Source organism: Pseudomonas sp. ACN8 (genome assembly GCF_002303925.1).
GTDB lineage: Bacteria > Pseudomonadota > Gammaproteobacteria > Pseudomonadales > Pseudomonadaceae > Aquipseudomonas.
The window spans coordinates 1-57,671 of the sequence record NZ_MRCS01000016.1; the positions used below are offsets into that span (position 1 = coordinate 1).

The window sequence follows — 57,671 nt, forward strand, 5'->3', positions numbered from 1 at the left end:
ACGGGCCAGTTGGAAGGCATCAACAATCGAATAAAGGTCATCAAGCGGATGGCGTACGGTTACCGGGACAGCGAATTCTTTTTCATGAAGATCAAGAGCGTCTTTCCCGGTAATCCGTGAAGAACCAAAAAAAAGCCCCGAGCCCTTCATGAAAGGACTCGGGGCAAAGCCGTAGAACGAGAGGTGAGGATCGTTTACGCCGCGACAAACAAACCATCGACGCGATGTGCGTCAACGCTCCTCGAGATCCATTTAAATCGGTAACGCCCCTGCTTCAAAGCTAATAAGAATCAAAAATAATCTTTAGCAAGCCAGGTGCACAAAAATACAATCATTGATTTGTATCCTGATAGTTCAGACTGAAATTGAAGCCTGTCGGAACAACGAGGTTAGTTGATTCAGGCGTGGCTGCGCACAAACCCACCTGCCCCGACTTGCAGTTTTCGGATAGCGCAGCTAATCCATTCCAAGCATTATTCATGGTGTCAAAATCGAAAACCATGGGTCATCCGGTAATGCTTTTTCTTTGTTTGATTGAACTGATACCTCTGACAGGCCGGGCTGTTTGCCGAACCGCACGCTTCTGAAACGAGCCCGTCCGGCTTTGTAAATGCAACACACCGTGCACCCTCCGCCTGGCCCTCATCTTCGTTCACTTCCCAGACCAGAATGTACCGAGCCAAATCCGGCCCCTATACTCAGGCCAGCACCGCCTGAACGGAAGATTTCTATGAGCTACACCTTCAAGTTGAAAAATGGCGCCATGGCGGTATTCGACCCCGACAACGCCATGCTTTCCATTACAACACCCCATGGAGATGTACAGAATTCCACGCTAGGTAGAGCTGAGTCGCGTCTGTTGGACCTGCTGCTCATGGAGCCAGGTGTCACTAAAAGCCGCGATGAAATCATCGACTACACCTGGAATGACCGCGTGGTTGCCTCCGGCAGTTTGAATCAAACGGTTTTCTCACTACGCAATATTCTCAATGACAGTCGGGATCACGAGATATTGATGACTGTTCCTCGACGAGGATATTGCTTCAACCGGCAATGCGTAGTCGATGCCGAGGCAGACGTACCGGCACCCCGAGAGGAAACAGCGCAGCCACCCGCGCCCATCACTGAGCAACTACCGCCACCGGGTGGCGGTGAACGACTGGTACCTTCAGGTAAAACCAGTAGATCCACCCGCATTACAAAAGCCCAGCTGATCGCTTATGTCGTTACGCTGGCAGTCGTTGCCTTTACTATTTTTCAATTCGACTTCGACGCGCCAAAAATTGAAATTTCCAGTATCGACAAGAATGGACTGGTCATACACGCCGTGGGCAGCGATCTTGCCGAGGCCCAAGCGCTGATGGATCTTTCGGTCAAACAAACTGAACAGCTACCGCCAAACCTGAAGGGCCAGGTCTGGATCAACCTCTATAAAGCCAATTATTCCGTTTCGTGTATCCGCCAGGATCAAAGCACTGCAAATCTGCAATTGAACAGCAGCGAAAGAGACCTCGCCTTGATGATTCGTCAATGTCTGGAAGTCACCTTATGAAGTTCGGAATTCCACAAGCCCTTCACTGGCCTCTTATAGTCTTGATCAATGCACTGTGCGTTTTTTCTTTTGTCTATTCACCTTCGCACTACATGGAAAATACCAGTTACCAGACGAAATCCCGACAATGGCTGGAGGATCTCAACCAACTCAACACGGAAGAGTACCTCACTATCGGGCATGGTCGACTCACGGGGACCACACTGGAAAGCCTGAATGGAAAAATCCGCAACGCGACCATCTCGGCAAATATAATCGGAGAAAACAATACACACGTCGAGATCAAGGTCAGCAATATCAAACTCAGCCAGGACAATGAACTTTTTGCCATTGAAAAGACCCCTGACCTGTTCTTCAGGCGTCAATATGTCTTGCAAGAAGGCGCCATTCTAAACTATGAGTTGATTCCGACCCAGGATAAAAACGCCGTGTGTTTTTACATCCATGAACTTGGCCGCCTGCGCTGCATGAACCATTGATCGGTCTCCCGCAGCGACTCGACACCCGCCTGGCACAGATTCAAATCAAATAATTCTCAAACAAAAATAACACTTATTGATTTGAATCAAATGTCTCTCCTGTCAAAAATCCCTCGCCGATCATCCTTGGAATCGAGCCAGCTTGATTCTCGCCCGGGACAATGCCCTATACAGGAGAATCAAGTGAAAACCATGCATTTCCTGCGAACCCGCAAATCGACGACTTTCGGATTCATGGCGGTCTTTTTTTTGTCTGCCATGCCACTCTACTCGTTGGCGCACGACGAGCGTTCCGTCGAAAGCACGACCATTGAATATTATGAAATTGAAACAAGCCCGGATGACAGCCAGAAACTGTCGCACCTGAAGATTCAAAGTGAGAATGAGTATCATACGGACGAGCAGAACAATGATTCTGCTCTCCCTGCCCCACCACAAAGTGATGCCGGCATGAGCTACGCCAACTGGCTCATACTACTTTGAGGCGCGTTGGATTCGCAGGGGCAAGCGCTGACTGGCCACTTCCGGCGACCTGAAAAATATGAGTTATTGACTTTGGCAGGTGCCATCGAAGTGAGATTATTTGCAGCCCAAGTCGTGGCAGAGATGCAGCTGACATTCTGCACTGCCTGAATAAACTGTTAATAAGGAATCGCCTCGATGCTACTGAAAAACTTCGTCACCGTGTCGTTTGGTTTATTGCTTTCCCTCAAGGCCATGGCCGACGACAAGGGCGTCTACAGTGCCAAATTGACGAGTATCGAAACCAACAAGAAGGCCCCAAGTACCGTGAAAACTGGCTATCAGGTAAAAACCGGTTATCGTATTGACGACTTTTACTCCTTTACAGCAGCAGCCATTGACCCGATGAAACCCCAATCGCAGATTTTCAGTTCGAAAATCGATCCGCGCAACGTTCAACACATGGACGACTCACCGTTGAACAGCAAGTACGCATTTTCGGCAGAGCTGGAACTGATCCGGGGACTCTGACTCCCGTTCGAAGTGGGTCGATCTCACCGACAGCAAGGACGCCCAATCGCGTATCTACTCCATGTCTGCCTGTCAGGCTTGACCCTAATCATTTAACAGATGAGCCTTCAATTTCATGAGTATCGCACCGCCCGACGAGATCTTTCATTTGTCTTCTGCCTTGCCGAGCCAACTGAATAGAACAATAGGCAAATGGGAAATGAGCCTTATTCCGACCGAGCATGAAGCGCGCATTCGGCAACACAAACTCTTTCACAGTCCGCAACTGCAGTGCAGTCGCCTTGAGTTCGACTCTTCCGTGACGCTGGTCAGTTCTGTCCCTGCCGGATGCGTGACATTCGCCATCTCCCAGGCCCCGATTGGGCGCCCCGTCGTAAATAATCACAAACTACGGCCTGACGAAGTCATCGTACTGCACAGCGATGAATCGGTGCATTACACTTGCGAACCGAATGAAACACTGTTCACCATCACCACGACACTGGAAAACTATAACCGGTGCCGCCAACACCACCCTGTCATGGATATTCTTGCAAACCGGACACAACACAGCTTCCAGGCTGAAAACTTTCAATTCATACAATCGGCCATTCAAGCCATCAGCGCTTGCTGTGACGACATCAATGACGCGGCTTCAGCACAACGCAGCGAAGCAGAGGGTTCGGCGATTGAAAGTGCAGTACTCGCTTCTCTGTTGCAGTCGTTGACGCCCGCAGGCGGTGTCAGCCGCAAAGTCCCGACAAGAAGAAAAGTGGCGATAGAAGCCATACAGTACATCCATGAAAACACAAAAAAAACCCTCACTATAAAGTCGCTCGTAAGGCAGCTTGAAACCACCACTCGCACCCTGCACTTTGGCTTTATTGAAACCTTCGGGATATCGCCAATCGCTTATATCAGAAACTTGAGGCTCGCCAGTGCCCGTCGCGACCTGATCAATAAAACGTGGCCCACCGTCACAGAAACCGCGATGTTCTGGAACTTTCACCATCTGGGCCGGTTTTCCAAGGCGTATCAGATCGCTTACGGAGAGACGCCGTCGGAAACGGCCAGGCGCAACTCAGCCAGGCCCAGGAACACACCCGTTTACAATCAGGCCGCCGGCGATAGAAATCATCGTTAACAGGTATTTATCAAAACCCTGTAAATGATGATTAATGATTTTCCTTGATTAACCACGGGTATCCAAAATTGCTTATTTGCCTACTCAAGGAGATAAGCATGCAACATCGAATAAACACGCTGCCACTCAAGCAGAAAATCGCACTGTGCATAGCCGTCTATGCAAGCGGCATCTTATTGGCCTGGGTAATTGACTGGTACTGAAGTCGTTTAATCCACGACGACAGGATGCACAGTGAAATAATGATAGCTCGGGGTTTGTCGATGGTTGCCGCATATAAAGCGTTACTTGGAAGGCACGCAGTCACTGTCTGTCTGATTGCTGCAGCGGGTTGGGCCGCTTGGCTCTGCGCTGGAGGATTGGCGGAGCCATTCATTGCACGGAAGTTGAATAACGTTTATGCCGATCTGCGTGCTGCTCAAGTGGAGCCCAATGCGCAGATCGACAAAGTACTGGAAGCCCTCGGCGATCTTGATCGCTCGGGTCAAGAGTGCTCCGCCGAGCAATACTCGCAACTGGCTAACCTGGTCAAGAACCTGCGATTCGTTGACCAAGCGGCAATTCAGTTGCCCAATGGCAAGATCTGCTCCTCCTACGGACAGGAACTCTCGTCGATACTACCCGGTAACGACAAACGCAAATTCTCCGTTGGCAAGCGAACCTACTGGGTCGATTCCGGCCATACGGTTTCTGCGGACACCGACTTTATCGTTGTGTCGGAACAGTCAACCTACGTCTGGGCAAACAAGAAGATCCTGCTCGACAACTTGAAGTTTCCCGAGGACCTGCAACTGGACCTCATCGGCCCCGGCGGCGCGGTACCCATTGCTTCCACGGGCCCCACGCCGCTGACGATGCGCAAGCCCTTCCACCTGGAGGAACTGGTTATCTCGGCAGACAAGGTCCTGATCGCCTTTGCAGGCAACCGAAATGAACTGATCTCTGTCGTTTCTCTTCCGTTGAGCTACCTGACAAGTCTCAAATTCAAATTATTCATTGGCCTTGCGTGCGTGTTCGCAGCGCTGCTCTTGCTCGCAAGGTGTATTCAACGACATTACACCTCTACCGCCGTACGGCTGCGCAATGCCCTTAAAGCCAACGCGCTGGGGGTTCACTATCAGCCTATCGTCAATTTGACGACGGGCTATCTGGTGGGCGCCGAATCACTTTCCCGATGGAACGACAACGGCACTCAAGTGCCTGCGGATGTTTTCATTGCGGTGGCCGAGAAGTCCGACTTGATCCGCAAACTGACGCGTTCGGTGATTCGGCAAGTGGCGGAGGATTACAGCACCTACCTATGGGCCTGCCAGGACTTCTACATTACGGTCAATCTTTGCGCCCAGGATATTCAGGACCCGAGCTTCCCGGACTATGTGGCCAGCGTGCTGGCAACCTACAACATGCCTGCGTCCGCCATGGCCTTTGAAATCACCGAAAGGACCCTGCTCGATCACAAGCCTGCCGCCCTGCAATTGCGACGGCTTCGTGCCTGCGGGCATCGCATTGCCGTGGACGATTTCGGCACCGGTTATTCCAACCTCTCGCTCCTCGATTCAGTGCCTTTCGACATTCTGAAAATAGATCGCTCGTTCATCGCAGACGACAAGATCGCAGCCAAGGACGCCTTGTGGCGCCACATTGCCCAGTTGGCCAGGTCGCTAAGGCTCAAGGTCGTGGCCGAAGGTGTGGAGAGTCAGGAACAACTGCCGCATCTGGTTTCGGAAGGGGTTCTACTGGCGCAAGGCTGGTTGTTCTCCAAAGCACTGCCAATCCAGGCGTTGGCCAGACGCTACTTTCAATGCCCGGAAAACGTGCCGCCCCACGACCCAAAAATATCAATCAATGATTTCTATTAACCCCTCATGGCCCCTCAAATGCTCGCCGAACCCTAACACCAGACAACCTTGTACAAGGACTCCACCACACATGCTACTTCGAAACCTTGGCTTCGCTTCACTGCTATCGCTGCTGTCTTTTCAGGCGCTCGCTGATGACAAAGGTTTATATCTTGGAGCTGGCGTAAGCAGCATACAGACCGACGAATCCAGACTCGACGACGACGACACCAGCTACAAGGTTTATGCCGGGTATCGCGTCAATAGCTACCTGGCCTTCGAGGGTGCCTACGTCGACCTGGGTCAATTCAAGGACAAGAATGTCGATTTCGAAGGCAAGTCGGCCCAGGCTGCCGCCCATGTGGGCTTTCCACTGGGCGATCGGATGCGGGTGTTCGGCAGTGTCGGTGCTCACGCCTGGGACGCCGACGGCAATGCCACCGACGATGATACCGGGGTTGATCTGACCTACGGTGTCGGCCTGGAGGTCGATGTCTTTCGCAACATCGGCCTGCGCGCCGAATACGAAGTGCTGGAGGTCGGAGAGATCGACCTGAATCAGACGACTGCATCCGCCTATATGCTTTTCTGACAACGCTACAACTGAGCGACCTTGCCGGTCGCTCAACGCCCCTTGGTCAATATCCCCCGCCTCTCCTCCCGCAGCACGTCCCCACTCTCCCATAGTGCCAAAAAGCCACTTACCTCAAACTCCCGGAGCCCTTCCCGTAATGCTGTTCAGATAAGGAAATTGTAGGAGCGAGCTTGCTCCGGGCGGCGTTCCGACGATGGACTCAAGAACGCCGCGTTTAGCCAGTAAATACGCATTTTCGTTAACGACCATCGCGAGCAAGCTCGCTCCTACAGAGGACCACATTCGCTTAAGTGAACAGCATTACGGAGCCCTTCCCGAGACTTTTGAAAAGTTCGCCAATACTCTGGAAAAGCTACAGAAACGTCCTACGCTCCATGAGTCCAGTAGTGGGCTTGGTATCAATGGAATGTTAACCGCGTAGGCAGAGGGCCTCACTATGCAAGGGTCAGGGCATCCACGTTTCGGCTCCCATTTGCGTCCGCAACGCCAGGCGCTTGCGCTGGAACCAAGGATTCTTTTCGATGGTGCGGCCGCTTCGGCGGCAGCCGATCAGCAGCATACGGACCCGACCGCCACGCCTGCGGCGGGTGACGCCCCTGTCCCTCATGCGACCCCGACCGAAGGCCCTGCCGCCACCGAGCAGGCGCCATCGGCAGCGCGCAGCCTGCTGGTGCTCGACAGCCGTATCGAAAACCGCGATCAACTGCTGGCCCAATTGCCGGGCAACGTCACCGCCATAGTGGTCAACGCCGGTGAGGATGGCCTCGCGGCGATCTCCGCGGCGCTGGCGCAACTGGGCAAAGTCGATTCGATCCAGGTCATGTCCCACGGCGGCGCCGGGCAATTCACCCTGGGCAATCGCACTATCACCTCCGACAACGTCGACCAACTCAGCCAGACCCTCGGACAATGGCGCAACAACCTGACCCAGGGCGCGGATATCCAACTCTATGGTTGCGACATCGGCGCGGGCATGGCCGGCAAAAACCTGGTCACCGAACTGGCCCGCTGGACCGGCGCCGATGTGGCCGCCTCCAGCAATGACACCGGTAGCACCCGGGTCGGCGGTGACTGGACGCTGGAAACCAAAGTCGGCGACATCGACAAGAGCATTGCGATCAGCAGCGCCGCCATGGCCAGCTTCGACGGTTTGCTGGCCGATGCCGCACCGACCGCGAGCCTGCCCGTTGCCGGCAGCAATGTTTTGTTGGGTGATAACTTCTCGTTTACCGTGAACTTCAGCAATACCTCCACCCAGACCGGTTTTGCCCCCTTCATCAACCTGGCGCTACCCACCACCGGCCGGGACGGTAACGACGGTGTGAACTTCATTTCCGCCAGTTACCTGGGACAGAACCTGATCAGCCACCTGGTGACGTTCGATGCGTCGGGCAACGCCACCCACCCTTTGGCGAAAGACGCCAACGGCAATTTCCTTGTCATCAACGCGTCGACCTACGGCATGCGCGCTGGCGACACCCTGGTGGTCATTGAGCTGCCCTTTGCCAGCGTCACCAATGCGCAACCCGTCATCCCGGTACAGATCAACGCCAGCCTCAGCAACCTGGCCGATACCAGTTTTTCCAATGGCACCCCGGACCTGACCCTGCGCACCAGCGGCGGCTTTGAGTTCGGTAACGACGCCCTGGACAACCCGACCAACGATCCCAGCCTGATTCAGGCCGGTACCGCCGCGTTTGTGGTGCATCCAACGGTCATCACCTTCGATGAAACCCTGAGCACCCCGGAGGGTGAAACCGCGACCGGCCCGAACTATGGCCGTACCTTGACCCTATCCGTGACCCCGGCCCCGGGCCAGACACTGTCCAACGTCGTGGTGACCCAGCCGTTGCCGGACAATGTACAAGTCACCGCCATTACCCCCGGCCCCGGTGGCCGAGTGACCGCGATCACCCTGCACGATGGCACGGTGGTCACCAACGCGGCACAAATCGCCGTGCTGATCGCCGCCGATGAGGTGTATCTCAGCTCGTTTTCCGTGACCTATGCCAGCCTTGCGGGCAAGACCGATACCGTGGTCGCGTTCTACGTGCCGGAAGTCGATGCCAACGGCCTGCCGATCATCAACCCGGTCACCGGCGACGATGTGACCATCACCCTTGGCGCACCCAGTGCTTCCGGCCAATGGGTACCGCTTGACCCACGGGACGTCACCGCACCGAACACCACTATTGATTTCAGTGGCACCGGCGTCACCACGCAGTTCGTCGCCAAATCGATCACGCTGCTCAAGACCGTTACCGTGCAGAACGATATCGGCCACAGCGGCATCACCCCCGGCGACACCTTGCAGTACCACCTGAACCTGGCCATTTCCGACTACTTCGCCTTCGGCAAGGACGCCTTCAACGCAGGTCAGCTGATCATTCGCGACCAGCTCAGTGACGGCCAGACACTGACCGGCACCCCGGCCATGGCCGTCACCATCAATGGCGTCACGCAGACCATTACCCTGGTCACCACCGTCGTCAACAACGCCGACGGCAGCACATCGATGGCGTTCGACATTGCCCAGTCGTTGCGTAATTCGTTTGCCTTGCGTGGCTGGCTCAATGGCGACCTGGCGTTTGACCAGCAGCTTCAAGGCGCGATGTTGGCGGTGCTCAGCTATTCGGCCATCGTCGGCCAGACCTACAAACCGCCTTCCGGCAACCCACAACCGGAAATCAATGAAGGCGACGAACTGGGCAACAGTGCGGTGGTCGATGGCACCCTGTTGCAAGACCCTCTCAACCTCACCGGCCAGAGCGAAACCGATGGTTCGGCGACCACCAGCGTGATCCCTACCAGCGTCGTCGACATCAGCCTGGTCGAGGTCAATAACGGCACCCCGCCGGCCAGCGGCGAGCTGCGCCCGGGCGATGAAGTGACGTTCCAGCTCAGCTACGACCTGGTCACCGGTGATTACGAACAGTTCAAGCTCACGGCCTATCTGCCATTGCCATTGTTCAACGTGACCGGCGTAACCTGGGCCACGGGCAGCGATGTCGGCCAATGGCAAATCGGTCCCGGCAACACCAATGCCGGCGGCGTGGTCAGCGTCACCAGTGCCAACGGCAACTCGGTGGTCTTCGACTTCGGCAGCTTCACCACGGCCGACACCACCGGCAGTCGCATCGTCATCCGCTTTAGCGTGCGCGTGGGCGACCAGCCCTTTGCCGACCAGCGCTCGCTGGACGTACTGGCGCAATCGAGCCAGCAAACCACCCTCACCGACCGTACGCTGATTTCCTCCGACGTCGCGGTGATCGTGTCCGTGGCCGAGCCGGTACTGAATATCAAACACGGCGTGGTATCCGGCACCAACGGCACAGTCAGCAACACCACCGGCAGCTGGAACCCGCCGGGCAGCACCGGCGTGCCCTTCAATGGCAGCGTCACCAGCCTGGCGGCCGTAGACGGCAATATCGTCAATATCGACGGCGGCGATCGGCTGCGCCTGGTCACGGCTATCGAAAACAGCGGCGGTGGCGGCGCCTTCGATGTCAGCACCAACATCACCCTGCCGACCGGATTGAGCTTTGTCGGCGGCAGCCTGGCGGCAGCGAACCTGCAAATCTACCGGGGTAACGGCACCCTGCTGGTGCTGGGTACCGACTACAGCGTGAGCGGCAACCAGATCACCTTCCTCGACGCCGGCGGCCAGGCCACGCTCCTCGCCGGGCGCAGCGGCACCGCCGCCGACACCAGTGGCGCCAATCTGGTGGTGATCAGCTACGACGTGGCGGTCAGCAATACCATCGAGGCCAGTCGTACCCTGCAATCCACCGCGACCCTGAGCAATTACGCCAGCGTCAATGGCGGCACCGACTTCACCCCGACCAACCTCACCGACCTCGCCAGCCAGCAGGTCGCCGCGCCGGTCATTCGCAAAGGGTATGCCGATGGCACGCTGGACAATGGCGATTCCAGCGCCGGCCACACCACCGGCAGCGACCTGGTGATCGGCGAAAGCATGCGCTACGACATCGTGATCACCCTGCCCGAAGGCAGCACGCAAAACCTGCGCATCGACGACTTGATCCCGGCGGGCATGCGCCTGGATACCTCGTTCAACGGCGGCCTGGGTTACCAGATCATCACCACCCGCACCGGCAGTGGCGCCCTGGGCGCGGACTTCGCCGGCAGCGTGCTGGTCAGTGGTTTTGGTGGACTGGGCGGCACAGTGGGTAACGATGGTGTGGATGCGCGCTGGACCTTCAGCGTGTCGAGCGTGTCGGCCGACAACCAGACGGGCAACAACACCTTCGTGATACGCCTGCAACTGGTGGCCAACAACGTCATCGGCAATCAGGCCAATGTGTCCCGGCAAAACAACGCGCAATTGATCTACAGCGACCCGGACAGCAACACCGCCAACGGCAATGTGGCGGTGGATCGCACGGTCGCACTCACCGGCGGCCGGCCTACAGTGATCGTGCGTGAACCCACCCTGCAGATAAGCCAGGCACTGACGACAACCACCGGCAACGGCGGCTATGACCAGGGCGACACCGTCAGCTTCACGATCACCATCAGCAACGGTAACGCTGCCAGCGACTTCACAGCCTTCGACATCAGCTTGCTCGATAACCTGCCGACCCAGCTCAGCAACATCACGCTGGTGGGTGTGTTGTATCAGAACGGTGCCACCAACAACGGCGGCGTGGGTTTCGAGATCGTTGGCGGCCAGTTGCGCACCGCCAACGGCGCCAACATCGACATTGCCAAGGGGGGCAGCATCGTCTTGCAGGTGACCGGCGTGGTCAATGCCACGGCGGCGGCCACGTCCAACTTCGCCAACGTGGCGACCGTGCAATGGACCAGCCTGGATGGCACCCAGGGCGGCGAGCGCACCGGGGTCAATGGCTTGATCAACGGCGGCACGCTCAACGACTACCGCAATGCTTCGACCTTGCTGGTGCCCGTGGCGCAGTCCATTGAAATCTCCCGGGTCGGCGGTTTGCCCGACACAGCGGCACCCACCCCGACCACGACCGCTGTGGAACAGGTGACCATCGGCGAAGTGATTCGCTACCGGGTGGTGGTGCTGGTACCCGAGGGCAACAACCCCAATTATCAGATCCAGATCACCCTGGCCAACGGCCTGCAGTTCATTTCACCGGACGCCCTGGTGAATGCGTTGCGCATTGCCTTCATTTCCAACGGCGGACTGACCAGCGACGCCAACCTGATCGTCGGCGGCACGCTCAACGTCGACGGCAACGAGAACAGCCCTCAGGCCTTGCCGATCACTTCCGACCTGTCGGGACTGGCGCCCAACGGCGTGTTCGACCCGAGCCGGCTGACCGTCGTGACCAACCCCGATGGCAGCCAGGTCGTGACCTTCAACCTCGGCAACGTGGTCAACAGCGCCGACGACAACGATCTGGAAGGCATCGCGATCGAGTTCAACGTGCGGGTCAGCAACACCGTCAGTAACATCAGCGGCGCTCAACTGGCGGTCTCGGCCCACGAAATCGTCAACGGCGCGGGTCGTGCCAACAGCGACACGGTTTTCGAACGCATCGTCGAACCGAGCTTCAGTGGCCTGGACAAACAGATCGTCGCGTTCAACCCCAACCCGAGCGGCACCACCGGCAGCGCCACGGTGCAGCTGACTTTCACCCAGAACGGCGGCCTGCCGGCATTCGATGCGCGAGTCAGCGACAGTTTTGCCGGTGGCAGCAACTACACCCTGCTTGGCGTCAGCATCAACGGCACCACCTTCGGCCCCGGCAACCTGCCGGCTGGCGTGAGCTTCAGCACGACCGGCGGTTTGAGTGTCAACTTCGATCAACTGGACGTGGGCGCACAGATTCAAGTGCGCTATCAGGTCACCCTGCCCAATGCCTCGATCGTCGCCAGCAGCAACGCCACCCTGACCTGGAGCAGCCTGCCGGAAGACTTCACCAGTTGGGGCGGCAACTTTGTCGGCGTCGACGGCACGGCGAACGGTGAGCGCACAGGTAGTACCGTCGGCCCGAACCAGTACATCCTGCGCGACAATGCCGGGCTCGGCGTCATCACCGGCACCCTGTGGAACGACACCGCATCGCCGACCGCCAGCGCCACGCCCGACGGCGCAGGCCTGGCCGGGCAGACCGTCACCCTGACCTGGGCCGGCGCCGACGGTTTGCTCAACACCAGCGCCGACAACCTGACATTCTCCACTGTCACCGACGCCAACGGCCAGTACCACTTTGGCGTGCTGCCCCTGGGCGTGTTCCGCATTGATGTGCCGGCTGGGCTGATCAGCTATCCGCAGCCGCTGGGCGATTTACGTGTGCGGGTCGACACCGACGCCGGCACGCTCGGGCAGATCACCATTACGCTGGGCGATGCCGCCACACAAGCGGCCAATGCCGGTTACGTCGAACAGAACGACGCACCGGTCAACACCCTGCCCGGCACCCAGAACGGCCAGGAGGATGTACCGCTGAGCATCGGCGGTATCAGCGTCGCCGACTTCGACGCCAACCGCGACCCGAATGTTGCCAGCCGCAACCTGAGCGTGACCTTGAGTGTGCTCAATGGCACCTTGTTCCTCGGTGCAACCGTTCCCGGTGTGACGGTCACCGGGGCCAATAGCGCCACCCTGTCCCTGACCGGCACCCTTGCCAACCTCAACACGGCGCTGGCCAGCCTGCGCTATCTGGGCAACCTGAACTTCAACGGCACCGACACCCTGACCGTGGTCAGCAACGACCAGGGCAACTATGGTGATGCGAATGGCTCAGGCCTGCCCGGCACCACCGCCGATGCCTTGAGCGACACCGACACTCTGCAAATCATCCTCGCCCCGGTCAACGACCCACCGATTGCGGTCGATGACAGTGCCATCGCCGTTGAAGCGGGCGGCACCAATAACACGGTCATCGGGGTCGATCCACGGGGCAACCTGTTGGTCAACGATACCGATATCGATACCGCCACCAATGCCGACCGGTTGCACGTTTTGTCGATAGGCCCGGGGACTGGCATTCAGACACCGGTCGTCGGTGTGGTGGTGATCAACGGCCAGTTCGGACAGTTGCTGGTCGGCAGCAATGGCTCCTACGAATACATCGTCGATAACGACAATGCCGCCGTACAGGCCCTGCGCCTGTCGGGCCAGACGCTCACCGATCGCTTCGATTACGTTGCCAGCGACCTGGCCGGTGCCACCGCTACAGCCACCCTGACCGTGACCATCGAGGGGGCCAACGACACGCCGGTGGGCGTGAATGACAATGGCACTGCCGCCGAAGCCGGAGGCGTGTTCAACGGTACCCCGGGTAGCGATGCGGTCGGCAACGTGTTGACCAATGACATCGATGTGGACAGCACGGTCAATGGCGAAACAAGGACCGTGACGGGCATCCGTCCGGTCCCCGAGGTGATTGCAGCCAATTTCACGCCTGTTACCACCGCCACCAGCGTAGTCGGACTGTACGGGACCCTGACCATCAACCCCGACGGCACTTATCGCTACGTGGTCGATAACAACAACACCAGGGTTCAGCGCCTGAGCGCCGGTGAGCAACTGGTTGATTTCTTCAGCTACCGGGTCACCGATACCGTCGGACTCGACGACGTGGCGCAATTGCGCATCGTCGTGCAAGGCGCCAACGACAACCCGGTGGCCAGTGATGACCAGGCAGAGGCCCAAGCGGCGTCCTCCAATAACAATGCCAGCGAAAGCAACCCGAGCGGCAACGTCATCCAGTTCCCGAGCCGTCCCGGACTTGTCGATAACGGTATCGATAATGACGTCGACGCGGTGGACCAACCCAGCAGCCAGTTGCAGGTCAACGGGGTGATCAATAAAAACGAAGCGACTTACAACCCGGCGGTCGATGTCCTGAGTGGCGTCGCCACGGGCACTACCTCAGCCGACGGTACGGTGGTGACCGGCCTGTTCGGCACCTTGCGCATCGGCGCCGATGGCTCGTACTTCTACGATGTGGACAGTACCAATACCGCCGTCCAGGCGCTCGCAGCGGGACAGACCCTGACCGAGTTCTTCACCTACGGGATCACCGATACCAATGGGTTGACCGACACCGCACAACTGGTCATCACCGTGCACGGCGTCAACGACCCGCCTGTGTCGCAAAACGTGATTGCCATTGCCACTGAAAAAGGTGGCATCGCCAACGGCACCGCCGGCGGCGATCCGTCCGGCGACGCCACAGCCAATGACTTCGACCCTGACGGCGATCCGTTGACCGTGATATTGATCAAGCCCGGTGAAGAGGCTGGTACAGGCACGCCAATTGCCGTCAATGCCGGCGGCACGGTGATTATTGGCCAGTACGGAACGCTGACCATTTTTCCAAACGGCAGCTACAGCTATGCGCTCGACAATGACAATGCGGATGTCCAGGCCTTGCGCCGTGGCAGCGATCTGTTGCTCGAACGCTTCACCTACACCGTCAGCGACAACGCCAGCCCCACTCCGGAAACCGACTCGGCGGAAATCATCGTGCTGATCCGTGGCCAGAACGACAACCCGATCGCCAACGATGACACTTCCATCGCCATTGAATCCGGTGGCACCAATAACAATCAGCCCGGCCTGGACCCGATCGGCAATGTGCTGGACAACGACACCGACGTCGACGGTGGCGAGGTCCCCGTCGACCTGCCCGCCCACGACTATGGCGAGACCCGTGCCGTGTCCTCGGTGCGCACCGGCATCGAAACCGCCACCGGTACAGCCGGCACCCTGGGCAGCGAACTGCGCGGCACCTATGGCTGGCTGACCCTCAATGCCGACGGCAGCTACAGCTATCGGCTCGACAACGACATGGCCGAAGTCCAGGCGTTGCGGTTCGGCGAAAGGCTGGTGGATGCCTTCAGCTACACCGTTATCGATACCAGCGGCGCCGAAGATCGCGCGACCTTGAACATCGACATTCGCGGCCGTGATGACACGCCGGTTCCGCATAACGACATCAGCATCGCGTTCGAGGCCGGCGGGGTGAACAATGGCACCACGGGGACCAATCCTTTCGGCAACGTGCTGGTCAACGACACCGATGTAGACGGCAATGCCGAAGCCCTCAGCGTGACGGGATTCAACGAGGGGACATCCGTCGGCGTTCTCGGCACCGGCCTGATCGGTACCTTCGGCACCCTGACGTTGAACACCGACGGTTCTTTCAGTTACGTGGTCGACAACAACAACCTGCGGGTCCAGGCCCTGCGCACGCCTTTTGACGTGCTGACGGAAACCTTCACCTATCAGGTCCGCGATCTCTTTGGTGCCAGCAATACGTCCACGCTGACCATCATCATCCGCGGCGCCAACGACAACCCGCTGGCGGCGGACGACAACACAGTGGCCGTCGAGGCTGGCGGCACCGCCAACGGCACCCCGGGCCTGAACCCCACAGGCAATGTGCTGGCCAACGACCGTGATGTTGATGCCAACGACAGCAAGACCATCACCGATGTCCGGGGTGGCGACAAAACTGCCACAGGCACGTTCACCACAGTCGGCACCACGCAGACCCTCGACGGTCTCTATGGCACCCTGACCATCAACGCCGATGGCACCTACAGCTATGTGATCAACAACAACCTGGCCGCTGTCCAGTCACTGAAGGTCGGTGATTCGCTGGTGGAAACCTTCACCTACCGGATGCGCGACATCGCCGGCGCCACCGATGTCGCCCAACTGAACATTCGCATCGACGGCGCCTGGGATGCCCCCGTGGCGACCAACGACGTGGCCCTCGCCGTCGCCAATGACGGCAATGGCAATAGCGTCAGCCCGACCCGTAACGTGTTGCCCAATGACACCGATGTCGATCAGGGCGACAGCCTGCAGGTCAGCGGCATCCGCTTCGGCACTGAAGCGGCGGGCGGCACTCTGGACGCCGTCGATCCAGGCACCGACAACACCAACGGCACCTTGATCAACGGACTCTACGGACAACTGATCATCGGTGCCGACGGCAATTACACCTACATCGTCGATAACAGCAACCCCACGGTACTGGCGCTGGGACCGCTGCAAATTCTCGATGAGCACTTCACCTATCAGGTCACCGACCTTGGCGGGCAAAGCGATCTGGCGGAAATTCACATCATCATCCGCGGAATCAACTCGGCACCGGTGGCCAACGGCGATGCGGCGACGGCTGTCGAAGCCGGTGGTCTCGACAACAGCCAGAACGGCATCAACCCCACGGGCAATGTGCTCGGCAATGATACCGACCTGGAAAGCGACGCCCTCAACGTATCGGCGATCCGGACGGGCGAGCTTGCCGACACCGGCAGCGGCGGCACCGTAGGCACAGCGCTGCGCGGGCTTTATGGTGATCTGGTGATCAATGCCGACGGCAGCTACACCTACACCGTCGACAACAGCCTCGCGATAGTCCAGGCCCTGCGCCAAAGCGGCCAGACCGTGACGGACGTCTTCAGCTACACCCTGTCCGACGTCTTCGGCGCCAGCAGCCAGGCCGAATTGCGCATCACCGTCGATGGCCGCAATGACACCCCTATTGCCCGGGACGACAACTCTATCGCCGTCGAAGCGGGCGGCGTGGCCAATGGCACCCCGGGCAGCAACGCCACGGGCAACGTGCTGGCCAACGACAGCGATGTCGACGGCGTGGTCAACGGCGAAAGCAGACAGGTGCTGAGCCTCACCGGCGAAAACGGCCAGTCCGCCAGCGCAGGGCAAGTGCTGAGCGGACGCTACGGGCAAATGATCATCAACGCCGACGGCAGCTACACCTACCTGATCGACAACAACAACCCGCTGGTGCAAGCGCTGCGCACAGCGAGCGAAACCCTCAGCGAAACCTTCACCTACCGCATGACCGACACCGCCGGAGTCACCTCGGATGCACGCCTGACGGTGGTCATCCAGGGGGCCGACGACAACCCGGTGGCGCAAAACGACAGTGCTGTGGCCAGCGACGAAACACCGGCGCCGCAGGTAACGGGCAATGTACTGCCCAATGACAGCGACGTGGATGGCAACGATCACCTGCAAGTGGTGGCGATACGCACCGGTGCCGAAACAGGCACAGGCACGGCGGGCGTGATCGGTCAGCCGATCCTCGGCCTGTACGGCACCCTCGTGCTCAACGCCGATGGCAGCTACACCTACACCATCGACCAGAGCAATCCACAAGTGCTGGCAGCCGCCGGTCTTGGGCAGGTACTGCGCGATGTCTTTACCTACACCATCAATGATCTGAGCGGAGCCAGCGACCAGGCGGAACTGGTGATCATTCTGGACATTGCCACACCCTTCATCCCGGCACCGGAAGGCAATCGCTTCGATCATGACCTCGGTCGCCAGAGCAGCAGCCTGCTTATCCCCGATCCGGTGCCGGCGATCTTCGTGACACCGGTGGTCGAACGCAACGCCCGGTTGAATGAGCTCTCCAGCTGGAACGCCGATGGCAGCAACTTGCGCATCAGTTCCAGTGGCGAGTTCACCAGCGATTCGCTGGGCAATGGACTCGGGTTGGTGCCCGGCCAATTCGTCGCCGATGCTGTGCGCGACAGCCGGCTGGACAGTGAACTGGAAATGGCCTGGATTCTCGGACGACATGGCCGCGTCGGCCTGAGTGCCGATGGCCTGTTGAGCGACCCGTCGTTGTTCGCCATCGACCCCGCTGAATTAACCCGCGGACCGGCACAGGTGGAAAAACCGGAAAAAGCCCAGGAGCCACGCCCGGCCCGGGGGTTCAGTGCGCAAGTACGCAATGCCGCCCAGCGTCTGCATCCGACCCATCGGGGCCATTGAAGTGACCGAACAAAATAAATTCAAAGAGCACAAAGGATTGAACATGCCGAAACATGCGACGAGGTTTATCAGCTCCGCTCTCGCGTCCGCACTGCTGCTCAGTGCCTGTTCGTCACTGGACCCCAAGCCCGCCACCGACGAAGAGAACCGTCAACGCATTCTCGCCGATCAGGCGCGCATGTATTCCGGCCAGGAACCGGTCACCGCGCCCATCACCTTTTATGAAGCGGCCGCCCGGGCGTTGAAATACAACCTCGACTACCGCCTCAAGCTCATGGAAAGCGCCCTGGCGTCGGACCTGCGCGATGTTTCCAGCCATGAGATGTTACCCAAGCTGGTGGCCTCGGCCGGTTATGCCGGGCGAAACAACGATTCGGGCGGTACCTCCATCGGTATCGAAGACCGCCAGGTCAGCTTGCGTCCGTCGACCTCCGAGGAGCGCTATCGCGAACTCTATGGCCTGGGCCTGAGCTGGAGCCTGCTGGATTTCGGCGTGGCCTATTACCGCACCCAGCAGAAGTCCGATCAGATCCTCATGGCCGAGGAACGTCGGCGCAAAGTCGCGCAGAACGTCTTGCAGGACGTGCGCAACGCCTACTGGCGCGCCCTCGGCGCGCAACGGCTGATGCCCGAAGTAGACAAGCTGCTGATGCGCACCCACACCGCGCTGACCTCCGCCCGGGAAGCCGAAACACGTGGTCTGTTGCCACGCCAGGAGATCCTCGCCTACCAACGCGCCCTGCTCGACTCCATCTACCTGCTGACCGTGCGTCGCCAGGACCTGGAATTCGCCCAGGCCGAGCTCGCCGCGCTGATGTCATTGCCGCCGGGCTCGAAAATGATCCTGGCCGACATGCCGGATCCACCGCTGCCGCAAGTGCATCAGAGCATGGCGCAGCTGGAGCAGCTGTCTCTGGAGCACCGCCCTGAAATCATGGAAGAGTGGTATCGCAAGCGGGTCAACCAGAAAGACCTGGACATTGCCAAGGCGCAGTTGTGGCCGAACGTCACCGCGGATTTCGGCTACCGGTACGATACCAACAAGTACCTCTACAACAGCGACTGGAACGCCACCGGGCTGCAAGTCTCGATGAACCTGCTGCGCCTGCTGCAATTGCCGTCGCTCAATGCCGCGCAAAAGTCCCAGAGCGAAACCGACGACTCCCGCCGGGTGGCGCTGTCCATGGCGATCCTGACCCAGGTGCGGGTCGGCACCCTGCGCTATCAACTGGCGCGCCAGGAAGTGGAGTTCACCGAAGACAGCCTGCGGGTCGACCGCAGCTTGCTCGACTACGCCCAGGCGGCGAAAAACGGCGCGCTGGGTTCCGAGCTTGAGGTGATCCGCTCCGAAGGTCGCTACCTGCTGTCGCGCTACCAGCGTGAAGCCGCGTTCTCCAGTGCCCAGGCGGCGTGGGGTCGCTTGTACAACTCCGTGGGGCTGGACGTCCTGCCGGATGAAATCTCCAAGCACGACGTCAAGACTCTGGCCCGGGAAATCCAGCGCACCTTGAACGAACAGGAACAGCAACGTCTGCTCATCACCCAGCAAGGAACGCCGAATGTGCAAAACCGCCCTTGAGTCCCGTTTTGGGGCCCTGCTATTGGCCTGCCTGATCCTGCCCGTCACCGCCGATGACACACCGTCGGCCCCCACCCTCGATAGCGCCAGTGCCATTCGCGTGTTGCTGGCCGCTGAACTGGAAACCACCCTGTCGAGCCAGATGAGCGGCACCCTGGGCGAGATGAAAACCGGTTTCGGCGAGCATGTCGCCAAAGCCGAAGTGCTCGCCCGCTTCAACTGCAACGAAGCCGAGGCCCGCAGTAAAGTGGCGGCCGCCGAACTGGCCATGGCCAGGCAGAATCTGGAAGCGAAAAAACAACTGCGCCAACTCAATGCGGTGGGTGACATCGAAGTCTCCATGGCCAACACCGAGGTGCAAAAAGCCGACGGCGCGCGCGCCATGGGCGTGGCCCAGAGTGGCTACTGCCAGGTGCTGGCGCCGTTTTCCGGACGTATCGCCAAGGTCTATGTCAAACCGTTCCAGACCGTCACGGCCGGTACCCCCCTGTTCGATCTGGTCAGCGACGGCGCCTTGAAAGTCCGGCTCAACGTACCTTCCAACCTGCTCAAGACCCTCAAGCCCGGCCTCGCGCTGCAAGTGAGCATTCATGAAACCGGCAAGAACTACCCAGCCCATGTCAGCGCCATCAACTCGCGGGTCGATGCGGTGGCCCAGACGGTCGAGCTCGAAGCCCGGCTCGACCAGAAATACCCCGACCTGATGGCGGGCATGAGCGGCACGGCGCATTTCAATCAGGACACTGCGCTGCAAATCGATGCACAAAACAGTGCCCAGCCATGACCATGAACGAGCCGCTGCCCCACCCTCACCTGCTGCTGGAACTCGACGCCCTGCGGGACAAGGCAATCGCCGCCGACTCGCTGAACGCTTTGGCGTTCAGCATGGCCAACGATCTGTACCCGCTGCTGCCGTTTCATCAGGCGCTGGTCTTTGCCCAACGGGAATCGTCGCTGGAACTGCTGAACGTTTCTGGGCTGTCGCGCCCCAGCGAAGACTCGCCGTACCTGGTCTGGCTGCGTCGGGCCAGTCGCTGGATCGCCACTCAGGTGGCCGATGGCGAACCGGTGTGGCTGACACCGGACACCACCACCCCACCGCCGGACATCGTCGAAGGCTGGAGCGAGTGGTGGCCGTCGGGCCTCTGGTGCATTCCGGTCCAGGACCGTGAAGGGCAACGCCTGGGCCTGTTGGTGTTGCTGCTGGAGCAGAAGCCGCCGGCCGTGTTGTGGCAGCACCTCAAAGGCCTGGTCAACACCTGGGGCTACTGCTGGGCCGCGCTGACCCGGCATCGGCGCCTCGGCCGCTGGCGCCCCAACCGCAAGCAACTGCTATTGGGCCTGATCGTACTCGGGGCCTTGTTGCTGCTGCCGGTAAGGCAAACCGCACTGGCCCCGACGGAGATCGTATCGCGCCAGGCGCAAATCATCAGTTCCCCCATCGATGGCGTGATCGAGCAGATCCAGGTGCGCCCCAACCAACCGGTAGACACTGGTACGCCATTGTTCTCCCTGGACGAAACCACCTTGCGCAGCCGCGCCGAAGTGTTGGGCAAGGAAGTGGCGGTGGCCGATGCCGAGTTGCAGGCGGCCAGCCAACGGGCGTTCGATAACCCACAAAGCAAAAGCGAGCTGACCCTGCTTCAGGGCCGCGCCCAGCAACGCCGGGCCGAACTGGCGGCGGTGCAAGCCCAACTCAAACGCACCAAGGTCCTTTCACCCCGCGGTGGCGTGGCGGTGTTCAGCGACCCCAACGACTGGCTGGGCAAACCCGTGGTCACCGGCGAACGAATCATGCAAGTGGCCGACCCGAGCCAACCGGCCATGCTCATCCAGTTGGCGGTGGCCGATGCCATCGCCCTGGAACCCGGGGCTGAAGTCACGCTGTTTCTCACGGCGTACCCACTGACCCCGCTCAAGGGCCAGATCCTCGAAACCAGCTACCAGGCCCGCCCCAGCGATGAAGGCGTGGTCGCCTACCGTCTGCTGGCCAGCATCGAGGGCGCGCCGGAGCATGCACGCCTGGGCCTGCACGGCACCGCCAAACTGTACGGCGGCCGGGTGATGCTCGGTTACTACCTGCTGCGTCGGCCGCTGGCGACACTGCGGGCGTGGAGTGGCTGGTAATGCTTGATCCCGCTGACTTGCCCGTGCCGCCATTGCGCGAAGACCTGCGCCTGAGCGAAGCCGCCAACGGCAGCAACGGCGAACCGGCCTGGGTGATCCAGGACACGGTGATCAACCGCTTTTACCGCATCGGCTGGCTGGAGTTCGAATGCCTGCTGCGCTGGGGCCAGTCGCCCCGGCAGATCAGCGAGCAAATTGGCGAAGGCACGGCGCTCAAACCGGATGTCGAGCAAGTCCTCGAATTCCGCCAGTTCCTTGAACAGCACCAACTGTTGCGCGCAGGCCCGGCCGCGCTTGAACGGCTCAAGGCCAAGGACGAGGCCGGCAGCTGGCTGAGCTGGCGCTGGTGGTTGCACCACTACCTGTTCTTTCGCATCCCTTTGCTGCGTCCGCAACAGCCCCTGCAACACCTGGCCCGCGCGCTGGGCTGGCTGTTTCACCCGCTCACCGGCCTGCTGGTGTTTGCCCTGAGCCTGTGGGGGGTGATTCTGGTGCTGCAACAGTGGGATGTCTTTACCCACGCGGTGGTCGAGTCGTTTTCCACCGAAGGCCTGTTCAGTTTCGCCCTGGCGCTGATCGTCGCCAAGACCCTGCATGAACTGGGGCATGCACTGGTGGCGACACGCCTGGGCCTGCGGGTCGGGCACATGGGCATCGCCTTCGTGGTGTTGTGGCCGATGCTCTACACCGATACCGGCGAGAGCTGGAAACTCAGTCGCTCGCGCCAGCGCCTGGCGATCGCCTCGGCCGGTATCGTCACCGAGTTGTCCCTGGCCGGATTGTCGACCCTGGGCTGGGCCCTGTGTGATCCGGGCCCGCTGCGCAATGCCCTGCTGTACCTGGCGACCACCAGCTGGCTGCTGTCACTGGCGCTCAACGCCAGCCCGTTCATGCGTTTCGACGGCTACTTCATCCTCTCCGACCTGCTGGACTTTCCCAACCTGCACGAACGCGCCTCGGCCCTGGCGCGGGTCACCCTGCGGCGTAATCTGCTGGGCTTGCAGGAAGACTGGCCGGAAGCCTTCCCGACCGGGCAACGCCGGCTGCTGGTGACGTTCGCGATCTTCACCTGGCTGTATCGGCTGGTACTGTTTCTGGGGATCGCCCTGGCGGTCTACCTGTTCTTCTTCAAACTGCTGGGGATCATCCTGTTCATGGTCGAATTGTCCTGGTTCATCGCCATGCCGGTGGTGCGCGAATTGAATCATTGGTGGCAACACCGCGCCGGCATCCCAAGCCGCCGCAAGTTGATGTTCTACAGTGTACTGGCGCTGGTTGTGGCCGGGCTGGCGATCCCCTGGCACAGCCAGATCGATGCGGTCGGCGTGGCCCGTGCCGAACACCAGTTGCGCGTCTATGCGCCCTACCCGGCGCGCCTGCAATCGATTCATGCCGAAGGCTCCGTCAATGCCGGCGAAACCCTGATCGTGCTCGACGAACCCGACATTGCCTCGCGCGTGCAAAGCAGCGAAGCCAATGCCCGCAGCTATGAGGCGCGCCTCTCAGGCCTGTTGGCCGACCCCGGCGGACTGCAGGAAGACGCCGTCACCCGCCAACGCCTCAACGTGCAATTCGAAGAAGCCCGGGCCGCGCGCTCGGAGATCGCCCGGCTCAACCTGCAAACGCCATTTGCCGGCCTCTGGCTGGACGTCAACCCGGACTGGAAAGCCGGCCAGTGGGTAGGACGCCAGGAATCCCTGGGCATGTTGATCGACCCGCGCAGCTGGCAGGTGGACGCCTATGTCGCCCAGGACCAGGTGCACCGCATGGCCACCGGCGACCGCGTGCGCTTTTACCCGGACGGCCAGACCACCCCGATCACTGGCCGCGTCCTGGTGATCGGCAGCACCCGCGCCAGCCAACTGTCGCACCGCATGCTGTCCTCACGCTTCGGCGGCCCGGTGCCGACCACCTCGGCGGAACACGCGCTGATCCCCAGCGCGGCATTGTTCCAGGTGCTGATTCAACTCGACGAACCCTTGCCAAGCCTGCGGGAAACCCGGGGGCGTCTGAAGATCGAAGGGGAACGGCGCAGCTTGCTGGCTAATGGTGCGACGCATTTGATGGCGGTGTTGATGAGGGAAAGTGGTTTTTAAAGGCAGGACCTGTGATTCGTCATGGTGCGTACTCCCTGTCAGGCGAAAAATCACGGTTCCTTCGGTTCTTCTGCCGGGGCCGGGTACCACTTGTCCCTGGGCACCCATTTCTCTTGTTGCGGATCGCCCAGGTAGTGCGGCGACATGATCTGCACGCCGTACTCGTTGAACACATCCTGGATATTGGCGTGCAACATGCTCAACAGCACGGCGCGCGGCCGCGGCTGGCTGGGAATGGCCTGGGCCACCAGCCGGTATTCCGGGTAGAAGTCCGACAATGCCGTCTGGAACACCTGGGCCGGCGGTACTTCGAGAACCCCCGGCGTGCGTTTCGCGGCCTCCAGCAACATCGCCTCCACCTGCCGCCACGGCGTGTCGTAGCCGATGGTCACGATGGTGTCGACCACGTAGCCGGGGCCTTGTACCACCCGCGAGTAGTTCTTGGTGACGGTACCGGTGATCATCGAGTTGGGCAGGGTCAGCACCTCGCCCAGGCCGGTGCGAATGCTGGTGGTGAACATGCCCAGTTCGGTCACCGTGCCTTCGTAGTCGCCGATGCGCACAAATTCGCCGGGGCGCAGGGTTCGGGTGTAGGTCAGGATCAGCCCCGCCGCCGCCTGGCCCACCACGCTGGTGGCGCCCAGGGAAATCATCAGGCCGATCAATACCGACAAGCCTTTGAAGGCATCGGTGCCGGCACCCGGCAGGTACGGATAGGCCATGGCCAGGGCAAATAGCCAGATCGCCAGGGACGTGAGGCGTTGGGTCGGTTGCAGGGTTTCATGGTTCAGCCAGCTGAGGGTTCCCGGTGCAGCCATGCGCCGCAGTATCCGCCGCATGAACGCGGTTGCGCCGCGGGCGATGAAGAAGATCGCCAGCGCCACGCCCAGCCCGGGTATGGCGCCGACGATCCCTTGCAACAGATAGCCGCCGAGCTCCAGCAGATAGTTGTTGAGGCTTTCGCCCCAGGGACGGGTATAGGGAAAGCGCGACAGGACAAAGCCCAGCCATTCGTAGGTCAGCAGCAACACGATGATCCAGCGCACCAGTTCCAGCAGGCGGCTGGCCAACGGATACAGGTAATTGGCGTCGAGCAGCGGCACCCTTCCGACTTTCAGGGCCTGGGTGTGCCGATGCATCAGCTCGGGCAGTTTCTTCAGCACTCTGCGGCGCAGGTACGACATGCCGAACAGCAGTGCAATGTAAATGCCGGTGGCGAGCAACGCGGCGACCATGGAGCGCAGGATCAACTGCAGGCTTCGAGCTTCCCGGGTTTCGGCGACGACCTGGCGCAGCTTGTCGGCGGCGGCTTCGGCGGCCTGCTGTACCGAGTCGTACTCGGTCTCATCGAAGTCCTTGGGCGAAACGATAAAGGCGCGCCGGCTACCCAGCAGCACCATGTAGCTCTTCATGATCGGATCGATAGAGACATTGAGGTCGTCGGCGTCATCCAGCGCCTCACCGATCACCGCTTTCGCCCGTTTGACCCGCGAGGCCGGGGCTTCACCGAGGAGGGTCGCGCGAAACACCATGATGCTGCGGTTGGCCACTTTCAATTCAACGGGAGCATCAACCGCTTTCGGTGCGTCTTCAGCCCACAATTGCACCGACCAGAACATCCCGAAAACAGTAAACATTACAGCGAGCAGCCTGCTCCGCATGTGTCGGATCCTTACGTCACGAAATTCAAATCGAGAGTACGTACCGCAGCGTAGTTCACCGATGAACGGTTGTCAGATTTGAGCTAGTTGCGCACCTGGCTCAAGGATTGACCTGATACCCCTTGCCCTGCAGACAGCTGCTATAAGCCGACGCGGTATTCGCCTGTGTGGTTTTCTCGTCCGCCCGGCGTTCCTGGCGCTGGCGCGAGCCACCGACCACCATCCCGGCCGCTGCCGTCGATTTGGCCCGGTCCTGGCGATAGTCCTGTTTTCTGTCATCGTCGACACGATCATAAGCATCGTCGTGCTGATTCCCGCGCACCTGGGCCGCCGTCGCGCCAGCGACCGCCCCCACAGCGGCACCCTTGACCCTCCCGCCAGAAGACGTGGAAGACGTCGAGGCACTCTGGCTTGCGGCAATGCTATTGCATTCGTTGATGTCGGCCTGGGTTTGTTGCGAACTTTGCCCTTTCATCGGCACCACCGATTGTGCCCATCCAGGGCTACTCAAAACGGACAATGCGATGCACAGGCTGACCGGTGAAAACCTTTTCATGATGACCTCCGACAGGCTTGCCACAATGGGCAGGCCTTGGGGCGACTGGCGGGCGGCAAGCGACGTCGTGCGTCGCCTGCCGATCGGATGGAGCAACTGAAAAGTGTAGTTCAACGGCACCGCAGAGAAGGACTTCCGAACAAGCGGTGGGAGTTGCTCCCACAACTCTATGTGTGATCTGCGGATGCGCGGTTATTCAGGCGGATCGAGTTGATCCAGCGCCCGATTCACCGCCAGTTCTCCGAGCATGATCACCTGCGCAATGCCCAGCAGCGCATTGCGGCTGGTGCCTTGCAGATGATCCACCAGATCGTTGGCCATGACATGGGCCGAAGCCAGCGACTCGCAGGCGTGCACCAGCAGGGTCTCGGTACAGAGCTCGGGATTGACGATGAACATGCTGCCGGGTTTGCGCGGTGTGGCCATGATGCCGGGGCCGGGGTTGAGGTAATGATCGAGGGCGCGCTCGGCGGCTTCGTGGAGTTTTTGGGAGTCGAGGCTTTCGTACGGGGATGTAGGATCGGTGTCCGGCGGGTTGGGTGTGACTTTGAACATAGTGAAACTCCAGTACTTATTAAGTTGGAGCCATCACTTTCGCTACCAAACGAAGGGTGGTGGCCATACGCAGGTTGGTAGACCGGAGTACTGGAGCCGGCGCCTCCGAAGAGGCCCTGCGCATGACCACCATAAAAAACAGAGACCAAAATGAGCATCTGCTTAATGTGTCGTTACGCGCCAGACTCCGGGCTACCAAACCCGATCGCTGCTGTTTTGCAGCGACCGGCCAACGATAGAACCCGCCCCCAAGACACACAAGCCGGCGGATTCTGGCGTAGCTGTAGGCAATGACGCAAGCCGTTGTAGCTTGCCAGACGTAACGCTGACAGCCGTTAAACAACCTCTTAAACACCCCCAAATAGGACAGCCAACACAAAGAACTGTAGGAGCGAGCCTGCTCGCGATGAGGGCGTGTCAGTCAACATCTTGCTTACTGACCCACCGCTATCGCGAGCAGGCTCGCTCCTACAGGGTATGTGGTGTTAGTCAGGCATTGGTGGTCAGCGGATAGAGCTTGTCATCGAACTGCGCCAACTTCGGAAACACCAACGGCTGATCATCACTCAGATGCTGCAACCGCTGTCCGTAATCAACCAGAAACTGCTGGCGCGCTTCGTCGCTGATGTACGGCACATGCCAGGCCACGAACGGTTCCAGCACGTCAAAACCGACATACGCCAGCGTGCCGCGCAGGATCGGCCGCAGCATGTCCTCCAACGGCCCATGAATCGCGCCCTCTCCAAACATGTGTTCACGCCCGCCCAGGGTCACGGTCACCAGTGCCTTCTTCCCAGCCAGACCACCCTGATCGTAGAAGCGCTTGCCGCCATAGCAGATGCCGGACACCAGCACCCGGTCGATCCAGCCCTTGAGCATGGCCGGGGCGGAGAACCAGAAGATCGGGAAGTTGAGGATCAGCAGGTCGGCCCACAGCAGTTTGTCGAGTTCCGCCTGGATGTCCGGCGCCAGCGACTGGCTCTTCACGCCCAGGCGTTGTTCCAGGGCGTAGACCAGGTACTCGGGGTTTTCCCGATTCGAGAAGTCCGCGTCGCTGGCCACCGGGTTCCAATTCATTTTGTACAGGTCGCTGACCTGCACTTCGTGGCCCTGGGCTTCGAGGGTGGCGACGGCCTGGTCGCGCAGGGCGGCGGTGAAGGATTGCGGTTCCGGGTGGGCGTGGACGATCAGTACTTTCATGGTGATTCCTTAGACTTTTCCCAGCGTATCGATTGGAGGTGGAGCAGTGGGTGATGGACAGTTCGAGTCGCCAACCGTCACACCTGGATCGCCTTCACTTCGACGAACTCGTTGAGCCCCTCCTCACCCCATTCTCGACCATTGCCCGACTGTTTGTAGCCACCGAACGGCGCCTGATAGTTGAATGCCGCGCCATTGAGGAAGCACTGACCAGCGCGCATCTGCCGCCCCAAATGCAAGGCGCGCTTGGCACTGCCGGCCCAGACGCCGCTGGACAGGCCGAACGGCGAGTCATTCGCGATCTGGATCGCCTGTGCTTCGTCGGTGTAGGGAATCAGGCACAGCACCGGGCCGAAGATTTCTTCCTGGGCGATGCGCATGCGGTTGTCGACATCGGCGAACAGCGTCGGGGTGACATAGAAGCCACGCTCGAACGTTGATGGCGAGTCACCGCCGCACAGCAGCCGTGCGCCTTCCTGCTGACCGACCTTGATGTAGTCGAGCACAGTGCGTTTCTGCCCGACCGAACACATCGGGCCGAGGAAGCTTTGCGGGTCGAGGGGATCGCCCATGCGCAGGCTCAAGGTTTCGGCGAGCGCCAGTTCCACGGCCTCGGCGTAGCGGCTGGCCGGCAGCAGCATGCGGGTCAACGCGGTGCAGGTCTGGCCGGAGTTGATCATCACGTCCTGCACGCCATAGCGCACGGCCGCTGCCAGATCCGCATCCTCGGCGATCAGCAACGGCGACTTGCCGCCCAGTTCCAGGCACACGCGCTTGACCGAAGGTGCCGCCGCCTCCGCGACGCGAACGCCAGCGCCGGTGGAGCCGGTAAACGACACCATGTCCACGTCCGGGTGTTTGGCCAACGCTTCGCCGACTTTCGAGCCCGGACCACTGACCAGGTTGAACACCCCGGCCGGCAGACCGATGTCCTCGATCATTTGCGCCAGCAGGAAGGCATGCAGCGGGGTTTCCTGACTCGGCTTGACCACCACGGTGCAACCGGCGGCCAGCGCTGGAGCGAGTTTGCCGATCAACTGGTGCAGTGGGTAGTTCCACGGGTTGATGAACGCGCAGACACCCACGGCCTCGCGGATCACCAGCGAGTTGCCGACTTCGCGCACTTCGTCCATGAGATGAGCCAGTTCGACGTACTGCTCAAGGCCAGTGATCGGCCCATCGACCTGCACCGAGCGGCACCATTGCACCGGCATGCCCAGTTCCGTGGTGATGACCGAGGCCATCTCATCGGCACGATTGCGCAGTTGATCGGCCAGGGCACGGATGTAACCGGCGCGCACGCTGGACGGTGTGCGCGACCATGAATCGAAGGCCCGGCGTGCAGCCGCCACGGCGTTTTCGACATCGCGCTCATCACCCAGCGGCACGCTGCCAGCCACTTCTTCCGTGGCCGGGTTGATCACCTCGGCGATGCCCTGTCCCGACGGGGTTTGCCAGCGACCATCAATAAACAGTGTCTTGTGATTAAGCATGAACCTGGGCCTCCATCAATTCTTGAGCACAACGGGCAATGCGCTGGCAGGCATCGCGCAGCGGTTCGGCGCCGACCACCAGACCGAGGCGAATATGCCCCGCCGCGCTCGGACCAAAGGCCTCGCCCGCCAGGACCGACACGCCGTGGCGATCCAGCAGGCGGTCGGCAAACGCTTGGGCGCTGAGCCCGGTCTGGCGGATATCGAGCATCACGAACATACCGCCATCGGGTTTCAGTGCCCGTACGCCCGGGCAATCGGCCAGGCTGTCGCACACCAGATCACGACGCTGGCGATAGGCTTCGCGCATGGCTTCGAGTTCCGGCAGGTTGCTTTCCAGGGCCACCACGGCGGCGTCCTGAATGAAATCCGGCGAGCCGTAGAGCATGCACAACGCGAGGTTTTCCAGGTGCGCGGCCAGGGATGGCGGCGCCACCACCCAGCCGACGCGCCAGCCGGTCATGGCGTGGGATTTCGACAGGCTGTTGAGGGTCGCGGTGCGTTCGGACATGCCCGGCAGGCTCGCCGGGCTGACGTGTTCGCCTTCGAACAGCAATTCGCTGTAGACCTCATCGGAAATCAGCCACAGGTCGTGGGCGATGCATAACTCAGCCAAAGCTGCCCAAGTGCTGCGCGGCAGACTCGCGCCGGACGGGTTGTGCGGGCTGTTCAGCGCCAGTGCCCGGGTGCGCGGAGTGATACGCGCGGCGACATCTTCGGGCAACACGCGAAAACCGTTTTCCGAGCGCACGGGCACCGGCACCACCACGGCACCGCAGGCGCCGAACACCGCTTCATAGGTGACGTACATCGGTTCGGCGACGATCACTTCGTCACCCGGGTTCAGCACGCATTGGGCCACGCTGAACAGCGCACATTGCGCCCCGGCCAACACAGTGACCTGATCCGCCGAGACGGTTTGGCCGCTGCGCTGCTGATGACGCTTGGCAATGGCCTCACGCAGGGCACGCTTGCCGCGCACCTCGGCGTAGTGAGTGTTGCCGCTCAACAGGCTGTCGATGGCGCCCTGCACGATAGGCTGTGGCGTGTCGAAATCCGGGTCGCCCACGGACAACAGCAGAATGTCTTCGCCCTGTTCGCGCAGTGCCAGGGCGCGGTAATGAATATCCCACGCGGCGGCGCCGTCACCGGCGATACGTTGAGTCAGATCGGAAAAGCGCATGGCTTCATCCCCTTAAAATGCAAATCACTGCGCACAGGCATGCTTGAGTTCGATCAGGGTCACGCCGTTACGCTTGAAGCCTTGGCGCAAATCGGTCTGCAACTCGGCCAGGCTTTGCGGCTGAGTCACGGTGCAACCGAAGGCACGAGCGAGGGCGGCGAAATCCGGGTTGCGCGGCAGCACGCCGATGGGCTCGATGTCGAGGCCGAGCATGTCGTCGCGGATTTGTCCCAGGGCATCGTTGTTCCACAGCAGCACCACCAGCGGGCTGTCCAGTTCTTCGACGGCAGTCGCCAGTTCCTGGGCGGTGTAGAGAAAACCACCGTCGCCCACCAGCACCAGGCCTGGCCGCTGCGGCGCGCCGAACTTGGCGCCGATGCCGGCAGGCAGGCCGTAGCCCAAGGTGCCGTAGCCGGTGGGGTGCAACCAGCTGCGGATGGCCAGGCTGTCGAAGGCGTAGTTACCCGTATACGCAAGCTGGGTCATGTCGGTGCTGATGAACGCGTTGTCCGGCAGCTCTGCGGCAATGCGGTCAAGAATCGATTGATGAATCGACTGCAACGGGCCATGGCTGGCCTTGACCGCTTCGCGCAGGGCGGCGACCGAGGCGATCGCTGCGCTGGCATCGCGCACGTCGCTCGGCAGTCGCTCAAGCAAACCGCTGAGGGTTTGTTGGGCGTCGCCATGCAAGGCCACTGCACAGGGGTAGAAGTCGTTGAACTTGCGCGGGTCGATGTCGACACGCAGCAGTTCGGCGTTCAGCGGCAGGCGTTCACGCCAGTAGTCGGTATCGGCCATCTCGGTGCCGACCGCCAGCACCACGTCGGCCTCGGCGATCAGGTTCCAGCCCGGTTCCACACACAAGGATGATCCGGCATTGAGCGGCGCACCCGGCGGCAACAGGCCCTTGCCGGCGACGCTGGTGAACAGTGGCGCGGCGAGTCGGGTGCTGATTTCTTGCAGTTCAGCCGTGGCATTCAACGCACCGCCACCGGCGATGATCATCGGGCGTTTGGCAGCCTTGAGTTTGGCCACGGCTTCATCGATGGCGCTCGCAGATGCCGGGCCGCGACCCGGGCGACGCACCACCTCATTGCTCCAGTCACGGGCAATCGGCGCTGACAGCACGTCCAGCGGCACCGAGATGTGCACCGGGCGCGGGCGTTCGCTGTCGAACACCGCGTAGGCACGAGCGATCAGTTCCGGCAGGTCTTCGGCGGTCAGTGCCACTGCAGAGAACGCAGTAATCGGCGCGGTCATCGCCCGTTGATCCTGACACTCGTGCAGGCTGCCCCAGCCCTTGCCGAGGCTGGCGCTGTGGTTGACGCTGGAAATCACCAGCATCGGAATCGAGTCGGCGTAGGCCTGGCCGATGCCGGTGGCGGCGTTGGTCACACCGGGGCCGGTAATGACGAAACACACGCCGGGCTTGCCGCTGACCCGGGCATAACCGTCGGCCATGAAGCTGGCGCCCTGCTCATGGCGTGTCAGCACGTGGCGAATGCCGCTGCCGGGCAAGCCGCGATACAGCTCCAGGGTATGTACGCCGGGGATGCCGAACACGGTATCGACGCCGTAGTTGGCTAACAGACGCACCAGGGCCTGGCCACCGGTCAAGGTTTTGCTTTGCATGTTCATGTCCTCACTCGTGGCCGAGGCGAATCAACGCATCGACCGCAATCGTGCCTTGGGCACCGACCAACAATGGGTTCACATCGAGTTCCAGCAGGTGTGCGGCGTTTTCGCAGGCGTAGTCGGCCACGGCGCGGATGGCGGTCACCGGGGCGTCCAGGTCAGCAGACTCGCGACCACGGAAACCTTGCAGCAACGGGGCACTGCGCAGGCTGAGCAAGGCGTTGCGGATCGCGCCGTCGGTGGTCGGCAGCAACAGGCTGCGACTGTCCTTGAGCAACTCCACCAGAATGCCGCCGGCACCCATCACCAATGCCAGGCAAAAATCGTTTTCGCGTTTGATGCCGACGATCAGTTCGGCCAGTGGCGGCTTGGCCATGGGTTCGAGTAACACTTGATCGAACGGCACGCCCGGCGCGTATGCCGCGATGCTGGCGTGCATCTTTTGCAGTGCAGCGCTCAATCCCGTGCCGTCCTTGAGGTTCAGCGCCACCGCACCGGCCTCGGTCTTGTGTGGCAACTGTGCGCTGACAGCCTTCAACACCAGCGGATAGCCCAGCGATTCTGCGTCTTTCAGCGCATTGACCGCCGTACTCAGAACGCCGTTGGGCGTCGGTAGACCAAAGGCTTTTAATGCCTGTTTGGAATCCCATTCATTGAGCAAACGCCCCTCGCCTTCCAGCGCGTGCGGGCACAGCGGAACCAGTGCCGACTCACCCAGCGCCAGCAACGCCTGACGATTGCGCTGATAACCGGCGATGCGACCCCACGCGGCCAAGCCGTCTTCAACGCCCTGCAAGGCCGCAACGCCTTGCTCGTGCAAACGCTCACGGGCATGGGCCGGCAGCAACTCGGGGAAGGCCGAGGTGACAAAACCGGTCTTGCCGTGTCGTTGCAGCGCCGCGCAGTACAACGCCAGCAGCAGGTCGCATTCCTTGCGCTCGCCGGTGAATTCCGATGGGTAGTCGAGCACCAGCATCGCCGCGTCGGCTTCGGTGCGCAGCGCGCTGTCGAGCATGCGGTTCAAGGCTTCGCCATCGCCCCAGATCGCCGTAGTGAAGTCCAGCGGGTTGACCAGGTTAGCGTAGGTCGGCAGCACTTGCGCGAGTTCGCCGACCTGTCCTTGATCGAGTTTCGGCAGGCCCAGGTCGTTGCGTTCGGCGTAGTCGGCAATCAGCCCGGCGTCGCCGCCGGAGCATGCCAGCGCGATCAGGCTGTTGCCCGCCGGCAGGTTGCCGCAGGCCGCGGCCTTCAGGGTTTCGACAAAACTCACCGGACCGCTGACGCGAATCACCCCGAGGCGGTCGAACAGTGCGTCGTACAGCGCATCGGAACCCGACAAAGAACTGGTGTGACTCAACGCCAGTTCGGCGCCAATCTGCGACACGCCGGTTTTCAGCGCGATGATCGGGATGCCCTTCTCCAGCGCCTTGTGCGCGGCGCGGGCAAAACCCGGCACGTTCTTCAGGCCTTCCAGGTGCAGGCCGATGGCGGTGACGCGCGGCTCGTCGAGCAACACATCCATCAATTCGGCCACGCCCAGTTGCGCCTGATTGCCCACCGAGGCCATGTAGGCCACCGGCAGCGAGCGGTCGCTCATGGACAGGTTGTAGGCGAAGTTGCCGCTCTGGGTCAGTACCGCCACGCCCTTCTCCACCGCTTTGCCGCCATGGGCCACCGGCCACAACGCGGAACTGTGCAGGTAGTCGAGCAGGCCGTAGCAGTTGGGGCCGAGCAAGGCCATGTCGCCAGCGGCCTTGAGCAATTGCTGTTGCAGGGCCTGGCCTTCGGCGCCGGTTTCGGCGAAGCCGGAGGCGTAGCAGATCGCCCCGCCCGCGTTGATGGCGGCCAGCTCGGCCACGCAGGTCAGGGTCAGTTCGCGGTTGGTGGCAATGAATACCGCGTCCGGGCCGCAGGGCAACTCGGCAACGCTGCGCACGCACGGCACCCCTTCAAGGCTGTCGTGTTGCGGGTTGACCAGCCACATTTGCCCTTGGTAGCCGCCTTCGGCACAGCGCTTGAGGGCGCGGGCCATACTGCGGCCGCCGACGAACGCCACGTGTTGCGGCGCGAGCATGCGTTTGAGGTTGTCACGAATGGTTTGGGACATGGGAATTCTCCGGGCCGATCAGCGCAGCAGCGGCCGCAGCAACTCGCGGGAAATGATGTGGCGCTGGATTTCCGAAGTGCCTTCCCAGATCCGTTCGATCCGCGCGTTGCGCCAGATGCGCTCCACCGGACCTTCGTCCATCAGGCCCATGCCGCCGAAGATCTGCACCGCTTCGTCGGCGGTACGCCCGAGCACTTCACTGGCGAACAGCTTGGCCATCCCGGCCTCGCCATCGGTCATGGTGCCCTGGTCCATTTTCCAGGCGGTGTGCAGGGTCAACAGTTCGGCGGCGCGGATTTGCGTGGCCATGTCCGCGAGCTTGAACGAAACGCCCTGGTAAGTGCCGATGGGCTGGCCGAATTGCTTGCGGTCCGCCGCCCATTGCAACGACACGTCCAGTGCGCGCTGGGCCTGACCGACGCAGTTGGCCGCGACCATCACGCGCCCGGCGGTCAGCCAGGCGTTGGCCACCTCCCAACCCTTGCCGACTTCGCCCAGCACCTTGCTGGCCGGCACGCGGCAGTCGTCGAAGAACATTTCGAAGGTGTGGTAACCCCGGTTGCTCACGCACTTGGGCCCACGGCGAATGGTCATGCCCGGGGTGTTGCGGTCGACCAGGAACGAGGTCACGGCGTTACGCTTTTTGCCGTTGTGTTCGTAGGTGTCGGTCACGGCGAAGACGATGGCGAAATCGGCATGGCCGGCGTGGCTGATGAAATGCTTGCTGCCGTTGAGAATGAAGTCGTCGCCTTCACGCACGGCACGGGTCTTGATTGCATTGGCATCGGAACCGGCACCCGGCTCGGTCAGGGCGAAGCAGTCGATTTTCTCGCCCTGGATGCACGGCAACAGGTAGTCGTTGATCTGGTCGCCGGTGCAGGCCATGAGGATTTTCGACGGCCGCGCGACGAACACGTGCAGCGCCCAGGACACTTTGGACAGCTCACGTTCGATCAGCGCCTGGGACAGGTAGTCCAGGCCACCACCACCCACTTCTTCGGGCATGTTGAAAGCGTAGAAACCGGCGGCAATCGCCTTGCCGCGAATCTGTGCCGCCAGTTCCGGGGACACCTCGTCGGCGCGGTCGACTTGCTCTTCATAGGGCAGCAGTTCCTTCTCGACGAAGCTGCGTACCGAGTCCACCAACATTTCTTGTTCTTGGGTCAGTTGGAAATTCATGCGGCTACCTGTTGTTCATGTTCTGGGAGATGGAGAGGAATCAACGACCGATGAAGCGTGCCGGGCGTTTTTCCATGGCGGCGCGCAGGGCTTCGTTGCCGTCTTCACTGCGGCCGCAAAGCAGGCCGGCGGCGAGCTCGGCTTGCAGCTGTTCGGCCAAGCTGCGTTCGGCGCCTTCACGCATGAGTTTTTTGGTCTGGGCGAAAGCGAAGGTCGGGCCGGCAGCCAGGCGTGCGGCGAGTTCGCTGGTGACCGTCAGCAGTTGATCGTCGGCACAGACATCGCTAACCAGTCCGGCATCGAAAGCACGGTCGGCACCCCACAATTCGTCGAGGAACAGCAGGCGCTTGGCCTGTTCACTGCCGATCAAACGCGGCAGGTGCCAACTGGCGCCGGCGTCCGGCGAGTACGCCATGCTGGTGTAGCCGGCCTTGAAGCGCGCCGATTGCCCGGCGATGCGCAGGTCGCAGCACAGGGTCAGGTCCATCCCGGCGCCGACGGCGGTGCCGTTGATGGCGGCGATGGTGGGTTTTTCCAGGCTGTGCAGGCGGGTCATCAGGGCGTGGGCGGTTTCGGTCCAGCCGTAGGTTTCCAGAGCGCCCCGGGCTTCGGCATCGGCCCATTCATCGAGGTCGGCGCCGGCGCAGAAGCTGCGGCCGCTGCCGGTGAGCACCACCACGCGCACCGCCCGATCGGCGTTGAAAGCGTCGAGCAAGCCATGCAGGTTTTTCAGCGTCGGAATGTCCAGCGCATTGCGCTGGGCAGTGCGATTGAGGGTGATCCAGGCAACGCCTGCTTCGACCTGGCTGAGCAGCGACGATTGAGTGGTCATGGGTATCCTCGAATTATTGTGATAGGTCTGAGGTGATGCGACTTGAGGCCATACTAAACGAGTGTTCAGTAAGGCGGCAATTGGGGAGGAAATGGGCTGTAACAAGCGCAATAATTCGATAACACATTGGTTTTATTGAATTATTTAAAGATTGACGAGCGTAGGCCGTAGGCGCTGTTACAACTTCGAACAACTGGCGACACGCGGTCTTTCCCTCCCCCACAACCCCCCTGTAGGAGCGAGCCTGCTCGCGAGGGACGTAAGACCACCGCGGGAAACCAGACAGCCCGCGTTATCGTTGACGACCATCGCGAGCAGGCTCGCTCCTACAGGGAATCGGCGGTGTGCATAGAAGCTGGGGATGTCACAAAACACTGTGGGAGCGGGCTTGCCCGCGAAGGCGGCATCACATTCAACATCTCTGTTGACTGATACACCGCCATCGCCAGCAGGCTGGCTCCCACAGGGGATGGTGTTACTTCAGGGCATCAAGTAGTCGGCAAGCTCGGCGCCAGCACGCCCTGGCGTTTGCGATGGATCAGGAAGTACGCGCCATAGCACAGGGCAATGAAGCCAAAGCCCCAATACAGCGACGGACGCTGGGTTTCATCCAGGGCCAGGAACACGAACAGCGAGCAGCACAGCGTGATGCACATCAGCGGCAACACCGGGAACCACGGTGCGCGGTATTTCAGGTCGCTGAGTTTGCCGCCGTCACGCAAGTACGCCTTGCGGAACTTGTACTGTGCCAGCGCGATGACAATCCAGGTCACGGTGCCGGACATGCCGCTCACGGCCATCAACACCATGAACAAGGTGTCGGCGGCGACGAAGCTGGTCATCAGCGACACCAGCGCGAAGCACAGGGTGATGCTCAAGGCGCGCAGCGGCACGCCACGCTTGCTCAATGGCGACAGGCTTTTCGGCGCCATGCCGGTTTTCGACATCGCCCACAGGATGCGCGTCGAGGCATACAGGCCGGAGTTGCCCACCGACAGGATCGCAGTGAGGATCACGAAGTTCATCAGGTCGGCGGCGTAGGGAATGCCGACCATGTCGAACACCTGCACGAACGGGCTTTCCATCAGGCCCGCCTGCTGCCACGGCACGATGGCCGACAGCACGATGATCGCCAGCACGTAGAAGATCAGTACACGGAACACCACGTTGCGCACGGCACGAGGAATGCTTTTTTCCGGTTGATCGGTTTCACCGGCGGCCACGCCCATGATTTCGCAACCCTGGAACGCGTAGACCACGGTCATCATCACCGCGAACACCGCCGACAGGCCGTTGGGGAACAACGAATCGCCGATCAGGTTGGTCGCCATCGGCGCCGGTGCACCACTGCTCAGGGGGATCACGCCGAAAATTACCAGCACGCCGACCACGATGAAACCGAGAATCGCCGCGACCTTGATCCCCGAGAACCAGTATTCGGCTTCACCAAAGGCGCGGGTCGCCATGGCATTGATACCGAACAGCACCACCACGAACAGCGCTGACCAATACCAGATCGGCACCGCCGGAAACCAGCGGGTCATTAGCATACCGGCGGCGGTGAACTCCAGGCCCACGGTGGTGGCCCAGCTCATCCAGTACACCCAGCCGATCATGAACCCGGTGGCCGGGCCGATGTATTTTGTGGCGTGGGTCTGGAACGAACCGGACACCGGCATCTGCACCGACAGTTCGCCCAGGCAGACCATCACCAGGTACATCAGGAAACCCGCGACCAGGTAAGCCAGGATCGCCCCCACCGGGCCGCCCTGATTGATGGTCACGCCAGAGCCCATGAACAACCCGGTGCCGATGACACCGCCCAACGACAGCATGAAGATGTGCCGGCTCTTGAGGGCGCGGGTCAGCTGTATGCCTTTACGATCAGTGTTTTCGTTCATGTCGGCACCTCAGCAGTCGGTGAGGTGTGCAGCGCGCGACAGGACGTCACGGCGCAGGGAGGGATCAGCTTTACGGCAAGTCATTATTATTATCTCCAATAAGCTTCGAAGACCGCGCTGCGGCGGTTGCGTCGATTATTGGAAAGCCATGTAAGTTCGCGTTGACCGTAAAGATCGAAGTTGTACAAAGTCGTAACAAACTTGTACGTCAGCTCTGCAACAGGCCTTTCAGGCTGGTCAGTGCCTGCTGCATTTGTTCATCCAGCGCGAGGCTCATGTGGCGGATCGCCGATTCATCGCTGCCCAAGGCCAACGTCTCCAGCGCCCTGAGCATCGTGGCCAGTGAGCGAAACCCCAGCGAGTCGCAACTGCCGGCCAGACGGTGCGCCAGTTGCGCGACCTCGGTGCAGTCGTCGGCGGCAATGGCTTCATGCAGCGCATCGCGGTGCTGAAGAATCGAGTCACGCAGTACCGCCAGCAAACTCTGGACTTTTTGCTCGCCGAGCAGACTGCGATGAGTCTGCAACAGCGGCCAGTCCATTGCCTCATCGCTCGGCAGCGACTCGGCCACGGGCGCCTGCCCTTCCAGCACCTGGCGCAGGTTTTCCAGCTTCAAGGGCTTGGCCAGGACACCGTCCATGCCGGCCTCCAGATAACCGCGCACCAGCGCCGGCTGCACGCTGGCGGTCAGAGCGAAAATGCGAGTGCGGCGATTCGGCCCGTCGCTGTGGCGGATCTGCCGGCATAACTCGACGCCGCTGATACCCGGCAGGTGCACGTCCAGCAGCATCAGATCGAACACCCGCGCCGCGCAGTGTTGCAGTGCCTGATCCGCTTCTTCGGCGAGCCACACCCGGTGGCCGTCCCGTTGCAGCAAGCCCTTGGCCACTTCGCGGTTGAGTGCCACGTCTTCGACCACCAGGATGTTCAGTGCCGGCCCCGCCGCCCGCACAGGCGGGGCCTGAGCCACGCCGCTGGCCGGCTGCAGGGACAGCTCGAACCAGAAACAACTGCCGCGCCCCTCTTCACTGTCCACGCCGATACGGCCGCCCATCTGCTCCACCAGATGTTTGCAGATGGCCAACCCCAGCCCGGTGCCACCAAAACGTTGCGCAACTTCTTCGCTGGCCTGGGTGAAACGCTCGAAAATCTTCGCCTGCATCAAAGGGGCAATGCCGATGCCGTCGTCCGTGACACTGACCCGCAGCCGCTGCCCCGTCTGCTCGCCGGTTTCGCTGAGAAGTGCTACCTCGACGCTGACTTCGCCGCCTTCGGTGAACTTGATCGCGTTGGCCAGCAGGTTGCTCAGTACCTGACGCAGGAACTGCTCGGCGCCGTGGTGATGCTCGGCAATGCGCTGATCGATGCGGCAACTGAGGATCGTGTCGTTGTTCAGCGCTCGCGGTTCCAACAGCGTGAGTACCTCGTCGAGCAACTGGCGCAATGAGAAATCCACCGGTTCGGGATGGCTGACGCCCTCCTCCAGCTTGGCGAAATACAGCACTTCGTTGAGGATCGTCAGCAAGCCTTCGCCAGCCTTGTGCAAGGCATCCAGGCGTTTGCCGTCCTGGGCGTCCAGACGCGCGCCGCGCAGCAGCTCGGCCATGCCGAGAATGCCATTGAGGGGCGTGCGCAGTTCGTGGCTCATGGTCGCCAGGAACCGCGACTTGGCAAGGTTGGCCGCTTCCGCCTCGTCTTTGGCGCGCATCAGGCTGGCGGTGCGGCGCTCGACCATTTTCAGCAATTCGTCACGGTTGTCCTGCAAGGCCAGACGATCGGTTTCCCGGCGCTCGATGTCCCGCAGGATCGCCCGGCGCATATCGTCCAGCGCATGGGCCACGGTATCGATCTCGTCGCTGCCGCGACGCTTGTCCAGGTGCAGGGGTTCGTGCCACTCACCGGCGGCGATACGCCGGGCAAACTCGGCCATGACTTTCAGGTGCCGGGTCACCAGTCGATAAAACAAGCCCGACAACGCCACGGCCAGGCCGCAGAGAAACACCGCCATCCACAACAGACTGGTCAAACCGGTGGCGTAGAGACGCTGGTACACCGCCCCCAGATCCGTGCTCACTTCCAGCTCGCCAAGATTGCGCAAAGGGCCGGACGGCGGCTGATAGTCCAGGACAAAGCGCTCGATGCGCATCGGCCCCGTGGGGTGTGGATTGCCCTGAATCAGATCGAAATCGGCGCTGGTCAAGTGCACCCGGGCGACGTCGGAGAAGTCCACCAGCCCGCGCAACTGCACGTTCAATTGCTCCTGATTCAAATCCCAGAGGCTGCGTTCCAGGCTGGCCAGGTAGCCGGCGCGGATCAGCTCCATGCGCGAATCGATGTCGCGCATTTCCCGTCGATACTCGATGTACAGTTGCACGCTGCTGGCCAGCACGGTGAAGCACAGGCTGAACAACAGAATGAACAGCAACAGGCGCCGCAGCAGTCCACCGGGACGGGCGCGAATCATTGCGCATCCGCCGGCAGGTTGATCATGTCGCGGTAGGTCACTTCGCTTTCGTTGAGCCAGCGCTCGATGTCACCGGCATCGACCATCCGCTGCAACTGCGCATTGATCTCGGGCATGCGAGCGGCCAAGGGCGAGTGCCGCGACACGGCGACCCGCAGATAGTCCACGTTCAATGCCTTGGGCAAGGCAACGATGTCCTGGCCGCCTGGCAGGTTTTCCACGTACAGCTGGCCGGTGCGTCGCTCCTGGGTGATGAAATCGATACGCCCGCGAATCAGCTTGCCGAAGTTCTGGCGGCTGTCGGACACCCATTCGATATTGTTGTTGCGCGCAACCATGCGATCGAACTCCACCCCATAGCTCTCGCCGAACAACAGGCCGCCACGGTAACGGGCCAGGTCGTCCAGCTGTTCGAACCTCACCGGATGCCGGCGGTTGATGAACAGCGCCACTTCTTCGCGCAATACCGGCACCGTCGAGAACAGCATGCTTTGCTCCCGTTGCGCGGTGCTGTAGGCCAGCACCACATCGACCCGGCCTTCGGCGGCGTCCAGCAGACAGCGTTTCCAGTTACCCAGCACGACTATCTCGACCTCGTAACCCAACTGGCCAAACAGGTTCTTCACCACGCTCGGCGCCAGGCCGCGCACCTGCTTGCCATCACTCCATGAGACCGGCGGGTACACCGGGTAATCGCAATAGCGAACCTTGTCCGCCGCGACGGCATGGCCGGCCACCAGCATCACCAGCATCACCAGCAGGCAAAGCCATCGCGCCATCAGCTTCAGGCCGCCACGCTGGCGGTGAACAGGTAACCGGCGCCGTGAATGGTGATGATCAACTGGGGTTCGGCCGGATCGTCGTGCAACTTGCGGCGCAGGCGCCCGACCAGCACGTCGATGGAGCGGTCGTTGGGCACCCACTCGCGGTTGCGGATCTGGTCCATCAACTGATCGCGGCTGAGGGTGTGGCCGCTGTTACGCAGGAACACGCTGAGCAACTGGTACTCGCCGTGGGTCAGCAGGGTTTCGCTGCCCGAAGGATCGATCAGGCGACGGCGGTCGGTGTCCAGCGACCAGTCGGCGAATTGCTTGACCGGTTTGGCCGCAGCGACGACCGGCGCAGGCGTTTGCGCATGACGTACCCGGCGGATCAGGTTTTTCGCCCGGGACACCAGTTCCCTTGGGTTGAGGGGTTTGATCACGTAGTCATCGGCGCCGCATTCGAGGCCGACGATGCGGTCGATTTCGTCGTTGCGCCCGGTGATCAGGATGATCCCGACTTCCGAGCGCACCCGCAGCTCGCGGGTCAGGGTCAGGCCGTCCTTGCCCGGCAGGCGGATGTCGAGCATCACCAGGTCGACGCTCTGGCTGGCGAGGAAGGTTTCCGCCAGTTCCGCCGTGGCGGCGCAGTGGACGTCGTAGCCTTCCTGGGACAGGTAGGCGTGCAGCAGATCGCGAATCAGCGGATCGTCATCGACGATCAATACCCGAGGAGTCATCGCTTGGTGTCCGGCATAGGCCCTGAGGGCCCGTTTCTTATTGGAGTGTTTTCCTGCATCGGCGCCAGAGAGTATCCAGTACTGAACAACTGATCAACAGTCGCTCGTCCGCACGCAAAAACGCTGGCGTCCGCCGGCCTGTAACCCGTCGACCCAGGCCTCGCAAATCTGGATGCCCTGCTGCGGCGTGAAGGTACCCGAGTTCAGCCCGAACTCCAGCCACAAGCCGTCGAGCAAGGCACTGAGGCTGATAGCCGCGAGGTCGGCGTCGAAGTTTTCCCAACCCTCCTCCCGAGCCAGTTCCGCCAGCACCCTGCCGAGGATGCCGCGATACTCGCCATAGGAATGATCGTGGACCTGGTTAATGGCCTCGGCGGTTTTCACCGCGCCCCAGAACGCCAGCCAGGCATCGATCAGTTGCGGATCGAGCAGCTCGGCGGAAAACGACCCGCGGAAAAACGCCGACAAGCGCTCTCGGGCATTCGGCGCGGCTTGCTCCATGGCATCGCGCAGCAAGGTCATGACCCGTCCGGTGATCGCCATGTAGGCCTCGGCCACCAGTTCATCCTTACCGGAATAGTGATGACTGATCAGCCCCACCGAAACCCCGGCCTCGGCGGATATCTTGCGGATCGACGCGCCCTGGAAACCATGACGCTTGAGGCACACCAGCGTCGCCTCGATCAGGTTGGCTTTGCGCAACTCCGGTTCCATGCGGGAAAAACGGGCTTCCTGATTCATGGGCGACACGCTCCTTGGTTCAATCGTTCAGGCCTGTGCGGGTTAGCGGCGGGCTGAACGACTGTACAGCAAGAGCGGGCCATTTCTCCAGTCAGGTGTAAGCCTGAGAACCGCGGCGCCCCCATCGCGAGCAGGCTCGCTCCCACCTTTGATCCGGGTGACCACATATTTGGTGTACGACGCAAATCCCCTGTGGGAGCGAGCCTGCTCGCGATGGCGTTAGTCCATTCAACACAGGATCTGGATCAGTCGCGGTAACCCGGCGCCACTCGATCCAGCAACCGCAACAACGCCGCCCAGGCCAGTTGCATGGCATCCGGATCCGCGAGCTGGCCTTCTTCCAGTGGCCGACCGGGGTCGTTGAACTGCCGCTCGGTATGCGCGCAAACCTCCGCCGGCGGCAGCACCAACTCACCGGCAGCCATGGCCGCCAACTGAATTTCACAGGCCTTTTCCAGGTAATACATGCGCAGGAACGCCTGGCTCACCGTCTCGCCCACTGTCAACAAACCATGGTTGCGCAACATCAGTACCGACTTGTCACCCAGATCCGCCACCAGACGTTGCTGCTCGCTCAGGTCCAGCGCCACGCCCTCGTAGTCGTGGTAGGCAACCCGGCCATAGAATTCCATGGAAATCTGGTTCACCGGCAATAGTCCGCACTTCAACGCCGCCACCGCGCAACCGGATTTGGTGTGGGTATGCAGCACGCATTGCGCATCTTCACGGGCGCCATGGATGGCGCTGTGGATCACGAAGCCGGCCGGGTTGACCGGGTACGGCGAAGGCTCCACGGCATGGCCATTGAGGTCAATCCTGACCAGATTGGACGCGGTGATTTCATCGAACATCAGCCCGTAAGGGTTGATCAGAAAGTGATGCTCCGGCCCCGGAATGCGCATCGAGATGTGGGTGAAGATCAGATCGGTCATGCGAAAGTGCGCAATCAAGCGATAACAGGCTGCCAGTTCCTCACGCAGGCGCTGTTCGGTGGCGCTGCGTTCAGCAGTCGGTGCCATCTGAATATTGTTCATTATTGGAGTTCTCTACACTGATCGGCTGGGGCAGACAGTAATGCTGGACGCTTCCCTGCGTCCAGCCGCAGGCGGTTATTTACTGGCCCATGCATTGAAGCGTTCTTCGAGCTCCTCACCATGATCGACCCAGAAACCCACGTTCATCGACAGTGCACCCTTGAGGTTCTGTGGCGCAGTGGGCACCCATTGCGCCAGTTTGTCGTCCAGCCGCGCGGCGGCCTGGGTGTTGGTCGGGCCGTAGGGAATTTGCTGCACGTAGTTGACCTGGGCGTCCGGCTGGTTGGCGAAGGCAATAAAGCGCTTGGCCTGATCCACATGTCTGGACCCTTTGATGATCGCCCAGTAGTCCATGCCGTACAGGCTGCCGGGCCACACCAGAGCGAGGTGGCTGCCTTTCTGCGCGGCATCGGCGATGCGCCCGCTGTAGGTCGAGGTCATCACCACATCGCCGGCGGTCAGCCATTGCGGCGGCTGTGCGCCCGCCTCCCACCACTGGATGTAAGGCTTGAGTTCAGTGAGTTTGGCGAATGCCCGGTCCACGCCCTGCGGGGTGCCGAGCACCTTGTAGACGTCTTCGGTTTTCACCCCGTCGGCCAGCAAGGCGAATTCCAGGTTGTACACCGCGCGTTTGCGCAGCCCACGCTTGCCGGGGGTTTTCTTCACGTCCCAAAAATCTGCCCACGAGGTCGGGGCCTGGGCCAGTTTGTCAGTGTCGTAGGCAATGGCCACGCTCCACACCAGCGCAGCGGAACCGCATTCCTGCGCCGCTTCGGGAATCAACTGGTCGGCGTGGCCCAGGCGAGTCCAGTCCAGGCGCTCATACATGCCTTCCTCGCAGCCGCGCATCAGGTCCGGGCCTTCGATCTGCACCACGTCCCAGTCGACGTTGCCGGTGTCGACCATCACTTTGATCTTGGCCATCTCGCCGTTGTATTCGCTCTGGATCACCTTGCTTTGATCCACGGCGGCGAAGGGTTGAAAGAACGCCACGTCCTGGGCTTTTTGTCCGGCTCCGCCGTAACCGACCACTACCATGTCCGATGCTGCCTGAGCACTGCCCAGGCCCATGGCCACGGACAACACCAAGGGATAAAAACCGTGCTTGAGCATGTGCGATTTCATCAATGGTTCCTCTTGCAGGTGCCACGGGACCCAAGGCCCGCGCAGCCCTTTTTTATTGTTGTGAGGTTCGGCCCGGGAGCGGGCTCGAGATGAAACTACTCCACGCCACAGTAAAAAAACAAGTTGATTTTTTACTTAAGGTAAACTTCTATAGACCAATAATAACAACCGAAACCTGATGCCTCTGTAGGAGCGAGCCTGCTCGCGAGGGACCTGAGAACGCCGCGGGGTATCAGATACCCAGCGTTATCGTTGACGACCATCGCGAGCAGGCTCGCTCCTACAAAGAGCAGCCTGCCTGGAGTAATCGCACCATGCCGACACCCGCCTTCGCGCACCTGTTCGAACCCCTGGAGATCCGTGGCAAGCGCCTGAAGAACCGCATCATGTCCAGCGGACACGACACCTCGATGCCCACCGACAACCTGGTCAATGAACAATTGATCGCCTATCACCGGGCGCGTGCCGAAGGCGGTGCGGGGCTGATCGTGCTGCAGGTGGCTGGCGTGCATGACAGTGCGCGCTACACCTCCCACGTGCTGATGGCCACCGACGATGCATGCATCGAGGGCTACCGCAAACTGGCGCGAACCTGCCATGCCCACGGCACTGTGGTGTTGTCCCAGGTGTTCCATCCGGGGCGGGAGATCATGGAGTCCAGCGATGGCCTGCTGGCGGTGGCCTACTCTGCATCGTCGGTGCCCAACGAACGGTTCCGGGTGATGCCCCGCGCGCTGGACCAGGCGATGATCGACGAGATCGTCGCCGGTTATGCCGCTGCCGCCCGGCGCCTGCACCAGGCAGGCATCGATGGCGTCGAGGTCGTGGCCAGCCACGGTTACCTGCCGGCGCAATTCATCAATCCGCGGGTCAACCGGCGTACCGATGGCTACAACGGCGAACTGGAGCAGCGTTTGCGTTTTCTGCGCGAGGTCATAGCCGCTGTGCGCGAGGCGACCGACGAGCAGTTCATCGTCGGCCTGCGCATCTCCGCCGACGAGCGCGACCCTGAGGGCCTGACCGAGGACGAATCCCTGGCCGCCGTGCAGTCACTGCAAGCGCAGCTTGATTACGTGCATATCGTCGCCGGCACCTCGGCTTCCCTTGGTGGCGCGGTGCATATCGTGCCGCCCATGGCGATCGAAGCGGCGTACCTGGCCAGGGAAGCCGGAACCTTCAAGGCCAGTCTGGACATTCCGCTGTTCGTCACCGGGCGCATCAACCAGCCCCAGGAAGCCGAGCTGATTCTGGCTCGCGGCCAGGCCGATGTGTGCGGCATGACCCGGGCGCTGATCTGCGATCCGCAAATGCCCAACAAGACCGACACCGGCCGCGTCGAAGACGTGCGGGCTTGCATTGCCTGCAATCAGGCCTGCATCGGCCACTTCCACAAGGGCTTGCCGATTTCCTGCATCCAGCACCCGGAAACCGGGCGCGAACTGGTCTTCGGCGAACGCCGACAAGCGCCACAGCGCAAACGCATCATGATCGCCGGCGGTGGACCGGCCGGGATGAAAGCCGCCACCGTCGCGGCCCAGCGCGGCCATGAGGTGACGCTGTACGAAGCCAATTCGCAACTGGGCGGTCAGGTATTGCTCGCGCAACTGCTGCCACGGCGCAGCGAGTTCGGCGGAGCGAGTACCAACCTGCAGCGAGAAATGGAACTGGCCGGCGTGCGCGTGGTGCGCAATACCCGAGTCGACCGGGCACTGGTGGAGCAGGAAAAACCGCACGTGGTGATCGTCGCTACCGGAGCCGAGCCCTACTGGCCGCCCTTCGAGCGCGGCGGTGAATTGCAGGTGGTGGACGCCTGGCAAGTGCTGCGCGATGAAGTACGGATCGGCCGCTCAGTGGTGGTGGTCGACTGGCGTTGCGACTGGATCGGCCCCGGTATCGCCGAACGGCTGGTGCGCGCCGGGCACCAGGTGCAACTGGCGGTCAACGGCACCCATTGCGGGGAAAACCTGCCGCTGTACGTGCGCGATCAACTGGCCGGCGAGCTGCATAAGCTGGGTGTGCCGATCACCCCTTACGCGAGGCTGTATGGCTGCGATGACAACACGGTGTACCTGCAACACACCGCCAGTGGCGAACCGATGTTGATGGAAAACATCGATACGCTGGTGCTGTGCCAGGGGCATCAACCGGTGGATACCCTGGGCGCTGAGTTGCAAGGGCTGGTGGAGTTTCGCCGAATCGGCGACTGCCTGGCACCGCGTACCGCCGAAGAAGCGATTTATGAAGGCCTGAAAGTCGCGTGGGAGCTTTAAGGCTGTTTATACTCCGGGGCTTTAACGGCTAACACCGCCCCTGTAGGAGTGAGCCTGCTCGCGATGAACCCGAGAACACCGCTGGGTGTCAGGCTTCCAGCGTTATCGTTAACGACCATCGCGAGCAGGCTCGCTCCTACAGGGGGATGTGGCCCCTTCCCGGTTCGGAATTTTCCATGAGCAACAACAGCAAGACCCAGCCCGTATCAGGCAGCGCCGAACCGCATTTTCTCGGCACGCGCATTCGCGGCCTGCGCAAGCGCCGGGGCATGACCCTGGCGGAACTGGCGCAACAGAGCGAACTCACCGCCGGCTACATCAGCCAGCTGGAACGCAACCTCGCCTACCCGTCGATTCCGGCGCTGTTCAACATTGCCCGCAGCCTCGGCGTTACCATCCAGTGGTTCTTCGCCAGTGAAGCAGTCACCGCGCCAGAGGATGACGGCGTCGTGGTGCGCAAGAACAGCCGCCTGAACGTGCACTACGAAGACGGCATCGTCGACCAGTTGCTGACACCGCAGGCCAACCGTCAACTGGAAATGCTCCACTCGCGTTTCCCGCCCGGCACCTACAGCCAGCAAAGCTACAGCCACGACGGTGAAGAAGCCGGTTACTTGCTCTCGGGGCGTTTCGAGTTGTGGGTCGGCGAGCGCCATTTCCAGCTCAATGAAGGCGACAGCTTCAGCTTTTCCAGCCAGGAACCGCACCGCTACGGCAACCCCGGCGATGTCGATGCAGTGGTGATCTGGGTGATTACGCCGCCGACGTTCTAACGTCGGCTGCGACTGTTTGCCTGAGTGGTACTCGCACGCTTGAGGGTGTCGCTCGGCAGCTCGTTGAACAACGCGCGGTAGCTGCTGGAAAACCGCCCCAGATGCCAGAACGACCAATGCATCGCCACTTCGGCCACGGTGGTTTGCATCGGCGTGCGGCTGAGCAATTCGCGGCGGGCGCTGTTGAGGCGGCGCAGGCGCAACCATTGGGTCGGCGACATGCCGGTGTAGGTTTTGAACGCATGCTGCAACTGGCGCAGTGAAACCCCCGCGACCTGGGACAACTCCAGCAGGTTGAGGTGTTCTTCCGGGGTGTCCGCCGCCCATTCCCCTACCCGCTTCATGATCGACCGCTCCCCGGCACGGCGCTGCAACGCGCCCTGGTCGAGGCCGACACAAGCGTTGTCGAGGATGAACAGGCAATCTTCCAGCAGTTGCTGGGTCAGCGCTTCGCGACTTGGTGGATCGAAGGTCTGCGACAGCCGCGTCAAGGTCCCGCTGAGCCAACGGCAAAACAGCGCGTTCTGCCGGGAGTTGAGCGGTGCCATGAACAGCCCTTCGAGCCTGGCGATGTCGAGGCTGTGGCGCTTTACAAACTCCGGCCCGAACACCACGGCGATTTCCTGGTAGTTCTCCGGGGTGATCCAGATGTTGCGGCTTTCGCCATTCAACACGTACAGCGCGTTGTCGCCGCGATCGAAACAGAACGACAACGAGCCCTGGGGCGCGCTGAAATTCTGCTCGACCCGGGTGTTCATCGACTCTTCGTAAATTTCCACGCCCTGCAGATCCAGATAACGCACCAGGCCTGCGAAGTGCCCAGGCGACATCTGCTGGTATTGCTGCACCCAACCCGGCGTGGCGCGGATTTGCTCGGCGACATCGGCGGTGTTGAACGCTTGGACCTGAAGGGAAGTGGAACCTGTCATGGGGCGACCTTGCGCACTCTTTTGGTGCGCTTTGTGCTGCTTAAAGTGGATAGATGGAACCGCAAGGCTCGCACAAGATAGTCGTCAACGCGCTACAGGGGAAGTGTCCGGCGGATGAAACCGGTCTCTCCTGGCGTTAATAAAACCAATAACGAGGTCTTTATGAATGTCCCTTTCGATCAGCTGCTCACTTGGCTGAAAGATCACAAGATTACCGAAGTCGAGTGCGTCGTCAGCGATCTGACCGGCATTGCACGCGGCAAAATCGCACCCACCAACAAGTTCCTGCATGAGCGAGGCATGCGCCTGCCGGAAAGTGTGTTGTTGCAAACGGTAACCGGGGACTTTGTCGACGACGACATCTACTACGACCTGCTCGACCCGGCCGATATCGACATGGTCTGCAAGCCCGACGCCGACGCCGTCTACGTGGTGCCATGGGCCATCGAGCCGACCGCCATCGTGATCCATGACACCTTCGACAAGTTCGGCAACCCGATCGAACTGTCGCCGCGCAACGTGCTGAAGAAAGTCCTGCAGTTGTATACCGACAAGGGCTGGCGGCCGATTGTCGCGCCGGAAATGGAATTCTACCTGACCCAGCGCTGCGAAGACCCGGACTTGCCGCTCAAGGCGCCGATGGGCCGTTCTGGCCGCGCCGAAAGCGGTCGCCAGTCGTTCTCCATCGACGCGGCGAACGAATTCGACCCGCTGTTCGAAGACGTCTATGACTGGTGCGAACTGCAAGGTCTGGACCTCGACACGCTGATCCACGAGGACGGCCCGGCGCAGATGGAAATCAACTTCCGTCACGGCAACGCCCTGGACCTGGCCGACCAGATCACCGTGTTCAAGCGCACCATGCGTGAAGCGGCGCTCAAGCACAACGTGGCGGCAACCTTCATGGCCAAGCCGGTCGGCGACGAGCCGGGCAGCGCCATGCACCTTCACCAGAGCGTGGTGGACATTGCCACGGGCCAGCCGATCTTTGCCGATGCCGATGGCAACATGAGCGAGCTGTTCCTGCATCACATCGGTGGTTTGCAGAAGTACATCCCGAAAGTGCTGCCGATGTTCGCGCCTAACGTCAACTCGTTCCGCCGCTTCCTGCCGGACACCTCGGCACCGGTGAACGTCGAATGGGGCGAAGAGAACCGCACCGTCGGCCTGCGCGTGCCGACTTCCAGCCCCGATGCAATGCGCGTGGAAAACCGCTTGCCGGGTGCCGACGCCAACCCGTACCTGGCCATCGCCGCCAGCCTGCTGTGTGGTTACCTGGGCATGGTCGAGCGCATCGAGCCGAGCGCCGCGGTAGAGGGCCGCGCCTATGAGCGTCGCAACCTGCGCCTGCCGATTACCATCGAAGACGCCCTGACCCAGATGGAAGAATGCGACACCGTCAGCCGCTACCTGGGCAGCAAGTTCGTGCGCGGCTATGTCGCGGTCAAACGCGCCGAGCACGAGAACTTCAAACGGGTGATCAGCTCCTGGGAGCGTGAGTTCCTGATGCTCAGCGTCTGAGATTTGCGCTGTCCTTAAGACCTTCGCGAGCAGGCTCGCTCCCACAGGGGAACGCATTCCAAATGTGGGAGCGAGCCTGCTCGCGATGACGGCCGACAGAACACCAAAGAATCACCTGAACAATCCAATAATTCCAAGAGGTATCGATATGCGTCTTTTGAAATCCGTGGTCCCGGCCGCGCTGGCGATTCTGTTCAGTGCCGTTGCCCAGGCCCAGCCCCAGGTCAGCGTCTACAACTGGACCGACTACATCGGCGAAACCACCCTCGCCGACTTCCAGGCCAAGACCGGGATCAAGGTGATCTACGACGTATTCGATTCCAACGAAACCCTGGAAGGCAAACTGCTCGCCGGTCGTACCGGGTATGACGTGGTGGTGCCGTCCAACCACTTCCTCGCCCGCCAGGTGAAGGCCGGCGCGTTCCTCAAGCTCGATCGCGAGCAACTGCCGAACTTCAAGAACCTCGACCCGAAACTGCTGGCTTTGCTTGAGAAAAACGATCCGGGCAACGCACACTCTGTGCCGTACCTGTGGGGCACCAACGGCATCGGCTATAACGTCGACAAGGTCAAGGCGGTGCTGGGCATCGACAAGATCGATTCCTGGGCCGTGCTGTTCGAACCGGAAAACATCAAGAAGCTCAGTGCCTGCGGCGTGTCGATGATGGACTCGGCGGACGAAGTGTTCCCGGCGATGCTCAACTACATGGGCATGGACCCGCGCAGCGAAAACCCCGAGGACTTCAAAAAGGCCGAAGCCAGGCTGCTGCAGATCCGTCCCTACATCACCTACTTCCACTCCTCCAAGTACGTCTCGGACCTGGCCAACGGCGACATCTGCGTGGCGTTCGGTTACTCGGGCGACGTGTTCCAGGCCGCCAACCGCGCCAAGGAAGCCAAGAACGGCGTGAACATCGCCTACGCCATTCCCAAGGAAGGCGCCAATCTGTGGTTCGACTTGTTGGCCATCCCCGCCGACGCCGGCAATCCGAAGCAAGCCCACGCCTTCATCAACTACCTGTTGGACCCGCAAGTGATTGCCAAGGTCAGTGAGTCGGTCGGCTACGCCAACCCGAACCCGGCCGCCAAGCAGTACATGGACCCTGAGCTGGTCAGCAACCCCGAGGTTTATCCGCCCCAGGAAGTCCTCGACAAACTCTACATCTCCACCACGCCGCCGCAGTCGATCATGCGCCTGATGACCCGCTCGTGGAGCAAAGTGAAGTCCAACAAATGAATCAGTACACCAAGGAACACACCCACTCCTGGTACGCGGCATCCGCCAAGGGCATGAGGCAGCGTCCCGCGCTGGCCTCGGACCTTACGGCCGACGTCTGCGTGGTCGGCGCGGGTTTCACCGGCATCAACACCGCCATCGAACTGGCCCAGCGCGGGCTCTCGGTGATCTTGCTGGAAGCCCGGCGAATTGGCTGGGGCGCCAGCGGGCGCAACGGTGGCCAGTTGATTCGAGGCATCGGCCATGACGTCAGTGGTTTCGCCAGGCACATCGGCGCCGATGGCGTGCAATACCTGGAGCATGCCGGGACCGAGTCGGTGCAAGTCGTGGCCAATCGCGTCCGCGAGCACGGTATCGATTGCGATCTGAGCTGGGGCTTTTGCGAGCTGGCCAATACCCCGGCCCAGTTCAAGGCGCTCAAGGCCGAGCAGACGGAACTGATTGAATCCGGCTACGCCTTTGAAACCCGATTGGTGGCACCGGAGCAAATTCGTGAACAGGTGGTGAATTCCGGTGTGTATGCCGGTGGCCTGGTGGACATGGGCTCGGGGCATTTGCATCCGCTGAACCTGGTCCTTGGCGAAGCGCAAGTTGCCGAGTCCCTTGGGGTGCATATTTTCGAGCAGAGCCCGGTGCTGGAGTTGATCCATGGCAGCACGGTGCAGGTCCGTTGCGCCGGTGGCACGGTGCGCGCAGACACCTTGGTGCTGGCCTGCAACGCGCACCTCGAAGAACTGGAACCGAAACTCAGCGGCAAGGTGCTCCCGGCGGGCAGCTACATCATCGCCACCGAGCCGTTGTCGCAAGATGCCGCGGCAAAACTGATCCCGCACAACGTCGCGCTGTGCGACCAGAAAGTCGGCCTGGATTACTACCGGCTCTCGGCTGACCGGCGTTTGCTGTTCGGCGGTGCCTGCCATTACTCCGGGCGCGATCCTTCGGACATCAGCGCCTACATGCGCCCGCAGATGCTCAAGGTATTCCCGCAACTGGCCGATGTGCGCATCGACTATCAGTGGGGTGGCAAGATCGGCATCTCGGCCAACCGCTTCCCCCAGGTCGGGCGCCTGAGCCAGCACCCGAACGTGTTCTACGCCCAGGGTTACTCCGGCCATGGACTGAACGTGACCCACTGGTGCGCGAAGTTGTTGGGCGAAGCGATCCATGTCGGCCATAGCAAAGGCTTCGACGTGTTCAGCGCCGTGCCGCACATGACCTTCCCCGGCGGACGCGCTCTGCGTTCACCCTTGCTGGCCCTTGGCATGTTCTGGTATCGGATGCGGGAAGTGCTGGGTTGACCACCGGGCGCCTGAGGCGAGTTGTCCCTCGCTTCAGGCGTCCCGGCAGGTCAGGCGGGGGCTGCAGCGACCTCAAGTGGCCGCTGCGAGACGCCTATTGAGGTATCGGAATGCTAATGCCTTCCTTCTTCAAATCCTCCCGAACCGACTGGAACTTCTGATACTTGGACAGTTCGATCGGCCCGTCATAGGTCATGCTTTGCATCTTGCGTGGCGGATACTTGATGTAGGTCTGCATCAGCTTGTTGATCGCCTGACTGATCGGCACCATGGTCCAGGTACGCTCGGTGACGTTACTCATGAAGATGTCATAGCGCTCCTGTGGGTCTTGGTACAAATCGAAGACCTGAGGCACTGTCGCCACGTACTTGGTGGCACCTTTCCAGCCCAGGTTGGTGTCCACGGCCAAGCCACCGGTCTGGGCACCATCGTCGCCGCGCAGGTTGAACACGGCTTTGTAGTTGCCCACACGGGCCGCCCCTGGCGATAACTCGTTTTCGGTAAAGTAGAACCACTCTTTGCGTGGGTTGGGGCCAGTGCCGGTAATCACCGGGGTCATGTCATAGCTGTCGAAAAAGATCGGCTGACCTTCGCGATCCTTCTCCGGCAACTTGATGCCGGCCACCGAGGCGAAGGTCGCCATCAGATCGAGCCCGCCGAGAATGTCGTGGTTCTTGGCGTTCGGTTTGATTTTTCCAGGCCAGGTCATGATCGCCGGCACCCGGTTGCCGCCCTCGCGCACGGTGCCCTTGGTGCCACGGAACGGCGTGTAGCCGGCATCCGGGTAAACGTCCTGCCAGGCGCCGTTGTCGGTGGTGTAGACCACCAGCGTGTTCTTATCCAGGCCCAGCGCCTTGAGCTTGTCCATGATATGGCCGATGCGCGTATCCAGTTCGACCACCGAGTCGGCGTATTTGGACTTGGAGATCGACTTGTGAACGAACTCCGGTGCCGGCAGGTTCGGCTGGTGCACTTTCATGAAGTTGACGTTGATGAAGAACGGCTTGTCGGATTTGGCGGCGGTGTCGAGGAATTCCAGTGCGGCCTTTTCCACATAGCCGTCAAAGTAGGGAATCCCGACGACACCGGGTTTGCCATCGATGACCGGCGTATCAACATACTGGCCGTTGATCTTGAACTCTTCGACGGGCTTCTCTCCGGCCTTGCCCGAGAGTGCGCCCTTGGTCACCTGGGCAAACATCGCCCGGGTTTCCGGGTCCATGTCGGGGAACCAGGTCGGGTCGGCGTAGGTGTAGGCATTGAGGTGATAGAGGCCGACGTACTTCATCACGTCATAGCCCTGGGCATTGGGCATCGCATAGTCGGCTTCACCCAGGTGCCACTTGCCGGTGAAATAGGTTTCGTAACCGCCGGTCTTGAGCACCGAGGCCAGGGTCCATTCAGCGGCGGGCAAACCACCGCCCTGACCCTGAAAGGCCACGGTGGTCATGCCGCTGCGATTGGGGATGCGCCCGGTCTGCATGGCGGCTCGCCCAGGCGTACAACTCGGTTGCGCGTAGAAGGAATAAAAGGTTGTACCCTCAGCGGCCAGTTCGTCGATGCTGGGTGTCGGCATGCCTCGACCGACCCCGCCACCGTATGGCCCAAGATCACCGTAGCCGGTATCGTCGGACACGATGAACAGGATATTGGGCTTTTCTGTTTGTGCTGCCTGGGCCATACCGTTGAGCGCTATCAGTAATGAACCTGCAATGTAGAACCTTGAGCGATGCGAGAGTCTTTTCATGGCGACCTTCCTTTATCGGGACGGATCCTTGTGGCCGGCGACTTTTTTCAAGTAATACGAGACCGGACCCTGATGAGTTACCCCCAAACCATGCCCTCTGATTAGTTCCAAGCGTTCAACTGCCGAAAAAATGAAAAGCCTGTTGCTACTCAAGGCACCCGAATCAGCCTAGTACGGTTATTATCAAAACGCGCATGGCCGTCAGAAGAATTAAAAATCGTCCGTCGCTTGTTTCCCCCATGAAATACCCTGGGTCGAGTCATCCCCGGGCGGCGGATAATGTTAAGCTCGCGACTTTCCATTTGCTCAATCGCAAGTCACCTCTATATTGAGGGGGTGCTCTGAACTTCCTGCCTCTTATTGAGCTTGACCAATGGCAACTACTGATCAGTTGATCATCTGCGAGCACTGCGACAGCGTTTTCCAGAAAGTCACGCTCGCCAAACACCAAAAAACCCTGTGTACGCGCTGCGGCGGCGTACTTCAGCGCTATAACGGCCTCACGGTGGAACAGCGTCTTGCGTTGACCTTCACGGCGTTGATGCTGTGGATATTCGCCAATTTCTATCCGGTGATGAGCATCAACCTCAAAGGCGTGAAGAACAGTGCGACGCTCTGGGACTCGGTGCTGGCGCTGAGCCAGGGGCCTATCACCTTCATCGCCATGGTGGCGGCAATCGCCATGATCATCGCGCCGATTTTCCAGCTGTTGCTGCTGATCTGGGTGCTCGGCTTCGCCCTCGCCCGTCAACGCTCGCCCGGATTCAGGTTATGCATGCGCTGGCTGGAAACCCTGAGGCCCTGGAGCATGCTCGAAGTCTGTCTGCTGGGTGCCATGGTCGCGGTGATCAAGCTCGCCGGACTGCTCGATGTGCTGCCCGGCATCGGGTTGTTCGCCCTGGCTGCGCTGAGCCTGATGATGATCCGCATCGCCGGGCGCGATATCCGCGAACTATGGGACCTTGTATGAGCACGCCTCCTTACGCCGACGAGCTCAACCTGTGCCTGTGTCACACCTGCGGGCTCGCCTGCGACATGACCTTCGAGCCCCACGAATGCGAGCGCTGCGGTGCACCGCTGCACCGGCGCAAAACCAATTCGCTGACCCGCACCTGGGCCTACATGATCGCGGCTCTGGTGTTCTATATCCCGGCCAACCTGTTGCCGGTGATGAACACCCAAATGGTCGGCAATGGCGCCGACAGCACGATCATGAGCGGTGTGTTGGAGTTCTGGGAGGCTGGGGCCTGGGACATCGCCCTGATCATTTTCATTGCCAGTATCGCGGTGCCGGGCATCAAGTTCGTTGCCATCACACTGCTGCTGGTCACCGTGCAACGCGACAGCGAGTGGGCTCGCAAGGAGCGGTCGACGTTGTACCGTTTCGTCGAGGTCATCGGCTATTGGTCGATGCTCGATGTGATCGTGGTCGCCCTGGTGGCTTCGCTGGTCAAGTTCCAGGCCCTGGCCGATATCGAGCCGCGCCCGGGCATTCTGTTTTTTGGTCTGGTTGTGGTGTTTACCATGCTGTCGGCAATGAGTTTCGATCCACGCTTGATTTGGGATAAAGAACGGAAAAACCCACACAATGAGGAGGTCACGGATGAAGTCACAAGCCACTGACGGGCCGCAAGCCCCCGGGCAGGCACCGATCAAGACCCGCCGCTTCAGCGTTTCGCTGGTCTGGATCGTCCCGATCGTCGCGGTGCTGGTGGGTATTTCGCTGGTGGTTCACAGCATTTTGCAACAAGGCCCGACCATCGTTGTCACGTTCAAGACCGGGGACGGCCTGACCGCGAACAAGACCGAGGTCAAATACCGCAATGTCGTGATTGGTCATGTCTCCGATGTGGAACTGGCCAATGACCAGAAGAGCGTCAACGCCACCATCAAGCTGGAAAAGCAGGCCGAAAGCTTTACCCGCGAAGATTCGCAGTTCTGGGTCGTGCGGCCGCGCATTGGCGCGGGCGGTGTGTCCGGTATCGATACGCTGCTGTCGGGCGACTACATCGGTGCCGATATCGGCCAGGCCAACGGCCGGGCAAAAAACTTCAAGGGGTTGGAAAACCCGCCGCCGATCACCTATGGCGAGCCGGGCAAGCGTTTCACCCTGTTCACCCAGGACCTGGGTTCGCTGGATATCGGCTCTCCGGTCTACTACCGCAAGATCCCGGTGGGCCAGGTGGTGGCCTACGCACTGGACGCTGATGGCAAGGGCGTGAACATTGAACTGTTCGTCCATGCACCCAATGACAAATACGTCACCGAAAACACCCGCTTCTGGAACGCCAGCGGCATTGATGTGAACGTCGGCGCCAACGGTTTTGCGGTCAAGACCGAATCGTTGTCTTCCTTGCTGGTGGGCGGCATTGCCTTCCGCGCGCCCGACTACAGCCCTGACGATAAACCTGCGGCTGCCGAGTACGCCTACGAACTGTTCGAAGACCAGCAAACCGCCCTCGCCCCGCCAAACGGCAAGCCGCAGTACCTGGCCATGCGTTTCGACCAGGCAATGCGCGGCCTCAAAGTCGATGCCCCGGTGGAGTTCCTCGGCGTGGACATCGGCAAGGTGGTGGCGGTCAATCTGGATTA

Annotated in this window: 40 protein-coding genes (1 of these 40 running past the window's edge); 21 read left to right on the plus strand and 19 right to left on the minus strand. The window is 61.0% G+C overall.

Annotated elements, in window-relative coordinates; genetic code table 11:
• From BSF44_RS11055 to BSF44_RS11120, 13 genes are all read left to right on the plus strand, one after another.
• Window positions 1–120 (plus strand): transposase (locus BSF44_RS11055; RefSeq protein ID WP_141228961.1); only part of this gene is annotated, 120 nt, incomplete at its 5' end.
• Window positions 121–730: 610 nt separating this feature from the next.
• Entirely contained in the window at window positions 731–1,552 is an 822-nt protein-coding gene (locus BSF44_RS11060; RefSeq protein WP_095943528.1) for a transcriptional regulator, read from the plus strand.
• The gene (locus BSF44_RS11065) at window positions 1,549–2,031 is read left to right on the plus strand and encodes a hypothetical protein (protein WP_095943529.1); all 483 of its coding nucleotides are present in this window, start codon (window positions 1,549–1,551) and stop codon (window positions 2,029–2,031) included. The genes BSF44_RS11060 and BSF44_RS11065 overlap by 4 nt, the downstream gene beginning before the upstream one ends.
• Before the next feature lie 192 nt (window positions 2,032–2,223).
• Window positions 2,224–2,514, plus strand: a complete 291-nt coding sequence (locus BSF44_RS11070) for a hypothetical protein (RefSeq protein ID WP_095943599.1) — start codon at window positions 2,224–2,226, stop codon at window positions 2,512–2,514.
• A gap of 177 nt (window positions 2,515–2,691) precedes the next feature.
• Complete coding sequence (locus BSF44_RS11075; RefSeq protein ID WP_095943530.1) at window positions 2,692–3,024, plus strand: hypothetical protein; 333 nt, start codon at window positions 2,692–2,694, stop codon at window positions 3,022–3,024.
• A gap of 115 nt (window positions 3,025–3,139) precedes the next feature.
• Window positions 3,140–4,147 carry an AraC family transcriptional regulator gene (locus tag BSF44_RS11080; protein WP_095943531.1) on the plus strand — a complete coding sequence of 336 codons (1,008 nt, stop codon included), beginning with the start codon at window positions 3,140–3,142 and terminating at the stop codon, window positions 4,145–4,147.
• A 263-nt stretch (window positions 4,148–4,410) separates the two neighbouring features.
• Window positions 4,411–6,006 carry an EAL domain-containing protein gene (locus BSF44_RS11085; protein ID WP_095943600.1) on the plus strand — a complete coding sequence of 532 codons (1,596 nt, stop codon included), beginning with the start codon at window positions 4,411–4,413 and terminating at the stop codon, window positions 6,004–6,006.
• Window positions 6,007–6,076: 70 nt separating this feature from the next.
• Window positions 6,077–6,577, plus strand: a complete 501-nt coding sequence (locus tag BSF44_RS11090; protein ID WP_046037049.1) for an outer membrane beta-barrel protein — start codon at window positions 6,077–6,079, stop codon at window positions 6,575–6,577.
• A 439-nt stretch (window positions 6,578–7,016) separates the two neighbouring features.
• Window positions 7,017–18,335 (plus strand): VCBS domain-containing protein, encoded by an 11,319-nt coding sequence (locus tag BSF44_RS11100; protein ID WP_095943533.1) that lies wholly within the window; start codon window positions 7,017–7,019, stop codon window positions 18,333–18,335.
• Between the two features lie 43 nt (window positions 18,336–18,378).
• Window positions 18,379–19,914, plus strand: coding sequence for a TolC family protein (locus BSF44_RS11105; protein WP_095943601.1), 1,536 nt, complete (start codon window positions 18,379–18,381; stop codon window positions 19,912–19,914).
• Window positions 19,895–20,698, plus strand: coding sequence for an efflux RND transporter periplasmic adaptor subunit (locus BSF44_RS11110; RefSeq protein ID WP_095943534.1), 804 nt, complete (start codon window positions 19,895–19,897; stop codon window positions 20,696–20,698). Before BSF44_RS11105 ends, BSF44_RS11110 begins: the two co-directional genes overlap by 20 nt.
• Window positions 20,695–22,041 carry an efflux RND transporter periplasmic adaptor subunit gene (locus BSF44_RS11115; protein ID WP_172435336.1) on the plus strand — a complete coding sequence of 449 codons (1,347 nt, stop codon included), beginning with the start codon at window positions 20,695–20,697 and terminating at the stop codon, window positions 22,039–22,041. The genes BSF44_RS11110 and BSF44_RS11115 overlap by 4 nt, the downstream gene beginning before the upstream one ends.
• Window positions 22,041–24,137, plus strand: a complete 2,097-nt coding sequence (locus tag BSF44_RS11120) for an HlyD family efflux transporter periplasmic adaptor subunit (protein WP_095943535.1) — start codon at window positions 22,041–22,043, stop codon at window positions 24,135–24,137. The genes BSF44_RS11115 and BSF44_RS11120 overlap by 1 nt, the downstream gene beginning before the upstream one ends.
• A 50-nt stretch (window positions 24,138–24,187) precedes the next feature.
• On the opposite strand, the gene BSF44_RS11125 is transcribed toward BSF44_RS11120, so the two are convergent.
• The 17 genes from BSF44_RS11125 to BSF44_RS11205 form a co-directional block, all read right to left on the minus strand.
• Window positions 24,188–25,798 (minus strand): mechanosensitive ion channel family protein, encoded by a 1,611-nt coding sequence (locus BSF44_RS11125; RefSeq protein WP_095943536.1) that lies wholly within the window; start codon window positions 25,796–25,798, stop codon window positions 24,188–24,190.
• A 100-nt stretch (window positions 25,799–25,898) separates the two neighbouring features.
• Window positions 25,899–26,354 (minus strand): YMGG-like glycine zipper-containing protein, encoded by a 456-nt coding sequence (locus tag BSF44_RS11130; protein ID WP_095943603.1) that lies wholly within the window; start codon window positions 26,352–26,354, stop codon window positions 25,899–25,901.
• 192 nt (window positions 26,355–26,546) lie between these two features.
• The gene (locus BSF44_RS11135) at window positions 26,547–26,909 is read right to left on the minus strand and encodes a DUF6124 family protein (protein WP_095943537.1); all 363 of its coding nucleotides are present in this window, start codon (window positions 26,907–26,909) and stop codon (window positions 26,547–26,549) included.
• Between the two features lie 489 nt (window positions 26,910–27,398).
• Window positions 27,399–28,109, minus strand: a complete 711-nt coding sequence (locus BSF44_RS11140) for an NAD(P)H-dependent oxidoreductase (protein WP_095943538.1) — start codon at window positions 28,107–28,109, stop codon at window positions 27,399–27,401.
• Window positions 28,110–28,186: 77 nt separating this feature from the next.
• Window positions 28,187–29,602, minus strand: coding sequence for an aldehyde dehydrogenase family protein (locus BSF44_RS11145; protein ID WP_095943539.1), 1,416 nt, complete (start codon window positions 29,600–29,602; stop codon window positions 28,187–28,189).
• Window positions 29,595–30,785 (minus strand): pyridoxal phosphate-dependent aminotransferase, encoded by a 1,191-nt coding sequence (locus tag BSF44_RS11150; RefSeq protein ID WP_095943540.1) that lies wholly within the window; start codon window positions 30,783–30,785, stop codon window positions 29,595–29,597. Before BSF44_RS11150 ends, BSF44_RS11145 begins: the two co-directional genes overlap by 8 nt.
• A gap of 24 nt (window positions 30,786–30,809) precedes the next feature.
• Entirely contained in the window at window positions 30,810–32,417 is a 1,608-nt protein-coding gene (locus BSF44_RS11155; protein WP_095943604.1) for a 5-guanidino-2-oxopentanoate decarboxylase, read from the minus strand.
• Window positions 32,418–32,427: 10 nt separating this feature from the next.
• Window positions 32,428–34,527 (minus strand): acetate--CoA ligase family protein, encoded by a 2,100-nt coding sequence (locus tag BSF44_RS11160; RefSeq protein WP_095943541.1) that lies wholly within the window; start codon window positions 34,525–34,527, stop codon window positions 32,428–32,430.
• 18 nt (window positions 34,528–34,545) lie between these two features.
• Window positions 34,546–35,706: an acyl-CoA dehydrogenase family protein gene (locus tag BSF44_RS11165; RefSeq protein WP_056725048.1), complete on the minus strand. Its 1,161-nt coding sequence runs from the start codon at window positions 35,704–35,706 to the stop codon at window positions 34,546–34,548.
• 40 nt (window positions 35,707–35,746) lie between these two features.
• On the minus strand, window positions 35,747–36,538 hold the full coding sequence (locus BSF44_RS11170; RefSeq protein ID WP_095943542.1) for an enoyl-CoA hydratase/isomerase family protein: 792 nt from the start codon (window positions 36,536–36,538) through the stop codon (window positions 35,747–35,749).
• Window positions 36,539–37,026: 488 nt separating this feature from the next.
• Window positions 37,027–38,439, minus strand: coding sequence for an amino acid permease (locus tag BSF44_RS11175; protein ID WP_095943543.1), 1,413 nt, complete (start codon window positions 38,437–38,439; stop codon window positions 37,027–37,029).
• 208 nt (window positions 38,440–38,647) lie between these two features.
• Window positions 38,648–40,903, minus strand: a complete 2,256-nt coding sequence (locus BSF44_RS11180) for an ATP-binding protein (RefSeq protein WP_095943544.1) — start codon at window positions 40,901–40,903, stop codon at window positions 38,648–38,650.
• The gene (locus tag BSF44_RS11185; RefSeq protein WP_095943545.1) at window positions 40,900–41,682 is read right to left on the minus strand and encodes an ABC transporter substrate-binding protein; all 783 of its coding nucleotides are present in this window, start codon (window positions 41,680–41,682) and stop codon (window positions 40,900–40,902) included. Before BSF44_RS11185 ends, BSF44_RS11180 begins: the two co-directional genes overlap by 4 nt.
• Before the next feature lie 5 nt (window positions 41,683–41,687).
• A complete protein-coding gene (locus BSF44_RS11190) occupies window positions 41,688–42,404 on the minus strand; it encodes a response regulator (RefSeq protein WP_095943546.1) in 717 nt (238 codons plus the stop codon).
• A gap of 93 nt (window positions 42,405–42,497) precedes the next feature.
• Entirely contained in the window at window positions 42,498–43,145 is a 648-nt protein-coding gene (locus BSF44_RS11195; protein WP_095943547.1) for a TetR family transcriptional regulator C-terminal domain-containing protein, read from the minus strand.
• Window positions 43,146–43,390: 245 nt separating this feature from the next.
• Window positions 43,391–44,179 (minus strand): class II aldolase/adducin family protein, encoded by a 789-nt coding sequence (locus BSF44_RS11200; RefSeq protein WP_095943548.1) that lies wholly within the window; start codon window positions 44,177–44,179, stop codon window positions 43,391–43,393.
• Between the two features lie 75 nt (window positions 44,180–44,254).
• Window positions 44,255–45,304: an ABC transporter substrate-binding protein gene (locus tag BSF44_RS11205; protein ID WP_095943549.1), complete on the minus strand. Its 1,050-nt coding sequence runs from the start codon at window positions 45,302–45,304 to the stop codon at window positions 44,255–44,257.
• Between the two features lie 314 nt (window positions 45,305–45,618).
• Here BSF44_RS11205 and BSF44_RS11210 point away from each other — a divergent pair, with 314 nt between their 5' ends.
• The gene (locus BSF44_RS11210) at window positions 45,619–47,574 is read left to right on the plus strand and encodes an FAD-dependent oxidoreductase (protein ID WP_095943550.1); all 1,956 of its coding nucleotides are present in this window, start codon (window positions 45,619–45,621) and stop codon (window positions 47,572–47,574) included.
• Between the two features lie 176 nt (window positions 47,575–47,750).
• Window positions 47,751–48,347, plus strand: coding sequence for a cupin domain-containing protein (locus tag BSF44_RS11215; protein WP_095943551.1), 597 nt, complete (start codon window positions 47,751–47,753; stop codon window positions 48,345–48,347).
• On the opposite strand, the gene BSF44_RS11220 is transcribed toward BSF44_RS11215, so the two are convergent.
• Window positions 48,344–49,276: a helix-turn-helix domain-containing protein gene (locus BSF44_RS11220; RefSeq protein ID WP_095943552.1), complete on the minus strand. Its 933-nt coding sequence runs from the start codon at window positions 49,274–49,276 to the stop codon at window positions 48,344–48,346. The two genes, BSF44_RS11215 and BSF44_RS11220, sit on opposite strands and share 4 nt — an antisense overlap.
• Before the next feature lie 162 nt (window positions 49,277–49,438).
• Between BSF44_RS11220 and BSF44_RS11225 the strand changes: the two genes are divergently transcribed.
• From BSF44_RS11225 to BSF44_RS11235, 3 genes are all read left to right on the plus strand, one after another.
• Entirely contained in the window at window positions 49,439–50,797 is a 1,359-nt protein-coding gene (locus BSF44_RS11225) for a glutamine synthetase family protein (protein WP_095943553.1), read from the plus strand.
• 148 nt (window positions 50,798–50,945) lie between these two features.
• Window positions 50,946–52,034: a polyamine ABC transporter substrate-binding protein gene (locus BSF44_RS11230; RefSeq protein WP_095943554.1), complete on the plus strand. Its 1,089-nt coding sequence runs from the start codon at window positions 50,946–50,948 to the stop codon at window positions 52,032–52,034.
• Entirely contained in the window at window positions 52,031–53,332 is a 1,302-nt protein-coding gene (locus BSF44_RS11235; protein ID WP_095943555.1) for an FAD-binding oxidoreductase, read from the plus strand. The genes BSF44_RS11230 and BSF44_RS11235 overlap by 4 nt, the downstream gene beginning before the upstream one ends.
• 94 nt (window positions 53,333–53,426) lie before the next feature.
• On the opposite strand, the gene BSF44_RS11240 is transcribed toward BSF44_RS11235, so the two are convergent.
• Window positions 53,427–55,079, minus strand: coding sequence for an arylsulfatase (locus BSF44_RS11240; RefSeq protein WP_095943556.1), 1,653 nt, complete (start codon window positions 55,077–55,079; stop codon window positions 53,427–53,429).
• Between the two features lie 373 nt (window positions 55,080–55,452).
• Between BSF44_RS11240 and BSF44_RS11245 the strand changes: the two genes are divergently transcribed.
• The 3 genes in view from BSF44_RS11245 to BSF44_RS11255 are tightly spaced (each overlapping or abutting the next) and all read left to right on the plus strand, a layout consistent with a single transcriptional unit that may run on beyond the window.
• A complete protein-coding gene (locus BSF44_RS11245; protein ID WP_095943557.1) occupies window positions 55,453–56,049 on the plus strand; it encodes a paraquat-inducible protein A in 597 nt (198 codons plus the stop codon).
• Window positions 56,046–56,702 carry a paraquat-inducible protein A gene (locus BSF44_RS11250; RefSeq protein ID WP_095943558.1) on the plus strand — a complete coding sequence of 219 codons (657 nt, stop codon included), beginning with the start codon at window positions 56,046–56,048 and terminating at the stop codon, window positions 56,700–56,702. The genes BSF44_RS11245 and BSF44_RS11250 overlap by 4 nt, the downstream gene beginning before the upstream one ends.
• Window positions 56,683–57,671, plus strand: the 5' portion of a protein-coding gene (locus BSF44_RS11255) for an intermembrane transport protein PqiB (protein WP_095943559.1). Its footprint extends 688 nt past the window's final position; 989 of the gene's 1,677 nt are visible here — the first part of the coding sequence; the start codon lies at window positions 56,683–56,685; the stop codon falls past the right edge of the window. The genes BSF44_RS11250 and BSF44_RS11255 overlap by 20 nt, the downstream gene beginning before the upstream one ends.

Excerpts from the sequence above, each read along its gene's own strand:
- BSF44_RS11210 (WP_095943550.1), top strand. The coding sequence starts at position 45,619 with ATGCCGACACCCGCCTTCGCGCACCTGTTCGAACCCCTGGAGATCCGT.
- BSF44_RS11240 (WP_095943556.1), bottom strand. The coding sequence starts at position 55,079 with ATGAAAAGACTCTCGCATCGCTCAAGGTTCTACATTGCAGGTTCATTA.
- BSF44_RS11075 (WP_095943530.1), top strand. The coding sequence starts at position 2,692 with ATGCTACTGAAAAACTTCGTCACCGTGTCGTTTGGTTTATTGCTTTCC.
- BSF44_RS11110 (WP_095943534.1), top strand. The coding sequence starts at position 19,895 with ATGTGCAAAACCGCCCTTGAGTCCCGTTTTGGGGCCCTGCTATTGGCC.
- BSF44_RS11235 (WP_095943555.1), top strand. The coding sequence starts at position 52,031 with ATGAATCAGTACACCAAGGAACACACCCACTCCTGGTACGCGGCATCC.
- BSF44_RS11085 (WP_095943600.1), top strand. The coding sequence starts at position 4,411 with ATGGTTGCCGCATATAAAGCGTTACTTGGAAGGCACGCAGTCACTGTC.
- BSF44_RS11195 (WP_095943547.1), bottom strand. The coding sequence starts at position 43,145 with ATGAATCAGGAAGCCCGTTTTTCCCGCATGGAACCGGAGTTGCGCAAA.
- BSF44_RS11175 (WP_095943543.1), bottom strand. The coding sequence starts at position 38,439 with ATGAACGAAAACACTGATCGTAAAGGCATACAGCTGACCCGCGCCCTC.
- BSF44_RS11250 (WP_095943558.1), top strand. The coding sequence starts at position 56,046 with ATGAGCACGCCTCCTTACGCCGACGAGCTCAACCTGTGCCTGTGTCAC.
- BSF44_RS11130 (WP_095943603.1), bottom strand. The coding sequence starts at position 26,354 with ATGAAAAGGTTTTCACCGGTCAGCCTGTGCATCGCATTGTCCGTTTTG.
- BSF44_RS11080 (WP_095943531.1), top strand. The coding sequence starts at position 3,140 with ATGAGTATCGCACCGCCCGACGAGATCTTTCATTTGTCTTCTGCCTTG.
- BSF44_RS11225 (WP_095943553.1), top strand. The coding sequence starts at position 49,439 with ATGAATGTCCCTTTCGATCAGCTGCTCACTTGGCTGAAAGATCACAAG.
- BSF44_RS11090 (WP_046037049.1), top strand. The coding sequence starts at position 6,077 with ATGCTACTTCGAAACCTTGGCTTCGCTTCACTGCTATCGCTGCTGTCT.
- BSF44_RS11205 (WP_095943549.1), bottom strand. The coding sequence starts at position 45,304 with ATGAAATCGCACATGCTCAAGCACGGTTTTTATCCCTTGGTGTTGTCC.
- BSF44_RS11165 (WP_056725048.1), bottom strand. The coding sequence starts at position 35,706 with ATGAATTTCCAACTGACCCAAGAACAAGAAATGTTGGTGGACTCGGTA.
- BSF44_RS11115 (WP_172435336.1), top strand. The coding sequence starts at position 20,695 with ATGACCATGAACGAGCCGCTGCCCCACCCTCACCTGCTGCTGGAACTC.
- BSF44_RS11230 (WP_095943554.1), top strand. The coding sequence starts at position 50,946 with ATGCGTCTTTTGAAATCCGTGGTCCCGGCCGCGCTGGCGATTCTGTTC.
- BSF44_RS11100 (WP_095943533.1), top strand. The coding sequence starts at position 7,017 with ATGCAAGGGTCAGGGCATCCACGTTTCGGCTCCCATTTGCGTCCGCAA.
- BSF44_RS11190 (WP_095943546.1), bottom strand. The coding sequence starts at position 42,404 with ATGACTCCTCGGGTATTGATCGTCGATGACGATCCGCTGATTCGCGAT.
- BSF44_RS11145 (WP_095943539.1), bottom strand. The coding sequence starts at position 29,602 with ATGCTTAATCACAAGACACTGTTTATTGATGGTCGCTGGCAAACCCCG.
- BSF44_RS11160 (WP_095943541.1), bottom strand. The coding sequence starts at position 34,527 with ATGTCCCAAACCATTCGTGACAACCTCAAACGCATGCTCGCGCCGCAA.
- BSF44_RS11065 (WP_095943529.1), top strand. The coding sequence starts at position 1,549 with ATGAAGTTCGGAATTCCACAAGCCCTTCACTGGCCTCTTATAGTCTTG.
- BSF44_RS11185 (WP_095943545.1), bottom strand. The coding sequence starts at position 41,682 with ATGGCGCGATGGCTTTGCCTGCTGGTGATGCTGGTGATGCTGGTGGCC.
- BSF44_RS11070 (WP_095943599.1), top strand. The coding sequence starts at position 2,224 with ATGCATTTCCTGCGAACCCGCAAATCGACGACTTTCGGATTCATGGCG.
- BSF44_RS11180 (WP_095943544.1), bottom strand. The coding sequence starts at position 40,903 with ATGATTCGCGCCCGTCCCGGTGGACTGCTGCGGCGCCTGTTGCTGTTC.
- BSF44_RS11155 (WP_095943604.1), bottom strand. The coding sequence starts at position 32,417 with ATGCAAAGCAAAACCTTGACCGGTGGCCAGGCCCTGGTGCGTCTGTTA.
- BSF44_RS11060 (WP_095943528.1), top strand. The coding sequence starts at position 731 with ATGAGCTACACCTTCAAGTTGAAAAATGGCGCCATGGCGGTATTCGAC.
- BSF44_RS11245 (WP_095943557.1), top strand. The coding sequence starts at position 55,453 with ATGGCAACTACTGATCAGTTGATCATCTGCGAGCACTGCGACAGCGTT.
- BSF44_RS11170 (WP_095943542.1), bottom strand. The coding sequence starts at position 36,538 with ATGACCACTCAATCGTCGCTGCTCAGCCAGGTCGAAGCAGGCGTTGCC.
- BSF44_RS11200 (WP_095943548.1), bottom strand. The coding sequence starts at position 44,179 with ATGAACAATATTCAGATGGCACCGACTGCTGAACGCAGCGCCACCGAA.
- BSF44_RS11120 (WP_095943535.1), top strand. The coding sequence starts at position 22,041 with ATGCTTGATCCCGCTGACTTGCCCGTGCCGCCATTGCGCGAAGACCTG.
- BSF44_RS11135 (WP_095943537.1), bottom strand. The coding sequence starts at position 26,909 with ATGTTCAAAGTCACACCCAACCCGCCGGACACCGATCCTACATCCCCG.
- BSF44_RS11215 (WP_095943551.1), top strand. The coding sequence starts at position 47,751 with ATGAGCAACAACAGCAAGACCCAGCCCGTATCAGGCAGCGCCGAACCG.
- BSF44_RS11125 (WP_095943536.1), bottom strand. The coding sequence starts at position 25,798 with ATGCGGAGCAGGCTGCTCGCTGTAATGTTTACTGTTTTCGGGATGTTC.
- BSF44_RS11105 (WP_095943601.1), top strand. The coding sequence starts at position 18,379 with ATGCCGAAACATGCGACGAGGTTTATCAGCTCCGCTCTCGCGTCCGCA.
- BSF44_RS11150 (WP_095943540.1), bottom strand. The coding sequence starts at position 30,785 with ATGCGCTTTTCCGATCTGACTCAACGTATCGCCGGTGACGGCGCCGCC.
- BSF44_RS11220 (WP_095943552.1), bottom strand. The coding sequence starts at position 49,276 with ATGACAGGTTCCACTTCCCTTCAGGTCCAAGCGTTCAACACCGCCGAT.
- BSF44_RS11140 (WP_095943538.1), bottom strand. The coding sequence starts at position 28,109 with ATGAAAGTACTGATCGTCCACGCCCACCCGGAACCGCAATCCTTCACC.